45 protein-coding genes and 6 pseudogenes (1 of these 51 running past the window's edge) are annotated in these 57,671 nt (G+C 44.1%); 37 read left to right on the top strand and 14 right to left on the bottom strand.

The genetic code is table 11. The features are described 5' to 3' along the window. The 3 genes from LEP1GSC060_RS12675 to LEP1GSC060_RS12665 all read left to right on the top strand — a co-directional run. Window positions 1-1,646 carry the 3' portion of a TonB-dependent receptor plug domain-containing protein gene (locus tag LEP1GSC060_RS12675; protein WP_003005220.1) on the top strand. 517 nt of this gene lie to the left of the window's left edge, so the window shows 1,646 of its 2,163 coding nt (coding positions 518-2,163); its start codon lies off the left edge, out of view; its stop codon occupies window positions 1,644-1,646. A gap of 1 nt (window position 1,647) precedes the next feature. Then, the gene (locus LEP1GSC060_RS12670; protein WP_003005428.1) at window positions 1,648-2,811 is read left to right on the top strand and encodes a YncE family protein; all 1,164 of its coding nucleotides are present in this window, start codon (window positions 1,648-1,650) and stop codon (window positions 2,809-2,811) included. A gap of 201 nt (window positions 2,812-3,012) precedes the next feature. Continuing rightward, the gene (locus LEP1GSC060_RS12665) at window positions 3,013-3,675 is read left to right on the top strand and encodes an ankyrin repeat domain-containing protein (protein ID WP_003005232.1); all 663 of its coding nucleotides are present in this window, start codon (window positions 3,013-3,015) and stop codon (window positions 3,673-3,675) included. 303 nt (window positions 3,676-3,978) lie between these two features. On the opposite strand, the pseudogene LEP1GSC060_RS12660 reads toward LEP1GSC060_RS12665, so the two are convergent. Further along, window positions 3,979-6,504, bottom strand: a pseudogene (locus LEP1GSC060_RS12660) (cyclic nucleotide-binding domain-containing protein). A 134-nt stretch (window positions 6,505-6,638) separates the two neighbouring features. On the opposite strand from LEP1GSC060_RS12660, the gene LEP1GSC060_RS12655 reads away from it, so the two are divergent. Together LEP1GSC060_RS12655 and LEP1GSC060_RS12650 are read left to right on the top strand one after the other, a co-directional pair. Continuing rightward, window positions 6,639-7,814 (top strand): DUF1343 domain-containing protein, encoded by a 1,176-nt coding sequence (locus LEP1GSC060_RS12655; RefSeq protein ID WP_003005144.1) that lies wholly within the window; start codon window positions 6,639-6,641, stop codon window positions 7,812-7,814. A 390-nt stretch (window positions 7,815-8,204) separates the two neighbouring features. Beyond that, window positions 8,205-9,410: a phospholipase C/P1 nuclease family protein gene (locus LEP1GSC060_RS12650; protein WP_036096406.1), complete on the top strand. Its 1,206-nt coding sequence runs from the start codon at window positions 8,205-8,207 to the stop codon at window positions 9,408-9,410. A gap of 7 nt (window positions 9,411-9,417) precedes the next feature. Here the strand turns inward: LEP1GSC060_RS12650 and LEP1GSC060_RS12645 are convergent, their stop codons facing one another. The 3 genes from LEP1GSC060_RS12645 to bcp form a co-directional block, all read right to left on the bottom strand. Then, entirely contained in the window at window positions 9,418-10,167 is a 750-nt protein-coding gene (locus LEP1GSC060_RS12645) for a DUF4846 domain-containing protein (protein WP_003005365.1), read from the bottom strand. Window positions 10,168-10,331: 164 nt separating this feature from the next. After that, window positions 10,332-11,819, bottom strand: coding sequence for a leucyl aminopeptidase family protein (locus tag LEP1GSC060_RS12640; RefSeq protein WP_003005209.1), 1,488 nt, complete (start codon window positions 11,817-11,819; stop codon window positions 10,332-10,334). Further along, window positions 11,816-12,295 carry a thioredoxin-dependent thiol peroxidase gene (bcp, locus tag LEP1GSC060_RS12635; protein ID WP_003005110.1) on the bottom strand — a complete coding sequence of 160 codons (480 nt, stop codon included), beginning with the start codon at window positions 12,293-12,295 and terminating at the stop codon, window positions 11,816-11,818. Before bcp ends, LEP1GSC060_RS12640 begins: the two co-directional genes overlap by 4 nt. A 263-nt stretch (window positions 12,296-12,558) precedes the next feature. On the opposite strand from bcp, the gene LEP1GSC060_RS20035 reads away from it, so the two are divergent. The 6 genes from LEP1GSC060_RS20035 (at window position 12,559) to LEP1GSC060_RS12610 (ending at window position 16,634) form a co-directional block, all read left to right on the top strand. Continuing rightward, window positions 12,559-12,705 (top strand): hypothetical protein, encoded by a 147-nt coding sequence (locus tag LEP1GSC060_RS20035; RefSeq protein ID WP_155119680.1) that lies wholly within the window; start codon window positions 12,559-12,561, stop codon window positions 12,703-12,705. 113 nt (window positions 12,706-12,818) lie between these two features. Further along, window positions 12,819-13,244 carry a hypothetical protein gene (locus tag LEP1GSC060_RS12630; protein WP_080634567.1) on the top strand — a complete coding sequence of 142 codons (426 nt, stop codon included), beginning with the start codon at window positions 12,819-12,821 and terminating at the stop codon, window positions 13,242-13,244. Window positions 13,245-13,529: 285 nt separating this feature from the next. Further along, entirely contained in the window at window positions 13,530-14,738 is a 1,209-nt protein-coding gene (locus LEP1GSC060_RS12625; protein WP_230458333.1) for a glycosyl hydrolase family 18 protein, read from the top strand. A 121-nt stretch (window positions 14,739-14,859) separates the two neighbouring features. Next, window positions 14,860-15,177 (top strand): helix-turn-helix domain-containing protein, encoded by a 318-nt coding sequence (locus LEP1GSC060_RS12620; protein WP_230458329.1) that lies wholly within the window; start codon window positions 14,860-14,862, stop codon window positions 15,175-15,177. Between the two features lie 252 nt (window positions 15,178-15,429). After that, window positions 15,430-15,969, top strand: coding sequence for a DUF1564 domain-containing protein (locus LEP1GSC060_RS12615; RefSeq protein WP_003005377.1), 540 nt, complete (start codon window positions 15,430-15,432; stop codon window positions 15,967-15,969). Window positions 15,970-16,115: 146 nt separating this feature from the next. Next, window positions 16,116-16,634: a MepB family protein gene (locus tag LEP1GSC060_RS12610; RefSeq protein ID WP_003005153.1), complete on the top strand. Its 519-nt coding sequence runs from the start codon at window positions 16,116-16,118 to the stop codon at window positions 16,632-16,634. 112 nt (window positions 16,635-16,746) lie between these two features. Here LEP1GSC060_RS12610 and LEP1GSC060_RS19540 read toward each other — a convergent pair. Beyond that, window positions 16,747-16,833 (bottom strand): annotated as a pseudogene (locus tag LEP1GSC060_RS19540) (acyl-CoA synthetase); the annotation flags it as partial. Between LEP1GSC060_RS19540 and LEP1GSC060_RS20585 the strand changes: the two are divergent. From LEP1GSC060_RS20585 to LEP1GSC060_RS12590, 5 genes are all read left to right on the top strand, one after another. Further along, entirely contained in the window at window positions 16,827-16,964 is a 138-nt protein-coding gene (locus LEP1GSC060_RS20585; protein WP_003005176.1) for a hypothetical protein, read from the top strand. The pseudogene LEP1GSC060_RS19540 and the gene LEP1GSC060_RS20585 overlap by 7 nt on opposite strands. Window positions 16,965-17,031: 67 nt before the next feature. Further along, window positions 17,032-18,225 (top strand): LCP family protein, encoded by a 1,194-nt coding sequence (locus tag LEP1GSC060_RS12605; protein WP_003005061.1) that lies wholly within the window; start codon window positions 17,032-17,034, stop codon window positions 18,223-18,225. A gap of 4 nt (window positions 18,226-18,229) precedes the next feature. Then, window positions 18,230-18,601, top strand: coding sequence for a ribosome silencing factor (gene rsfS, locus LEP1GSC060_RS12600; protein ID WP_003005460.1), 372 nt, complete (start codon window positions 18,230-18,232; stop codon window positions 18,599-18,601). A 38-nt stretch (window positions 18,602-18,639) separates the two neighbouring features. After that, complete coding sequence (locus LEP1GSC060_RS12595; protein ID WP_003005420.1) at window positions 18,640-20,178, top strand: MBOAT family O-acyltransferase; 1,539 nt, start codon at window positions 18,640-18,642, stop codon at window positions 20,176-20,178. After that, window positions 20,156-21,361 (top strand): hypothetical protein, encoded by a 1,206-nt coding sequence (locus tag LEP1GSC060_RS12590; RefSeq protein ID WP_003005172.1) that lies wholly within the window; start codon window positions 20,156-20,158, stop codon window positions 21,359-21,361. The genes LEP1GSC060_RS12595 and LEP1GSC060_RS12590 overlap by 23 nt, the downstream gene beginning before the upstream one ends. Window positions 21,362-21,422: 61 nt before the next feature. Here LEP1GSC060_RS12590 and LEP1GSC060_RS12585 read toward each other — a convergent pair whose 3' ends face one another. Further along, window positions 21,423-23,438, bottom strand: coding sequence for a hypothetical protein (locus tag LEP1GSC060_RS12585; protein WP_003005449.1), 2,016 nt, complete (start codon window positions 23,436-23,438; stop codon window positions 21,423-21,425). Between the two features lie 298 nt (window positions 23,439-23,736). Here LEP1GSC060_RS12585 and LEP1GSC060_RS12580 point away from each other — a divergent pair, with 298 nt between their 5' ends. The 5 genes from LEP1GSC060_RS12580 (at window position 23,737) to LEP1GSC060_RS12560 (ending at window position 30,249) form a co-directional block, all read left to right on the top strand. Further along, a complete protein-coding gene (locus tag LEP1GSC060_RS12580; RefSeq protein ID WP_003005182.1) occupies window positions 23,737-24,297 on the top strand; it encodes a TlpA family protein disulfide reductase in 561 nt (186 codons plus the stop codon). 90 nt (window positions 24,298-24,387) lie between these two features. Continuing rightward, the gene (locus LEP1GSC060_RS12575; RefSeq protein ID WP_003005453.1) at window positions 24,388-25,245 is read left to right on the top strand and encodes a pirin family protein; all 858 of its coding nucleotides are present in this window, start codon (window positions 24,388-24,390) and stop codon (window positions 25,243-25,245) included. Window positions 25,246-25,297: 52 nt separating this feature from the next. Next, entirely contained in the window at window positions 25,298-27,118 is a 1,821-nt protein-coding gene (gene typA, locus LEP1GSC060_RS12570) for a translational GTPase TypA (RefSeq protein ID WP_003005229.1), read from the top strand. 604 nt (window positions 27,119-27,722) lie between these two features. After that, a complete protein-coding gene (locus LEP1GSC060_RS12565; protein ID WP_003005238.1) occupies window positions 27,723-28,940 on the top strand; it encodes an acyltransferase family protein in 1,218 nt (405 codons plus the stop codon). Between the two features lie 130 nt (window positions 28,941-29,070). Further along, window positions 29,071-30,249 carry a DJ-1/PfpI family protein gene (locus LEP1GSC060_RS12560; protein ID WP_036096400.1) on the top strand — a complete coding sequence of 393 codons (1,179 nt, stop codon included), beginning with the start codon at window positions 29,071-29,073 and terminating at the stop codon, window positions 30,247-30,249. Window positions 30,250-30,504: 255 nt separating this feature from the next. Here LEP1GSC060_RS12560 and LEP1GSC060_RS12555 read toward each other — a convergent pair whose 3' ends face one another. From LEP1GSC060_RS12555 to LEP1GSC060_RS12545, 3 genes are all read right to left on the bottom strand, one after another. Then, on the bottom strand, window positions 30,505-31,440 hold the full coding sequence (locus LEP1GSC060_RS12555; protein ID WP_003005330.1) for an LIC12353 family lipoprotein: 936 nt from the start codon (window positions 31,438-31,440) through the stop codon (window positions 30,505-30,507). 75 nt (window positions 31,441-31,515) lie between these two features. After that, window positions 31,516-32,727, bottom strand: coding sequence for an Lcl C-terminal domain-containing protein (locus tag LEP1GSC060_RS12550; RefSeq protein ID WP_036096367.1), 1,212 nt, complete (start codon window positions 32,725-32,727; stop codon window positions 31,516-31,518). 135 nt (window positions 32,728-32,862) lie between these two features. After that, complete coding sequence (locus LEP1GSC060_RS12545; protein WP_036096365.1) at window positions 32,863-33,147, bottom strand: hypothetical protein; 285 nt, start codon at window positions 33,145-33,147, stop codon at window positions 32,863-32,865. Window positions 33,148-33,387: 240 nt separating this feature from the next. Between LEP1GSC060_RS12545 and LEP1GSC060_RS12540 the strand changes: the two genes are divergently transcribed. From LEP1GSC060_RS12540 to LEP1GSC060_RS12480, 13 genes are all read left to right on the top strand, one after another. Further along, complete coding sequence (locus LEP1GSC060_RS12540; protein WP_003005135.1) at window positions 33,388-34,524, top strand: hypothetical protein; 1,137 nt, start codon at window positions 33,388-33,390, stop codon at window positions 34,522-34,524. Window positions 34,525-35,091: 567 nt separating this feature from the next. Beyond that, window positions 35,092-37,998, top strand: a complete 2,907-nt coding sequence (locus LEP1GSC060_RS12535) for an FtsK/SpoIIIE family DNA translocase (RefSeq protein WP_036096398.1) — start codon at window positions 35,092-35,094, stop codon at window positions 37,996-37,998. 376 nt (window positions 37,999-38,374) lie between these two features. Next, the gene (locus LEP1GSC060_RS12530) at window positions 38,375-39,085 is read left to right on the top strand and encodes a LolA family protein (protein ID WP_230458332.1); all 711 of its coding nucleotides are present in this window, start codon (window positions 38,375-38,377) and stop codon (window positions 39,083-39,085) included. Between the two features lie 20 nt (window positions 39,086-39,105). After that, on the top strand, window positions 39,106-40,215 hold the full coding sequence (locus LEP1GSC060_RS12525) for a helix-turn-helix domain-containing protein (protein ID WP_003005250.1): 1,110 nt from the start codon (window positions 39,106-39,108) through the stop codon (window positions 40,213-40,215). A gap of 6 nt (window positions 40,216-40,221) precedes the next feature. Further along, window positions 40,222-41,541, top strand: coding sequence for a 30S ribosomal protein S12 methylthiotransferase RimO (rimO, locus tag LEP1GSC060_RS12520; protein ID WP_036096362.1), 1,320 nt, complete (start codon window positions 40,222-40,224; stop codon window positions 41,539-41,541). After that, on the top strand, window positions 41,538-42,284 hold the full coding sequence (pgsA, locus tag LEP1GSC060_RS12515; RefSeq protein ID WP_003005301.1) for a CDP-diacylglycerol--glycerol-3-phosphate 3-phosphatidyltransferase: 747 nt from the start codon (window positions 41,538-41,540) through the stop codon (window positions 42,282-42,284). The genes rimO and pgsA overlap by 4 nt, the downstream gene beginning before the upstream one ends. Then, complete coding sequence (gene trpD, locus LEP1GSC060_RS12510) at window positions 42,259-43,269, top strand: anthranilate phosphoribosyltransferase (protein ID WP_003005094.1); 1,011 nt, start codon at window positions 42,259-42,261, stop codon at window positions 43,267-43,269. The genes pgsA and trpD overlap by 26 nt, the downstream gene beginning before the upstream one ends. 54 nt (window positions 43,270-43,323) lie before the next feature. Next, a complete protein-coding gene (gene yajC / locus LEP1GSC060_RS12505) occupies window positions 43,324-43,653 on the top strand; it encodes a preprotein translocase subunit YajC (RefSeq protein ID WP_003005201.1) in 330 nt (109 codons plus the stop codon). After that, a complete protein-coding gene (locus tag LEP1GSC060_RS12500) occupies window positions 43,650-44,429 on the top strand; it encodes an SRP-less Sec system protein (RefSeq protein WP_003005423.1) in 780 nt (259 codons plus the stop codon). Before yajC ends, LEP1GSC060_RS12500 begins: the two co-directional genes overlap by 4 nt. A gap of 9 nt (window positions 44,430-44,438) precedes the next feature. Next, window positions 44,439-46,367: a protein translocase subunit SecD gene (gene secD, locus LEP1GSC060_RS12495; RefSeq protein WP_003005246.1), complete on the top strand. Its 1,929-nt coding sequence runs from the start codon at window positions 44,439-44,441 to the stop codon at window positions 46,365-46,367. 3 nt (window positions 46,368-46,370) lie between these two features. Next, window positions 46,371-47,309, top strand: coding sequence for a protein translocase subunit SecF (gene secF, locus LEP1GSC060_RS12490; protein WP_003005397.1), 939 nt, complete (start codon window positions 46,371-46,373; stop codon window positions 47,307-47,309). Continuing rightward, window positions 47,309-48,643 (top strand): bifunctional diaminohydroxyphosphoribosylaminopyrimidine deaminase/5-amino-6-(5-phosphoribosylamino)uracil reductase RibD, encoded by a 1,335-nt coding sequence (locus tag LEP1GSC060_RS12485; protein WP_003005350.1) that lies wholly within the window; start codon window positions 47,309-47,311, stop codon window positions 48,641-48,643. The genes secF and LEP1GSC060_RS12485 overlap by 1 nt, the downstream gene beginning before the upstream one ends. After that, a complete protein-coding gene (locus LEP1GSC060_RS12480) occupies window positions 48,628-49,239 on the top strand; it encodes a riboflavin synthase (RefSeq protein ID WP_003005097.1) in 612 nt (203 codons plus the stop codon). Before LEP1GSC060_RS12485 ends, LEP1GSC060_RS12480 begins: the two co-directional genes overlap by 16 nt. A gap of 296 nt (window positions 49,240-49,535) precedes the next feature. Here the strand turns inward: LEP1GSC060_RS12480 and LEP1GSC060_RS19525 are convergent. Further along, window positions 49,536-50,025, bottom strand: a pseudogene (locus LEP1GSC060_RS19525) (transposase); the annotation flags it as partial. 589 nt (window positions 50,026-50,614) lie between these two features. On the opposite strand from LEP1GSC060_RS19525, the gene LEP1GSC060_RS12470 reads away from it, so the two are divergent. The 3 genes and pseudogenes from LEP1GSC060_RS12470 (at window position 50,615) to LEP1GSC060_RS12455 (ending at window position 54,631) form a co-directional block, all read left to right on the top strand. Further along, entirely contained in the window at window positions 50,615-51,832 is a 1,218-nt protein-coding gene (locus LEP1GSC060_RS12470) for an Lcl C-terminal domain-containing protein (RefSeq protein ID WP_036096360.1), read from the top strand. A gap of 411 nt (window positions 51,833-52,243) precedes the next feature. Then, a pseudogene (locus LEP1GSC060_RS20020) lies at window positions 52,244-52,934 on the top strand (IS5 family transposase); the annotation flags it as partial. Between the two features lie 491 nt (window positions 52,935-53,425). Next, window positions 53,426-54,631: a bifunctional 3,4-dihydroxy-2-butanone-4-phosphate synthase/GTP cyclohydrolase II gene (locus tag LEP1GSC060_RS12455; RefSeq protein WP_003005254.1), complete on the top strand. Its 1,206-nt coding sequence runs from the start codon at window positions 53,426-53,428 to the stop codon at window positions 54,629-54,631. A 126-nt stretch (window positions 54,632-54,757) separates the two neighbouring features. Here the strand turns inward: LEP1GSC060_RS12455 and LEP1GSC060_RS21000 are convergent. From LEP1GSC060_RS21000 to LEP1GSC060_RS12440, 4 genes and pseudogenes are all read right to left on the bottom strand, one after another. Then, window positions 54,758-55,114: pseudogene (locus LEP1GSC060_RS21000) on the bottom strand (Rpn family recombination-promoting nuclease/putative transposase); the annotation flags it as partial. 100 nt (window positions 55,115-55,214) lie between these two features. After that, window positions 55,215-55,629: pseudogene (locus LEP1GSC060_RS20995) on the bottom strand (Rpn family recombination-promoting nuclease/putative transposase); the annotation flags it as partial. A gap of 837 nt (window positions 55,630-56,466) precedes the next feature. After that, on the bottom strand, window positions 56,467-57,117 hold the full coding sequence (locus tag LEP1GSC060_RS12445) for a hypothetical protein (protein WP_230458328.1): 651 nt from the start codon (window positions 57,115-57,117) through the stop codon (window positions 56,467-56,469). A gap of 101 nt (window positions 57,118-57,218) precedes the next feature. Beyond that, window positions 57,219-57,671 (bottom strand): M23 family metallopeptidase (locus LEP1GSC060_RS12440; protein WP_036096357.1); only part of this gene is annotated, 453 nt, incomplete at its 5' end.

Raw genomic sequence — 57,671 nt, 5'->3', positions numbered from 1 at the left:
TCAATCTCGTCACAAGAAAGGATTCCGGAAAACCGAGGACGAGAATCAATTTAGGCGGTGGTTCGTTTAACACGAGTAAGGCGAGTGTCTCTCATACGGGAAACTACAAAGGAATCGGAACGAGTTTTTTGGCTCTTGGAGAAAAATCGGACCAAAACTTTTCCTTTAAAAACGATCACGGAACCGCGGTTTTAAACACGTTAGACGACACTATCGATCGAAGAAGGAACGCCGCGTTCGAAAGAGCGGCTCTTTTTGGAACGCTCAAGTATCAAATCGGTAAGACCGAACTGAAATTGTTAAACGACTTCAATCATAGAATCCACGGTCTTCCCGGGCCGGGTTCCAATCAAACGAATCAGGTTCACAGAAAATACGATCGATATACGGGTTCCTTTGCGACGGATACGAAGGGTTTATTCGTGGATTCTTTTCGTTTGGAAACCAGAAGTTTTTATACCGCGGCCAAGGACGATCTTTTCGATCCGGGTTCGGAGTTTTCCAAAGGCGCTCCGAATGCTCGAGCGGAGATCCGACAAGCGGGCGTTCAACTGATGCCCGCTTTGTATCTTACGGATTATTATCAGATCATCCGAGGTTTTGTTTCCTTGGAAAAGGAGTCCTTCGATCGGGAAAGGCTGACTCCTTCCAACTTTGTAGTCAAGACGGAACCGTTGAAGGAAAGAACGTATTCTTCCTTTCGTTTGGAAGACGAGGTTCGTCTTTGGAACGCGAAAGTTCTTCTGATTCCTTCGGTGACCTGGGATCACTACAAGGATCGTTTTCCTTCGGAGGAACCTTGGTATAGAAAACAGGATCCTTTGGCCGGGGATCAAAAGAAAACTACATTCACAAATCCTAAATTAGGTTTTGTATGGAAATGGTTTGAAAAGGAAAATTGGGACGTTCAATTTCAAGCGAACGTTTCCAAACAGTATCGAATCCCTTCGTTTTTGGAAATGTTCGGCGAACAAGGAAGTATCATTGCCAATCCGAATCTGAAACCGGAACAAAGCGGCAACGGGGACGGAGGTATTGTCTTAAAGACGGATCATTCTTTTTTAAAAACGAAAACGAGCGTTTCTTATTTTTCCAAAGACATCAAGGATATGATTTTGTTTCTTCCGAATTCTCAGTTTACTCTGAGACCGGAAAACGTGGATTCGGCGAGAATTAGAGGATTAGAATTTTCTCATAGAGAAGACTGGAAATACGGGATTAAATTCTTATTCAATTATACGTATCAAGAAGCGATTAACAATTCTTCTTCTCCGTATCTGCGCGGAAAAATTCTTCCTTTGAGACCGAGGCACGAGTTTTCGAGTACGGTTTCTTGGAAGGGAAAAAAATTGGAAACCGGGATCGAATTGTTGTATATCGGCGCCGTATTTCGGGATAGAACGAACGAATACATCAATTACATTCCCGCGAGGCAGATCTGGAATTATTTTTTCACCTGGGTTCTTTTTTTAGAACCGGGCGAACCGTCGCAGGATTCTTTCGGCAATTTAAAGGAATCGGCGCCTTCGAAAGAAGTTTTACTTACCTTGGAAGTGAAAAATTTTACGGATCAAAGGATTTCCGATCTGATCGGATATCCTCTTCCGGGCAGAAGCTGGTATGCGACTTTGAGTACGAGATTTTGATATGAGATTGAAACTTAATATTTTAATTGTATTCTTTTTTTTGAATGTATTTTGCGGGGATATTCAGAGGCCTTCTTTCTTAAGTTTATTGTTGATTCAAAATTTACCTGGAAACATAGGGGTGGTTACCACCGATTTCGGAGGAGGAGGACGGTTTAAAGTGATCAATCCAACTCTTTTCTACGCTTATCCGGGGCTGACCCCGATTCACTCCGACGCGGTCGCGCGTTTTGGAAACGGAAAAGTGTATGTGTTAAACCGATTGAATCGGGATAGTATTCAGGTATTGGACCCGAACTACGGATTTGTCACGATCTCGGAACTTTCACTCGGATTCAAAGTCAATCCGGCGGATATGGAATTTGCGAGCGCATCCAAGGCTTACGTGAGTCTCTACGGATCGTCCCGTTTGTTGATCGTGGATCCGACGTATATGACGATCACGGCTTCGATCGATCTCGCACGTTATGCGGAACCTTTCTCACTGGGCGGTTCTCCCGATGGAATACCGGAAATGAGCGGACTGAAAATCGTAGGCGATTCTCTTTTTGTATGCGTTCAGAGATTGGATCGGAACGATCCTTCCGGATATTTCCCGCCGAACACAACGTCTCTTTTGTTGGAGGTTAGTATAACGACGGACGAGGTCGTCGGGGTATATACTTTCCCGAGTTCTAATCCTGTGGGAAAGCCGCAACTCGTGGAACTTTTCGGAGAACCTCATCTTGTGATTGCAACACCGGCGAGAATGGGTTTTCAAAGTCGGATCGACGGAGGTGTGAGCGCATTTCGCTTATCAACGAAGTCGTTTATTTCTCGATTCATTTATTCGGAAGTCGTTGCGGGAGGAGATATACTTTCAGTGCAAGTGAAATCGAACTCGGTCGGTTACGTAGCCGTTTTGGATTCCGGTTTTACAAAAACTCTTCAGGGTTTCAATCCGAGTACCGGAGAAAGAACTTCCACTCTTCTTACCATTCCATCGAGTTATGACGCGAGTCTTTCGAGTATTCTACTTGCATCGGATAAAATTTTATATGTGGGAAATACTCAGTTTCAACAACCGGGTGTTACTATGTTCGACACGGAAAGAGAAAACGCCTTATTGACTCCGACTCCGATTTCCGTGGACCTACAACCGTACGATATTATCGAATTGAAGTAAGGGCCTTTCCGAAAGCCGAAAACCCCGGCAAACATAAGCCGCGAAGCGGAAGCGTTGCATGAGTTTCCCTCATTTTTTCAGGCGGCGGCGATCGTCGTCAATCAATGGGAAAATTCGGATTTTGATACAAGCCGCAAGAATTCTCTTGAATTTTTTTTGAAAACGGGTTCCAATCCTTTTTCAAAAAAGAGACGGTAATCTATGCAGGAAATCTTTCAGGCGATTGCGGGCGGGCAAAAAACGAAAGTTATCGGTTTATTAAAAAGGGACCCCGGTCTTTTTCAGAGTTTAACGGAAGAGGGAATTACTCCCGTATTATTTTCGCTTTATTACGGAAAATTAGATATTTCTAAAGAGATTTATGAGATCAGTCCTAGCAGGAATCTTTTCGAAGCTGCGGCTCTCGGAGATTTGGAGGAAACGAAACGATTGGTTGCCGGTTTTTCGGATGTGATCAACTCGCTTTCCAAAGACGGTTGGTCCGCGTTACATCTTGCTTCCTATTTCGGCCACTTGGAAGTTGCAAAATTCTTAATATACTCCGGAGCCGATCTAAGTCTTACTTCCAAAAGTAAATTGTCCTATGGAAACACGGCTCTGCATTCTGCGGTAGCGACCGGAAAGAAGGCCGTTGTGGAACTCCTTTTGGAAAAAGGCGCGGACGCGAATTCCGTTCAAAATCCTGGAGGTATCACTCCTTTGCACATTGCGGCGAGTCGTTCCGGAAGTAGCGACATCATTCGGTTACTTTTAAAGAACGGCGCCGATAAAAAAAGTTTGAGCTCCGAGGAACAAACTCCGCACGCAATCGCATTAGAAAAAGGGAATGCTGCTGAGGCGAAATTGTTGGAGATTGAAAGTTGACGTAAAACATTGTAACTGAACCCTGTAAAGTCTTAAAATCATATTGACAGATGTCATTAGGATACGTTGATTGTTATATTAAGAGTTTGTCCGCCAACCGTCCGATTTTATCGGAATGGCCGCGAATCTCTGCGATTGTTTTAAGTTTTGGGACAGGCTCTAAGTTTCCCTAAAGCTCTTCCGGTCTCTCCGATACAAGATGTCCAAAGTTTTTTTAGATCTATCTTTAAATCTCTCTTCTGTAAAATCTCTGAAATCCGACCTCTGAACCCTAACCCCTTAGGCCGGGTATATTACGGAATCCTAAACACGGAAAAAATCCAAATTGTCGCGTAAAGGATCGGGGAGGCTGCCCAAGGCGTTGAGATACTTTTTATAACGGTTTTCTATTTCAATATATTTACGATTTCTAATATTGATGAATCGATTGTGAATTTCCGCGAAGGCGGGCGTTTTTGCCACCTTATCCCGGACCTGTTTACTGAAAGGGATATGTCTATAAAAAATCCCTCGGACTACTTTGTTGAGTCTTTGGACCCCGTCGGATTCGTATTTTATCCAGAGTTGATAGTCGTTTGCGAAAATGTCGCGGTCGTTTCTGAATCGTTTGAAATCACCCGCCAGTTTTTCCTTGATTTCTATCGAAAGATCTTTGTTCTTTTTAAAGAACTGAATGTAATCCGTATAATCCGCAGTGATGGATGGATTGCCCACGTTGTTCCATTCCGCGCCTAAAATGGATTTGGTGAGTTCCCAACGAAACGCAGCCAGAGCGTCCGCCACCATCGTTTTTAAATCGCCCTGAGCTAAAATAGGAAGGACAATCCTTCCGGGACTTTCCTTGGAACCCGCGCCTCTGTGGACGGAAAGATCCTGCCACATCATCACCTTCGTACCGATGGAAGGAACTAGGATAAAATCGGGAATCACACTTTTCTGGATGAACTCTTTCGTGATCCCCAACTCGTTATTGTTGTAGATCACTTCTCTGTGGAAAATGGAATAGTCCACCGCCAGAAGTTCTTGAACCGTTTCCGCAATGATCTTTTTGGAAACATAGGCTTTATCGATCGCCATCTGGCTATGAAACTTAGTCAAAATCGGAAAGTGAGTCGCCGGACTTCCGGAAGTGAGTCTAACGTTCGCTTCGTAAAGAGAAGCAAATTCAAACTTGAGTCTCGTTACAGGATTGTCCAGCTCGGGCGGAATATCCGATTCTTTTTTGATATTGATGGATCTATTTTCCATCTTTACCTTTTCAAAAAAGTTTTGTCCCATCTCGTCCAAGGAAGTCGGAATTTCTCTTTTATAAATCTTTTCCAGCCATTCGGTTCCGAATGAAATGGGAATGTCCGAAGCGGAGTACGGAGCGTCCTTATGAGTGTACATAAAGGCGATCTGAGAATCGTCCACCATCGTCTCGTCGAAGAAGCCGTACTTCAACATGAGTTCGACCGCTTTGGGAACGTTTCGATTGGAATTCATGTACTTCATAAAACATTCCTGATACATATCCCAGTAATGTCTTCCGAGAGTTCTTCTTATCTTTCTATTATCACCTTCGGGATCGAGAGGGTTCTTTAGGCTTTTTACCTTGACCATAAGCGCGGAAAATTCTTTTACTTTTTCCGCTTCGAGTCCCGAAAACTGAATGATGACGGATGCGGAGTTGTCCAATTCTTTGCGAATCGAATCCACGTCCACTCCCGCCGTGACGGAAGAAGCCGAAGAAGTTTGTACTTTCGGCGCCGTTTCTTCCATCTTTTTGGAGAGAGCTCCGGCCTTGGATTGAAAGACCGACGTGTTCGGGGAAAGATTGGCAACGGGGACTCCGAAAAGCGCCTGATGTCCGTTCTTATATTTTTCGATCTTACCCGCAACGGCGCCTAACACGGGTACTACGAATTCCGCGGGAGCCGTTCCGTAACCGGACGAGGTAATGTCCAAGATAAGATAAAATTTTTCCACAAGACTATTTTCGCCCGCTAAGAAGATTCGAAACGCCTCGTCCAAATCCGAAAGACAGGTTTTGAGAATTCCTGAAATTTGATCCAAAACGTTTGCGAGTTTGGAACAAACGTAAGAGATCATGGAAGGATCGGCGGTGAATAACGCGTTCAGAATCTTGGGATCCTGCATTACGAGTTTTCGGATAAAGTTGAATTCTCCGTCCTGAAAATCGATCTCTTCCGGATATAACCTCGTAAGTTGAGATTCGTGTTCCTCTTCTAAAAATTGAGGACTCGGTCTATCGGGAAGAAGTCCTCCGTTGTCAAAAAATAATTTCAAATTCTCCCGACAAAGACGCATCACCGGATCGACTACGTCCGAGGAAACCTCCGGAATCGGAGATCCTTGTTTGATGTCCGGAAATACGTTCGGATTGAATTGATAGTAAAGAATCGAAAGATTGTCGTTTACCTTTTCAATGTCCTAAGTGATCTTTCGGATCTGATTGGATTTTTTAAACAGTTCCGTGATTTCTCTAAGAAGGGTTCTTGCGACCATGAGCCCCAAAGAAACACGGGATCCCACGCTTTTTCCGATCGTCTCCCGATTCATCGCGTAAGTGGAAATCACGCAGGTTTCTTCCGCTTGGAGATGAAAGGGATATCTTCCGCTCGTAAAAAGAGCCACGGATCCCGGAGTCAAATTGGCTCCGTTCAGTTTAAAAAGTTCGAGTTTTCTTCCGCCGGGGGCTTCGGTCAGATAACGGACCGTTCCACTGTGAAGCACGTTTAGAGTGTTTGCGGAAGAACCTTCCGAAAACAATAAGGTTCCCGCCGGGGCTTGGGCTTGTTGTTGTGGAACTGAAGGATCAAATGTCATATTGTATTATCGAGGTTTCCAAGAAAAAGAAACTATTTCTTATCCATAGAGAAAACAATTTTTTTGAGAGAGAAATAAAAAACCGGATTGGGGTTTCTTCGTTTTAAGAGTCATCTCGTTAAACTTGACTCCTTATGCCTCTTAAAAACCATACGGGAAGAATGAATCCAATAGAAAAATATCTTCGTGTTTCCCGAATCGGAATGATCACAAATCAGAGCGCTTTCGGATCGAACGGAGAATATCACTTTCAAACCATCCACAGACGTTACGATCTGAAAAAAATATTCCTTCCCGAACACGGGCTTTTTGCGGAACTTCAGGATCAGGTTTCCGGTTCCAATCTGAGATACGATCTGGACAAAGTGGAATTTATCAATCTTTACGGAGATCAAGAGTCCAGTCTCGTTCCGGATTCGGTTTCTTTGGACGGCTTGGACGTGATCATCGTAGACATAAGGGATACGGGCGCGCGTTATTACACATTTCTGACGACTGCGTATTATTTTTTGGAAGAGATCGGTAAGTGGAATTCCTCCGGGAAACGGGAGATTTCCGTAGTCGTTTTCGATTCTCCCAATCCGGCGGGAAAAAAAATCGAAGGTTCTCCTTTGCAAAAAGAATTCGAATCCTTCGTCGGAGTCAGAAGCGTTTTACATCGTCACGGTTTGACTCCGGGTGAATTACTTTCCTATTACCAAAAAGAATTTTCCTTAAACGTAAAAATCCAAATTGTAAACAAGGGATGGTATGAAAAAAAAGATTCCGAATTTCTTTGGATTCCGCCGTCTCCGAATATTCCGTTTCGTTCCACTTGTTACGTCTACGCGGGGCAATGTCTTTTGGAAGGAACCAATCTTTCCGAAGGAAGGGGAACCACGAGGCCCTTCGAAACGTTCGGGGCTCCTTACATAAACGAACAAAACGATCGGATTCGAAGGAGTTTGGAAGAATCCCAAAAGGGAAGCGCGGTTTTACGGCCTTTGAAATTCATTCCGACCTTTCACAAACACAAGGACCGCGTCTGCGGGGGGTTTCAGATTTTGTTGAAAAAGCCGGAAAAGTTTCACAGTTTATTTTTCTCCCTGAAACTGATCCGGATGTTAAGGGAAGAATATCCGAACGACTTCGTTTACAGGGACGGCGCCTACGAATTCAGGTCGGATCTTCCCGCGATCGAGTTGCTCGTCGGAGATCGTTTTTTGCTCGATTATCTAAACGGAAAACATTCGGATTCCATTGTATTCGAATATTTGAATGAACAAGAGCGGATTTGGAAGAAAAAACGGAATGAGATGGAACTCGTTTGAAATCGGAATCCGTTCCAAAACTTGTCCGATTTCATAGTATGGAACGTATTTCAATACTATCTTAACGCGAGTTCGGCGGTTGAAAAAACGGAGTCGATCGTTACCCATAACTATATAATAAGTACCGAATCTTTTGCATTAAACGGTATTTTGCGATAAAAATTAACGGCGCTCAATTTTATAGAAATCAGTAATTTCGGTAAGAAGGTAAATCGTATGATGGAAAATCAAAAAACGGCGACGCTGGAGAGTTTGTTTGTGTCCATTCGTATTTTTTTTTCGAAGTCGTTTCGGAGTAATCGATCGAAAGGGCGTGTAACGTTTTGGGTTTTATCGTTTGTTCTCGTTTTTCCGGGGACCGCGTTTCCTTGGGGAACCCACTATCTCATCATGGACCGGGCGCTCGAACATCCTTCCATGAAGTTCGTTTCCGGAGAAGTCGAATCGTCGTCCTTGGATTCTTTCGTAAAAAAGGAAAGACAATCCTTAAAAGTTCTTTTCGACGAATTTGCGGCCTGGGAAGAGGCGAGGGGTTCGAAACGATTTCGAAAAACTGAATTTCATCCGGAGTCGGCTTCGGTTTTGGAATTTTTAAAAGCCGCGCGGCTCAATCCGGCAACTCGACTTTTGGAAGTGGAAAGAATCCTTCCCGGTTCCAAATCGATGTCGGGTAACGTTCCCGTCTCGTCGATTACTCCTTATCTACCCGATCTTCCGGAACTTCCCGCGAGGTTCCGATCCACGATCGGAAAAAAAATCAAAATCAGAAATCTTCTTTATACGTTTATCGACGAACCGGATTGGGGAATGGATCATAGTCTTTGGGGTTTTACCGAATACGGTTATGGAAAACAACCCTACGGAAAACCGGAAGGTGAAAGCAGCAAGGCGCCCTTTCACATGCAGTTCCAAAACGAAAATTGGATCCTTTCCATTTTCGCTTCCGAGGTGGTAGAAGGCGGAATGATTTTGGATCGAATCGAATTGTTTTCCCGCCTTTCCGTGTTAGCCGGAAAAACCGGACACGACTATTGGAAATATCGTTTTGCCGCTTGGGCCTGTCATTACATCCAAGACATAGGACAACCGTATCATTCCAAGGCGGTTCCGGACGCGGATTTCCTTTATTATCTTCGTTATATCTTTTCATCCAAAGAAACGAAAAAAGAGATGAAGACAAAAACCACGCAGCTCGTCGCCAATCGTCATTTTTTATACGAGGATTTTTTATCCTACAATTGGATACGGTTTTATAAAAACCCGACTTCCGAAACTCGGACCTTGGCGGGATTTTTAGTTCGAGATCCCGAAGGATTTCCTTCCATATCGTCCAACGAAGATTTGATGAAATTTGTGGGAAAACGGGCCTCTTCCCACGCATTTGAGATCAATGAGTCGATCGTAAACACATTCGGAAAAGAATATACAATGAAACCTGAATATGATTTGGAAAAGGAACTCGGAACTAAAATGAAGGAAATCATTCCCACCTTGGATCCGGAAAAATCGAATCGTCTTTTGGAAGAGGCGGGAATGGATCTTTCCCTAACCGGTTTTGCCACCAGGGAAATGTTACGTTCTATTTTGAAGGAGTAAGGGCGTTTTAAAATCTTCTCAGAACGGGATTTCCGTAGGGATACGATTCTTTCAGATGAGAAAGAAAACCCGAATACGTAAACCAACCGCGGGAGCCGAATTCTTCCGGAGCTTTTTCGATATGGATTTCCTGAGCGGGCATAAAACTGAAACCGATTAAAAAGAATCTTTTTCCCTGTCGATCTTGTGCCGAATCCAAAATTACGGAAACGTGTCCGATCCCGCCGGTTTCGTTTTGAACGAAAAGATCTCCCGGTCTCAACTCTTTTTCCGAAATCGTTTTTCCTCCTTTTTTAAGGGAATACGAATTGGAGGATACAAACGCCTTTCTCAAAAAGGAAGAATAGGAAAGTCCGCTTTCGGAAAAAGACTTTCGATTTCCGTTATAATCGAAAAGATAAAGTCGGTTTAAACGGTTTTGCCGTTTATGATATTCCGCCCAAATACGCATCGAATAGTCCGCACATTGTTCCAAATCGTCCCTAAACAAAAGAGGAAGATCCAAGACCGCAATGGTATCGTAACGTCGAATGATATTTTCCTTTTTATAAGTCCAAAGCGTCGGCTCCGACTTTAACGGAAGGTTTTGTACGAAATCCGGAAAGGAATCCTTTTCGAATCGAATTCGTGTCGTCTCGGAAGGAAGATTGATTTCATTCACCTTGGTTGGAGCCGCTTCCAGACAACCGGAAACGGAAGAAAAAAATCCGAATAGGATCAAACCGAATAGGAAAAGTTTCCAAAAAAGAGATTTCATCTTTAGAACTTGTCCGCCAACCGTCCGATTTTATCGGAATGGCCGCAAATCTTTGCGATTGTTTTGAGATTTGGGACAAGCACTAATTTGATTTTAGACTTCGATACGATTCGCATTGGAATATTCAATTTTTAGAATAAGTTTAGTTTGGACCTTACACGTTTTTATTTTTTCTTTCCGATTTTTTCGGCGAGATCGACTAACAGACGAACCCCGTAACCGGTCGGTCCGTTTCCGATCTGGGTTCCCGAAGCCTTTTTTCTCCAAGCGGCCCCAGCGATGTCGATATGCGCCCAAGCGATTCCGGGATCCACAAATCTTTCCAAAAATTTCGCCGCGGATAAGGAGCCGCCCGCGCGTCCCGCGACGTTACGAATGTCGGCGATATCACTTTTTAAGTCTTCGGAATATTCGTCCCAAAGAGGCATTTCCCAGATTCTTTCGTCCGAAGAAGCCGACGCATCTTTGAGAAGGTTCGTGAGAGTTTCCGAATTACTCATCACTCCCGCCGCCTCGTGTCCGAGGGAGATGATGATCGCTCCCGTCAAAGTTGCAAGATCCAGCATATAGTCCGGTTTGAATTTTTTTCCCACGTAGGAAAGAACGTCTCCCAAAACCAGACGGCCTTCCGCGTCCGTATTTTGAACTTCCACCGTAATTCCGTTATGAGCCGTATAAACGTCCCCCGGTTTGATCGCCGCCGCGTCGGGCATATTTTCGGCGACTCCGATCGCCGCGATGACGGGAACACCTAACCCCAGTTCGGCGATGGCTCCGATCGCGTGGATCGCAGCGGCCGCTCCGCACATATCGTATTTCATTTCGTGCATGTCTTGTGCGGGTTTGATGCTGATCCCGCCCGAATCGAAGGTCAGACCTTTGCCGATGATCGCGAGTTTTTTCTTCGTGCTCGGTTTGGCGGGAGTATATTCCAAAATGATCATCTTTGCCTTTTTATCCGAACCTTCGCAGACGGATAGGATTCCTCCCATCTTTTCTTTTTTCAACTGAGGTTCGTCAAAGACTGTGATTTTGAGTCCGTTGTCCTTTGCGATTTCCTTGGATCTGGAAACGAATTCTTCCGGTGTGAAATGATTTGCCGGAAGATGTGCGATGTAACGCGCTCCGTTGATATAACGGCTGACTACTTTTCCGCGTTTGAGTCCTTTTTCGGCTTCTTTGATTTTTGCGGCGTCTTGGAGAATGAAGGAAACGTTTCCGGTTTTTTTGGAATTTTCCTTGTATTCTTTTGCGAGAACGTTGATCGCGTAAGCTCCTTGTTCCAAAGAGTTTACGATTTGATACACGAGAAGGTCGGCGGGAAGCGCGGTGGTGAGAACTTTTGGAAGATGAATTTCAAGTCCTACTCCGTCCCATTTTTTGAGTTTTTCTCCGAATTGAAAAAATTGCTGAGCGATTCCCCTCGTTTTTACTTTGGAAGAATCGCCTAACCCTAAGTAGATGATTTTTTCGGTTTCGTCCGTGAAAACTTGTCCGTTGTCTCCGGTAAAAATTCCGGAGGAAGTTTGGAGTGAAAATTTCGTCTTTAGGTTTTCGGGAAAGTGATCCTTTAAGAGTAGTTGTAATTTATAATACGCCTTGGAAGGATTTTTTCCGATCGAGGTTTGGATTTTATTCTTATCCAGTTTCATTTTTTCTCCAGTGTTTTGATGTCGGAAAGGATTTCATCCACGTGTCCTTTCACGCTTACCTTGGGATAAACTTTTAAGATTTTTCCGTCGGCTCCTATGAGAAAGGTGGAACGTACGATTCCCATAAATTCCCTTCCCATGAACTTCTTCATTTGCCAGACTCCGTAGTTCTCGCAGATTTTTCCGTCCTCATCGGAGATCAAGGTGAAGTTTAGCCCCTGCTTTTCAATGAATTTCTGATGCGACTTTACGCTATCTTTCGATACTCCGACCACGTTAAACCCCGTCTTTTTGATTCTCGAAAAATTATCCCTGAAATCGCAGGCCTCGGTGGTGCAACCGGGGGTTTGATCTTTCGGATAAAAATAGAGCACGGTTCCTTTTTGTCCGGTTACGTCGGTAAGTTTTACTTTTTCTCCTTTTTCGTTGAGTGCCGTAAAATCGGGAGCCTTGGATCCGGCTTTGAGTTCGCTCATGGAATACCTCTTTTGAATATCTTAGAATTTTTTTTTTGGAGCCCGTCGTCTTACAAGAGAGTTCTAAAAAAAATGTGAATTTCCGAAACCCCTAATTCCTACCGCTAACCCCCCTCGAAGTGTGGGAACTCCCGCGCTTCGAGGGGCGAGGAGTTAGACTTTAGGAGTTGGGATTTTAATTTGGACTTACCTGGTTCTAGAATGCTACAAATTGTCTTTGCCTGAAATACGTTGACCTTTTTTTCGAGTGAAAAAAAGGAAAAATGTACAAAAAACAAAAGTTAAACCAACTGAGAGAAGAACTTGAACTGCGTCGTTCTCTACGGATCGTGTTGGAGAAACTCGGCAAGGATCGAGGCGGGGTCAATAAATTGGTCATTCCAGAAAGTCGGATTTCCTCCGGAATTTAATTTATTGACCGGAGCGGAGAGCCCGGTCCTGCGAATACTCAGGTCGCGTCACTATCACGGATCGTTTCGCAGGAGCCGACCCGGTTCGTTTTTCACTTGCGAAAATCCGAAAAATGTCCGATGGTTTGGGTATGGATTCCAGAGAAAGGGCGGAAGCGATTCGAGAAGGAAATCGGGCCTTTAACGAGGGCGATATTCGAAAGGCCAGAGATCTTTTTATAAAAGCGGAATATAAGGACGGCCTGATTCGTTTAGGCGATCATTTTATGTACGAAAAAAAAATGCCCTTGCTCGCTTACGGTTATTATAAAAAAGCGGGTTATCAAAAACGGATCGATGAAATTTTCCAAAGAATGATCTGGGCCTTCAGTCAGTGGATCGGCGCCGATAAGTTTAAATCGGAGCCTGCGGACCCGACGGCACCGGGGGCCGGAGTTCCGACCACTTCCGATTTTCCGGAGGCTTCCGAGTTCCGGATCCATCCCTTGTTGCGACAAACCGCTCTGGACATTTTGAAAAAACGGGGAATTCAAATCTAAATTTTCGTAATAGGACCCACAAATCCTAATTTAGAGCTTGTCCCAAAACCTGAAATGTGGGAACTACTACGTTTTTAAACGACGGGAAAATCATCTTAAAGCCTAAAAACCGTAAAAGAGACGGTTTCTGTGGGAACTCCTGCAAATTTTTGGGACAAGCTCTTAGCTCGGTTGAAATCGAAACACACCTTGAAATCCAAACTTAACTTCTTTTTCATTTTGCCGATAACGATCGTCGTAGCGGCGGCGATAGGGGCGCCGTTCGACCCGTCGTTTGTCGCATCCGTGTCGGAAGTTTTCACTTCGTTTAACAATAAACGATCGAAGCCGAACGAAAGGGAATTTCTCGCTTCCACTTGGTCCTCCGACATCGTCGCGATGACTCAAAACATACATTTATACGACGAGATCCATCCTTTTCTTTATACCTTGGAAGGGGGTAGGACCAATACCGGCAAGATCAAATCGGTTTGGGAACCTCAGGCTCAGGCAGTTTATATCTGGGCTTTGAAAACGATTTCCCCAAAGACGAAAATCATACCGACCATCTTCCGATGGGAGAACGATTTTGAAAAAGTTTCAGACGCGATCGGATTCAACGGAAACACTAAGATACGGGACTATCACATTCAACAAATCTTAAATGAAATCGAAACCTACGATTACGACGGGATCGACATCGATTACGAAGGAATGACCTGCGATAAAAAGGAAAGTTTCGAATCGTTCCTAACGCTTCTTTCCGGAGAATTAAAAAAGAGGAATAAACTCCTTTCGGTCGCGATTCATCCCAAAACTTACGCCGAAATACCGTCCGAGTATTTTTGTAAAGAAAACGGAAAAAAGATGCAGGTGGATTTTTACGAGTCCTATCGGGGACAACTTTCACACGACTATGAATTTTTGGGTAAGGTGGCCGATAAAGTCAAGATCATGGCCTACGAACTACATCCTAGGAAAAACGCTTTTCCCGGTCCCGGTCCTCAGGCGCCTTCCTGGTGGATCGAAAGAATATTAGAATATTCTACTAAAAAAATTCCGAATATGAAGTTGTATATGGCGATTCCGACCTACGGCTACGATTGGCCGTTAAACTGCGATATTCCTTCCAAGGCGGTTTTTTATTCCCGTGCTCAACATATCAAAACGAACTGGAATCCGAGAGTCGAGGAGCCGACGGACGTAATAAAGATCTTTAAAGACTCTAAAAAATCGGGGGATTGGATTTACCTTCGTCCTTACTTATATCGTCACGAAGGTCGTGTTTACGACGATCCTTCCCTTTGGTACACTTTGGGGGGTTGCGATCGTGTTGCGTTTTATATGAACCGAAGATCCTTCGAAACGAAAATGAATCTATTAAAAAAATATAAAATAGCCGGATTCTCATTTTGGCAGCTGATCCGGGACAACGATCCGGAAATTCATTCCTATCTTAAGTCGATGATTCAAAACGAACCCGAGAACAAAGAAAACGTTTCGAAGCGGTTTTGATTTCTTTGGGACCGTTTCGGTTCGATACGACGAATGCTTGACAATTGAGAACGAGTATTTTCGTTTGCTCATGATCAAAAAGAACAGTAACAACTTTCGCAATTCAAATCGGGAAAAAGGAATGTCGTCGGTGCGAGGTTATACCGTTAACGGTTCGCTTTTAGTCGATCGGAAGTGTGTAGGCAAATTGGGACCGAAAAACAATTCGTCGAGTTTGTCCGAGGTGGCCGTTCCAAAGGATCCTCGCGATACGATGACTCCCAAGGAAGTTGCGGCTTTGTTAAAACGAACCATCAGAAGGGTCGGCGATTATCGTAGAGAAGGATTACTCGGAAAATTTTGGAGATTGACCGATGGAAGTATTCTTTATTCGAGAGCGGGGGTTGAGGAATTTTTTAAAAGTCATTTTGTGGAAACCGAGCTAGGGGGCAGTGAATAGATGTTAGGGGGTCAATGGTTCGCTGAACCTTCGTAACTGGCGGTTCGATTCTTCTCTCAGTTGGTTTAACTTTTGTCTTTTGTTCATTTTCCCTTTTTTTCAGTCGAAAAAAAGGTCAACGTATTTCAGGCAAGGACAGGTTTTTACAAGAATTTTTCCGAAGAATCTTTTCCATAACGTCGAATTTAGTTTTTTTATAATTTTTTTGCAGAAATTCGATCCATTCCGTACTTTCCGGGAACCGTATCCGGTATGGGAACGTTATGGCTACAATCGGATTTTAAAATCAGCTCGACTCTTACGGAAAATCGTACCGAGACGGTGACTCTTTTGATTCCGGAAGAAACGTGGATCGGTTTTTCCGAGAAAGATTTGCAAGAGCTTCCGAGGAAGATTCCTGAACTTTTGAGAACGTATGGAAAGTATCTTTCCGCTACGAAACGTTTGGGTAAGAAGGCCGGGCGAACCTTGTATCAGCCCAGTCCGGGTAAACTAAAGATGAAACGCGTGAATATTCGGCTTAGCACAGGGAGTTGGACTCTCTTTGGTGCGCTCGCGCAGGCTCATGGAGTGTCGCGTTGTTATCTTTTCAATTATCTGCTGTGGTTGGAGGACGTCGGAGTCGGGGATTCTATCGTGGATACGTTAAATGCGGGAGTTCCCACATTTCACCGGTCTTACAGTTATATTCTCCACCTCGACCTGGTAGACAACCAAGTGACCCGCAAACTACGCTGCCGACCCTTATCCCATTTTTACGCATTGGATTACAGAGATTGGTTTCCGACATAAAAAACGCGGACTCGATATAACCAATGCGAAAGCGATTGAGCGTGAAAACCAAAACGTGAACTTTGGACAAATCCGCCAAAAATCCTAAGATTTTAGAACTCCCACGCATTGCATTGCATCGGAATCATGTACAAGAAAAAATATAAATGAATCTTAATATACCGAAACTCCATAAAATTTTAAAGAACTTTCAAGAGAATGTTTTAGGACCATACAACGTTCAAATTAAAAACCTGATCTTAGAAAAGGAAAGTTCGGATTACGGAGCCTGCAACTTTGAACTGAAAAGTCGGAAGATTACGTTCCGCGTGGCAAAAATCACCCCGACTAAAATCGGACAATTCGTAACGCTCTGGAAACGAGACGCCGACGGAACGCCGATTCGACCGTTCGATATACAAGACGCGGTGGATTATTTTATCATCCTCGTTTATGATCAAAATCGTTCCGGACAATTTATCTTTTCAAAAGAGGCCCTGTTGCAAAAAGGAATCTTAACGGGAGACAAAGAAGGGAAACGCGGATTTAGAGTTTATCCGCCTTGGAATATTCCTCCCAATTCTCAGGCCGAAAAAACTCAGAGTTGGCAGTCGGAATACTTTTTAGAAAATTTAAAAAACGAGCGACCGGATGCAAGCCGAGTGAAAAAAATTTTGAAGTTATAAAGAAGTTTTGTGGCAGACTACGATTTTCCCCGGACGTCGCTTGCAACGGTTAGACTGTTTTACCGCGTAGGCCCTACGTTTTGGATCGGATACTTTGAAACTTTCAAAAAACCTAATATTTCCCCGAACTCATCCCGACGCGGAGAACTTTCTTGTCGAACTTACCCACGCTCGTTTTAGGAATCGCATCAATTGATCTTCATCATCGTGGATTTCACAAGATTTTCCCCTGACTTAAAGCCGGATCGGATTGGAAACGGAATTTTTGCAATCCTCAAAAGTCCGTCTATAAAAGATCGATTGAAAGTCAAAGATTCTTCGATTTACTGAAATCGATTTTTACAATCGACAAATCGATTCTCCATTTTGAAACGAGAGCCGATCGAAAAATAACCGTTTGACAGACGGGTTTTCCGGTTTGGAATGGAATCGGAGCGTACGTTTGGAGTCAAAAGAACCTAGTAAAAAAAAATCGGGTTGGCTGCTTTATATAGCGGCGGGAATTCTCTTATTTTCAGCTCTCATTTTTTTGATCGGCAAATTCAATCGGACCGGATTGGAAGAAAAAATCGCCGCGGGCAAACCGATTTATTTTCTCTTTCACGCGGTCGGAGATTCGCAGGAATACGAGTTCGGTCTTTTAGCCGCACTTTTTCCGTCTAACAACCGTTGTGCGTTATACTTCATTCATCCGATCACATCTTTTGACGATCCGGACGATTCTTTGGATCTTCTCAAATCGGGCGCCAAGTCTTCGGTCAAAAGCGCCGTCACCGATTTGATCGACGTCAAACCGCATTATACGATTTCCCTTTCCGCTTCCAACTGGATTCGTATCGTGGATCTCCTCGGGGGCCTGAGAGTTTATACGGACAACAAAACGGTTCGTAATTCTTCGCTATACAATCGGGAACCCGGAGTTTATACGATGTCCGGTCTGGACGTTTACGACTACACGAGTAAGATGGACAAAAAAGAAACTTTGGATTACTTGGAAAGAATCAGTCGTCAAGAAAGTGCGGTTCTCACTCTTTACGAAACTCTTTCTCAAAGAAAAGAATTCTTAACGACTCCTCTTCTCGTTTTTGCACACGGTTTGATCGAATCGGATCTTTCCAAGGAAGATTTTATTAGCCTCGTACAGTTTATCAATTCCAGAAGAATTCAGTTCGGAATTTCGGAACTTCCGGGCGAACCGGCTAACGATCCGAAGACGAAAAAACTCTATCTCAAAACCGATATCGCAAGAGCGAGAGTCGCTTTTCGTAAATTCTCCAAGGATATGAACGCGGACGTTTTTACGGACGCCGAGTTTGCCAGAACGGAAGTTTTAAACGGAACCGAAGTGGCCGGTCTGGCAAAGGACGTTCGCGGAATTCTTTCGGATAAAAGAATCAAGGTGCTCGCGGCGGATAACGCTTGGAAAAAAGGATTTCCGAAAACCGTCGTGATCGATCGATCCGGCAACACCGCGATTATGGATCGTATATCAACAGTATTAGAAAAAGCTGAAGTACATCACGTATTGAGAAAGGACTTGGGCTTGGACGCGACCGTCGTCGTAGGCTCCGATTACGAACCGAGAAAATAAAATTATGAGCCCCGCCCGCCGACAAAACCCGACTACCCAGGAAATTCTACGCACCATCTGCGATATTATGACGGATAAAAAATGCGAAGAAATCAGCGTCTTAAACCTCGAAGGTGTCAACAGTTATCTGAGTTACTTCGTCATCTGCACGGTCAATTCCGCGGTTCAAGCGAACGCGGTCGCAAGAGAAGTCAGAAAAACATTAAAAGAATATAAACTATCGCACAAGGAGGCGGATAAAACGGGAACGTCCGCGACTTCCGGTTGGACGCTTTTGGATTTCGGAGAAATCATCATTCATATCATGACTCCGGAAAAAAGAGAATATTATAATTTAGACAAACTCTGGCGTGACGCAAAAAGAATCGAACTCTAAAGGAGACGCCGTTCCTTTCGGAGAGCGGTCTATCAAAAATGATTTTTAACTCGGCGGTTTTCATTTACTTTTTTCTCGTCGTCTTGGTCGTTTGTTATTTTTTTGCCGCAAAAAAAACCTCCCGAAACGTCCAAAATATCTTTCTGCTGATCGTGTCCTACGTCTTTTACGGATGGTGGGACTGGATCTTTTTGACTCTGATTATTTCCGTTACCGTTTCCAATTTTTACATCGCGCTTCTCATCGAACAAAAAGAATCCGCCAAGATCCGAAATCGACTTCTGCTTTTGGCGGTAATCATCGACGTGGGGATGCTCGGTTTTTTCAAATATTATAATTTCTTTATAGAGAATCTGAACGCTGCCGTAAAAACGTCCGCGGGACTTTTCGGAGCGCAGGCCCCGACCCTTTTTCAGGACGCCACGTTTCTTCAGGTAATTCTTCCCGTGGGGATCAGCTTTTTTACGTTCCAAACGCTTTCCTATGTGATCGACGTGTATTACCGCAAACTCAAAGCGGAAACGAATCTGATCGACTTTTCGTTATTCGTTTGTTTTTTTCCTCAGTTGGTCGCGGGGCCGATCGAAAGGGCGGAGGATCTGCTTCCTCAAATCAAAAAAGACAGAAAGATCGATCTCGATTTTTTTTACAAAGGTTGTCTTTTGCTTCTCGTAGGTTACTACATGAAAACCTACGTCGCGGACAATCTCGCAGAACTCGTCAATCTTGTGTTCCTAGACAGTCCGTTGGTTTATAAAACGAATCCGGATCTCGCGGGCGGTCATTCCGCGATTCATACGCTCCTTGCTTTTTTGGCGTTTCTATTTCAGATCTATTGCGACTTTGCGGGATATTCTTACATTGCCAGAGGTTCCGCGTTTCTTCTCGGATTCAATCTCAGCGAGAATTTTATCACTCCCGAATTCAGCGTAAATTTTAGGGAACTCTTCCGAAGATGGCACGTTACGCTCAACCGATGGTTTACGGATTACGTCTACATCCCGTTAGGCGGAAGTAAGGTAAGTAAACTTTATAATTTTAGAAACCTGTTCGTCATTTTCGGTCTTTCCGGAATCTGGCACGGAGCGAGCTGGAACTTTGCGTTTTGGGGACTTTGTTGCGGACTTTATATCGTTCTTTATATGGTTTTTCGGGAACCGTTCGAAAAACTCAAGTTTGCGGTTAAATCCGAATTTCCTTTTTTAAATCATACTTTTTTCACGAAAGGGTTTTTCTTTTGGTCCTGTTTTTTTACGTTTTTTATGTTCTCCATGACCTCGATCTTTTTTAGAAGTTACGACATGACCCATGTAAAAGTGCTTTTCTTAAGTATTGTGGAAAACTTTTTCACTCTCAAAGGTCCGAACGATCGGATCAGCGCGTCCAACTACTTTACGGAAATCTTAAAGATTGCGGGACCGCTGATCGTCTGGGATTATTTTCATTATAAGAATAATTCGGCTTTCTTTATATTCGAAAAATCTGTTGTAGTCAGAATCCTTACGTATGTCTTTTTCTTTTATTGTATAGTTCTAAAAGGTGTGTTCGGCAAAAATGTCATTTACTTCGCTTTTTAAGAATAAGGTCGTTTTGATTCTTATCGGAACGGTAGTATCGATCGAACTCGTCGCCAAATTTACGGAGATTTATTTTTACGAACACACGGAAGTTTTTTTAGTCAATAACGTCCGTAAAAAAATGGAATCCGGAGTTCTGGACTACAAAGGACTCGTATTCGGAGATTCCAGGAGTATGTCCCTAATTCCCGCGGCGGAATCGAAAATTTATAACTTCAGCCTTCCCGCGATGGGTGCGAGGTATTACGCGTATTATCTTTCGAAGTATCTCAAAGCGGGAAATAAAAAACCGGAATTTATCCTGTTCGCTTCCAGTCCGGGTTTGATTGCCGGAGGTTACGGAGACCCGATCATAGATCCGAACCTCGTCAAATACGCCAAACCGAATATGAGTCTTTCTGAATATTTGGAAAATCGTTTTGTTTCCGGTCTGACGTATAAGAATTTTATTATGGAAGGTTCTTCCGAGAACATGCAAAAAACGGCATCCGAGATCAACTGGAAATTTTTCTCTCATAGAATTCTTCACTTATTTTCCATAGGAGAAATGTTCGAACAATACAAAGGGCCCGAACTTCTTTACGTTCTTTCGGCGTCGGTTCCGAATCTATTTTCCACGTATCGATATCGCAAGGCCCTTTTAAACGTGTTTTCTTACGAGAATTACAAACCCGCCGAAACGACGATGAAACTCGATTGCGGATGCGAAGAACTTTACACTCTTCCGTGTATGGCTCCCGAAAGTAATTTCAGGGACAATCGATGGGTTTCGGAAAAGTTAAACTTTCAAAACGGGGGATTGAACATCTCAGATCGAATCAAACCGCAACATGCGATTCTGTATCGGATGAGTCGGGACAAACTCAAGGAAGAAACCCTTTTTCCTTACAAAAAGGAACCGAGTTTCGACTTTAGGGCGTTTGAGGATTTTCTTATATACGCCCGCACCCAAAACATTGACGTCTATTATATCGTAATGCCTTTTCCGGATTACATCGAGTCGACCGGATACTTTTCCAAGTTTTGGAAAGCGTTCGAGTCGCTCCAAACAAAATACCCGCATCTCAAGGTTTTACGTTTTGAAAAACAGTTTATAAAACCTGAATATTATTCGGACCAGATTCATCTCAATTGCCAAGGCGCAAAAGTCGTCAACGAAATGTTTCACAAACTCGGATATTAATCGATCCATAGATAAGCCCGATTACCGACGAGCTGAACCCATAGAGAACGACCTCCGCTTTTTACTTCAAACAACGAACTCCCGCGTAATTGCCGAGGTGATCCCAACGAATTTCCCCCTTAAAAACGTCCAGATTATAAGCCCCGTTTTCACCGACGGAAATGGTGGAGGACCAATATCGCTTGTCCGCGTCGTTATCTGTCGTCCAGGATTCGGTTTCTCCGCTTTCGTAAGAATCCTCCAATTCTTCGATCGTAGGGAGGCGAAGATCTCTGGAACTACAAATTTGGCTCGCTTGATACCAGTTATAACTTCCGTCGGCGGGCTCCCAGAAAAAATCTTTTTGAGAGGATTGCCTTTTGATTTTTTTATTTTCTGAGTTTGATTTTTGAATATTCGAAGATTGGAATATGCTTGTTTTTGCAACCGTTGGACGATTGATTTCGTCTTGAAAATGAATGCTGAAGAGTTTTTTAAATTCCCGATTCGGGAGACGAACGCCGCCGTCCAAAATTTCCTTGAGTTTGGATTTTGCGGAACCCCAAAAAAGTCCGGTTTTACTTTCCCAATCGGCTCCGAGTTGATGGCTATTGACGATCTGCGTCGGATTTTTCGTTTCCAAACCTTCGTGTAAAAGCGAGTCCAATTGTTCTTGAAGGGAAATCGGAACCTTGAGTTTTTGATTCACTCGTTTGATTTCTTTTTTGATTCTTTCGATTTGAACAAGACCTGCAAACTCCGATTTGGCGAGAGCCGAGATTCCTTCCCGAAAGGCTTCGTGAATTTTATCCTGGTGCGATTCTTTTTCCTCTTCCGAATCGGCCAAAGCCTCCGCGGTGAATTCTTTTTCAATGAGAAGATAAAGGGTTTCCAGACGATTGGTCAAATACGAACGTCCCGTTTTTTCCGCGGTTTCCGATTTTTTTTCGATGGTTTCTCGAAACGATTTGTAGGACGTATCGTTTTTTTCGGAAAGTTCTTTCAAAAGATTTGTATAGAGTTTGGAAGAAAGAGAAAAATCGAATTGAGAATAAGCCTGATCCGCTTCTTTTTCCTTTAATGTAAATAAGGCCAGTTCCACCTTGTCCTTTCTCTCTTGAATACTTTGTCGGATTTGAAGTTGCCTGTGTTTTTCCGGAACCTTCGCGGAATATTCTTTTCCGAGAGAGACGTAGTCGGTCAGACGTTTTTCCAAGTCCTCGGGGTTCGATTGTTTCGACTCGAAAAGATTCCGATCCAAATCGTTTATCTTTTCCTTATATTCCAAACTGTAATTATTCGTAATACTCGTTTGAATTTCCCGGATGAACGGTTCGAGTTTTTTCAGAGACTCTTGCGAAAGACGATCGTTAAAGGCGCTTAAAATTCGGTCGTAGATTTCCGTGGATTCGGCGTAATCTTTGGAAAGACCGTACTTGGCGGCTTGATCCAATTCTTCTCTGATTTCTTCCAAAATGCCCTCCAAAATTTTATCCGAGGTTTTGAATTCCATGGAGTTAAGATTGGTTCCGGGAACGGGTTTGATTTTTAAAAATGCGACGCTTAAGTTTCCGTTTGTGGATGCGGGGATTTGATGCGGATCTAGGTTGTATTGAAGGTCTAAAAGTTTTTTACCGGATTCCCCCGCATAATAGTCCGAAAGAAATTCGGGAAACTCCATTTGAAACGTGGACTTGATGGAGTAGTTTAGAGTTTTTGAATCTCTCGTTTGATTTCTAAGAGAGACGTATACGAGTCCGTTTTTGGAAGAGATCGTACCGGAAATCACTTCGTTTGCGTCGATCGCGTCCGCGATCTGTTTGATGCAGATTTCATCGGAACAATCCAACTTCTGAAGAGTTTCCACTTGTTTGTAAAGAATCGCCAGAGATTCGTCGTCAACGATCGTATGTTTACCTTCGAAGTTTCTGAGGATGGAGTTGATGATTCCGTTTCGAAACCGATTTTCCAAACCGGCGTTTAGATTTCCTTCCACCGTCAGTTTGTGGATATAAATTTTAGAATGTTTTGCCTGTGCAAAAACTCCGAACGGAATCCAGAGAAAAAAAAGCGGAAACAAAAAGAATCTGACGTACATCAAGATGATCCTAACGTAAAGTATAACTCAAAATCGTCGCCTCGTCCGCAAACATCGTTGAAAGAAAACTTAGCCGTTTCGAGAAAATCGCAATCATTGCTCATAACTATATAATAAAGTACCTATTATCTTGCATTGAAACCGTATTTGCGATAAAAATTAACGGTACTCGATTTTTATAGAGATCATTAACAATGATCTCGAACGAATCAAAAGTAAACAATTATTTGGAATTTTGAAAATAGTATTTACAATCTTTCCGATCGGAAACGATTAGAATTTCGGAAATCGAAAACGAATGGATGAAGTTAGGAGAACCCACAATACGAAACGAACTTTCGGGATGAATTTTGAAAAATATCCTTTCTTATGGTTCGTTCTAATTCTTCCGTTGGGAACCGTTTACGCGGAATCCTTTTCTAATATCGCATTCTATAATCTTAAGAAAGAAAGACTTGTTCTTTCCGTTTCTCTAAAAGAATTTTCGCCAGAGGACGTACTGATCCTGAATTTTACGGGTTCCCAATGCAAACCGTGTAAGGAACAAATTCCGGTTCTTTTGGATTTTGCAAAACAAACCGACATTTCTGCGGCGGGAAAATGGAAGGTTTTTCTTTGGGTCGTATTTGTAGGAGACGATTTTAAAACCGGAAAAGAATATTCAAATTTATTAAAATTGGAGAATGTCGCCGAAACGCTCGTAGATCCGTTGTCTTCGAGTTATACGCAGGCGAAAATATCCGGTTTGCCTACCGTTTTTGTTTTGAATTCCAACCGGGAAATTCTTTTTAAAACGGAAGGTTATAACGAATCGGGAACCGTCGCTCTGAAAAATTTTTTATTCTCTTTGGGAAAATAAACGGTAAGATCGGTGATTCCATGAATTCGTTTTCTATAAATCACATTCAAAAATCTTAAAATCAAAAACAATCCGTCTAAGTTGTAACACATGAAGATCATCGCCGCCATCATCAAGGACCTCGGGGACAATTTCCGAGTTCGGAGAATCCTTCCTTCCGTCGAAGTTCGCCACGTAGGCCCGTTCGTATTTGTGGATCACATGGGGCCCGTTCCCATTCAAACCGGAAAAGAACTCACGGTTCGTTCTCATCCGCATATCGGACTGGCGACGATCACTTATCTTTATGACGGAATCGTTCTCCATAGGGACAGCATCGGATCGGAAACGCCGATTCGTCCTTACGAAGTGAACTGGATGACCGCAGGTTCCGGAATCGCACACAGTGAACGTTCTCAATTGGATCCGCAATATTCGATCTTGGAAGGAATACAAACTTGGGTCGCCCTTCCCAAAGAATCGGAAGAAGTGAAGCCGGAATTTTTTCATCTCGATCGAACCGACATTCCCGTGATTGCGGGAGACGGATGGGAGTTACGACTTGCAGCCGGTGAATTTTTAGACAAACGTTCTCCGGTAAAAGTATATTCCCCGCTTTTTTATGCGGACTTGGACGCGCGGCCCGGCGCCAAAGGAGAATGGAAAATTCCTTCCGATCAAGAATCCGCTTTGTATGTCGCGCGGGGAAGTTTGGAAATACAAGGGCAAAAGATTCTCGAAGGGCAGATGGCCGTGTTTTGTCCGGGAGAAAGGATTTCTTTTACTTCGGAAGCAGGAAGTCGCTCGATTCTTTTGGGAGGAGTTCCGTTTCCGGAGCGCCGTTATCTTTGGTGGAATTTTGTTTCCACTTCCTTGGAAAGAATCGAAAGAGCCAAATTGGAATGGAAAGAAGAACGTTTTCCGTCGGTTCCGGGGGAAACGGAAAGGATTCCTCTTCCGCAAACGTGAATTAGAAGATTAGAGTTTACACCAGGGGGCTTCCGAAATTTTTGGTTTTAGAATGGAAATCCGCAACATAGCAATCATCGCCCACGTAGACCATGGGAAAACCACACTTCTGGACGGAATCCTCCGTCAAACCGGCGCCGTCACGGCCAAAGAGGACGGAGAAAGGATCATGGATTCCAACGACTTGGAAAAGGAAAAAGGAATCACGATCAAAGCCAAGAATACCGCGGTGATTTACAAAGGAACCAGAATCAACGTAGTAGACACTCCCGGTCATGCGGATTTCGGCGGGGAAGTGGAGCGCGTTCTTTCTACTGCGGATTCTTGTCTTTTACTCGTGGACGCTTTCGACGGACCGATGCCTCAGACACGTTTCGTATTGGGAAAATCCCTTCAACTCGGACACAAGCCCATTCTGGTAATCAATAAAATCGACCGTCCGGGTGCAAGACCAGAGGCGGTTGTAGATATGGCCTTTGATCTTTTTTCCGATCTGGGAGCGACCGACGAACAACTCGACTTCCCGATCGTGTATGCATCCGCAAAACAGGGTTGGGCCGTGCATAATCTGAGCGAATCCCCCGGCACAAACTTGGACCCGCTTTTAGACACGGTTCTCAAACACGTTCCGCCCGTGCAAGCGGACACGGAGGCGCCGCTTCAATTTCAAGTGACTTCCTTGGATTACAACGACTACGTAGGAAGAATTGCGGTCGGAAAAATCTACGCGGGAAAGATGGCGCTCGGAATGAACGTTATACAGCTTGCGGCGAAAAAATCGGACACGGCCACGTCCGCCGATACGGCTCTATTTCGCATAACAAAATTATACAACTTTGAAGGACTGAAACGAAACGAAGTCAACAACGCGGAAGCGGGCGACATCGTAGCGATCGCCGGACTTCCGGACGTATTTATCGGGGACACGATCTGTGAGCCCGGCAAACCGTCTCCGAGACCGGCCATCGAAGTCGAAGAACCGACCGTATCCATGTTCTTCATGGTAAACAATTCTCCGTTTGCGGGAAAGGAAGGAAAGTTCGTAACGACCCGAAATATCCGCGAACGTCTGGATCGGGAACTCGAAACCAACGTAGCGATGCGACTGGAAGAAACCGAGGACAAGGATCGTTTTAAGGTTCTCGGACGCGGAGAACTTCATTTATCCGTTCTGATCGAGACAATGAGAAGGGAAGGGTTCGAGATCCAAGTATCCCGTCCCGAAGTAATTTTAAAGTCCAACGAACAAGGTCAAAAGCTCGAACCGTATGAGTATTTGGTAATGGACATTCCGGATCAGTTTACCGGTCAGATCATTGCGGAACTCAACCGTAGAAAGGGCGAACTTCAGTTGATGGACGCGCATCCGTCCGGAATGACTCGTGTGGAATTCGTAATTCCGACCCGAGGGATCATCGGGTTCCGAGGATTTTTTATCTCCGAAACCCGGGGCGAGGGAGTCATGTCTTCCCGTTTTCTTCGATTTGACGTTTATAAAGGAGAAATCCCGGGTCGGAAGAACGGCGCTTTGATCTCCATGGACTCCGGAGAATCTACGGCTTACGCTCTTTGGAAAATTCAGGAAAGAGGGGAATTGGTGATCGGGCCGAACACCGCGGTTTATCCCGGAATGATCATCGGAATCCATTCTCGCGAGAACGATCTCGAAGTGAATCCGGTAAAGGAGAAGAAGCTGAGTAACGTGCGTTCTTCCGGAGCCGACGAGGCGATCCGTTTGATCCCTCCTAGAAAATTTTCCTTGGAGCAAAACATAGAATTTTTGGACGACGACGAACTTTTGGAGGTAACTCCTTCCAGCTTACGCCTTCGTAAGAAGTTCCTCGACGCAAACATGCGTAAACGCAACAAGTAAGATTACATCCGAGGGTCTTGGAGTTTTTCGAGATCCAAGACTCTATATGGATTCAATCAATAACCTTTTCTATCTATTTCTAAACGATTCCTTTTACTTCCGCAGTTGTAAAACTTGATGCAGTTTATCGACATCCTTCTCCTATAAGTTTTCCGCAGGATTTATCTTTTTCTTTTTTACCTATTTATAAATTCATCGGATCCGTACTAAAAAAATGGGAACCTTTTTAAACTTCGTTCTGTCTTTTTAAAGCACATTCAAAAATTAAAATGTATTTTTTCAATTTTTGGACGTCGTTTTGAAATTGCGATAAGTCGATATGAATTTTTATGACTACGATTTATTGTTTTATAAGGGGGGAAAAAAATCGAAATGAAACGTGTTGTCGCTTTGTCGCTTCCGTTTTGTTTGGATATAAACCGGACTTATACGATTATTTTGTACGCTTATTGTTCGGACTTTCTTCAAAATTGTAACGATAAAGCGTATAAAATAATGGAAACTCATGAATTATTTGGTTTATCAAAATGTTAAATAATATTAAGATAAAACGAAATTTTACGCATATCGAATAAAACTTTTTAAATGGAAATTAAGAAAAGTGATGAAAGCTTTCATTAAGGATCTTTGGTTTCATCGTGATAACGAGATTCAGCCTCTCAACGGTCTGAGAGCGTTTGCGATTATTTTAGTCATTCTCAATCATTATGCTCTTGTTTGGAAAAAGGCAGATAAGTTTCAATCGGATTCGCTTTTCTGGTCGGGGGTGGATTTATCCTTTGTTCTCAGCGGTTTTTTGATTTCAAAAGGGCTTCTGAGCGATTGGACTCGCAACCACGGAACGATTGATTTTAAAAAATTCTATCTGAAACGTACACTCAGAATTTTTCCGGCTTATTATTTTTTTATCACTTTCAGCTTGGTCGCTTCCAATTTCGCTCTCAAAATCGCGCAGGAGAAGGGCCTCGAAAAAGAAGCTTACGTGCTTTCTTTTAAACTTTCGGATGCCTGGGGAGATTTCGTATTTTTAGGAAATTATTTTCCGGGAATGAATATTCATACTTGGTCTTTGTCCATAGAAGAACAATTCTATTTGATCTTTCCTCTTTTTTGTAGTCTGATACTGTTTAAAACGGCTCCTAAATTCAGGCAACTTCTCCTCTGGTGTTTGGTTTTGATTCCTACGTTTGCCCGTGTGATCGTTTACACGACTACAACCGCGCCTTTGACTCCGGAATATTTCAACGAGATCTATTTTCCTTTTCACACTCGATTCGATTCCTTATTGATGGGGGTGATCGCGATGGATCTTTATACGGGCCGTCAAACGTGGATGGATCGGTTGAGAGCGGACAATCGATTGTATTACTTTCTTTTATTTTTGTTTTTTTCCTTTTTATCCATATCTCACTGGGTCAATCTGAGTACGGATAGTTTTTTTACCCACACTTTCAAATACAATCTTTTGAATATAGGATTTGCGGGAATCCTGTTGCTCGCAGCGGTTCGTTCGGAAGGTTTTTTGGGACGTTTTCTAAGTCTGAAATTTTTTATTCCCGTGGCGAGGTTGAGTTTTACGATTTATCTCTGGCATTTGATTTTGATCGCGGTTTCCTTGTCGATTTTAGGAATTCGAACGGAACCTAGTTCCACCTTCGCACTTTTGTTTCAGTTTATTTTCGTGTTGATCCTGATCTTTACACTTTCGATCCCTTTTTACATTTTGATCGAATATCCGTTTCAACAATTGAGAACGAAAATTCTTCCTAAAAAAAGATCGCGCGAGGATTTGTTCCAAGTTCAAACGGAGTCTCCCGTTTAATTTTTAGGGATCTTTCTTAAACTTTTCGACACATATACGCCGAGTTTCCGGTTAAGGATAGGATGCACATCAGGAAGATATTATACATGCGGATAACGATCGAAGTTTCAGAGCGGTATAAGATATGGATATGAAAACAATTTCATCAAAATCATTTTTTATCCTTCAAGAATATTCTAAAATTCTAATGCGCGTTCTTTTTCATTTTTTCGTATGGGCTGTTTTATCGCGGTCCGCATCCGCAGAAGCTATAAAACCCGGCTTTCCGGTAACAGCTCCGGAGGAAACCGCGCAGAGTTTCGAAAAAATTCCTGTCTATCAAAAACGTTTCGGAAGGACTCGTCCCGTGGTTGCGGTGATCGGAGATAATTATATGACGGAACTTACCGATTATATAATTCCTTACGGGGTTCTGGCTCGTTCCAAGTCCGCCGATGTATATACCCTTGGAATTTCGGCGGCTCCGATGGATCTTTATCCGGCTCTGAAGATGATTCCTCAAGAATCGATTTCTTCCTTTGATAAAAAATTTCCTACGGGTGCGGACTATGTGGTTGTTCCCGCCGTTCATCATTCGGAAAATCCGGTCCTTTTGAAATGGATAAACGGGCAAACGTCCAAGGGCGCAACCGTAATCGGAGTCTGCGACGGAGTTTGGGTCGTGGCAAATGCGGGTTTGTTGAAAGGAAAACGAGCGACCGGTTTCTGGTATTCGTTGAACGATCTGGAAAAAAAGTTCAAGGATACGAAGTGGATCCGAAACAGACGGTATGTGGTCGATCAAAAGATCGTAACAACGACCGCCGTAACCGCTTCGATCCCGGTTTCTTTGGCATTGGTGGAAGCGATCGCGGGTAAGGATCGCGCCTTCAAAGTTGCCGCGGAATTGGGAGTGACCGATTGGAGTCCGATTCATGATAGCAACCGATTTCGTTTAACAATCGATTCGATTTATACGGTCGTCTCCAATACGATATTTTTCTGGTCTCATGAAGAGATAGGAATACCGGTTTTTTCCGGAGTGGACGAGATCAAGTTGGCCTTGGTTGCGGATGTGTATTCGAGGACTTATCGTTCCCAGGCTTTTTCGGTCGCTTCCTCCGGAGAAACGATTCCGACTCTGAACGGATTGAGTCTGATTCCGGATCGGGTTTTCGATCGAGCCGGTTCTTTGGATCGAATGTTGCCTACGTTCGATTCCACACCCGCCGTGATCGTACTCGACCGCACTCTTGCGGAAATCAGCGAACTTTACGGACGTTCCACCGCGGCCTTTGTCGCCCTCATCTTAGAGTATCCGCGATTTTAAATTTAGAACTTGTTAAAACCTTAAATGGAATGCGGCCGATTTTCGTTGTAACGATTTACTTGGATCATAAACTTACAATCCTTCTTAACGTGAGTTCGACGGTTGAAATCTTGGGCGAATCAGAAACTCAGACGCGTTCGCTCCCTGGGCGCCGACCCATAGGAAGGCGTTCACTGAGTTTCCTGGGTCGCTCCGCAGTTCGCGAATTTCATAACTAAAATCGGCTCGCGATCTGATAAAGGTCCGTAAAAAACGTTATCTTTCGTTCTTTAATTTTTCGATCTCCCGGATGAGTTCTTCCTTGTTTATGTTCGGGTCGGATTTGAGTTTACGAATGAGTTCGTCCGCTGTGGCTCTTTTGTTTACGGCTTTTTTATCTACGTTTCCTTTTAGGATTACCGGATCCCCGACGGATACGGAAAGAATTTTTTTACCGTCGAACGGCTCCAAGACGACGGACTGTTGAAAAACTTCCACAACCTTACACGGAACCTGGTTTTTTCCCACAAAAAAAGTCATCCCCGGTTTGATCGGTTCCGTCTTTGAAAAAACGGATACGATTTGTCCCGTGCCGTCTTCGGTTCTCTCATAAAAAACGACACCCGCGATTTCGTTATCGATCATTACGTTTTTTTGATTTACCTGAGTCGAAATTCTTCCTTGAAACGAGTCTCCGATCTTAGTAAACGTCATATTCGAAAATTTTAAAGTCCTTCCGTCGGGAGAAATTTCTCCGAGAATACTTGCGCTTAAAGCCGCGTTGCCGACTTCTCTCACTTTAGAAGCCGCTCCCATTTCGCTGAGTTTCCAACGTTTCGGATCGGATTCTCTGGCCCCCATGTGAGGCTGGTGAAATTCTTGATAGAGAGATTCTTGTAAAAGGATTTCGTTTTCGCTGGTTACGATTCCACCCGTTCTGATCCTCCATTCCTCCCTATTTTCGCTGGCGATAAAGCTGAGTCTCACGATGGTTTTTCTTTCGAAGGAAAGATCCCCGTTCGATTTCGGGAAGATGCTCAATGTTTCGATTTTCATTTTGTCGCTTTTGGCCCATTGAGTCGTTTCGGAAGAAAGATAAAATCCGGCCAGATCCGGATTTGGGGGAATCGGTTTTCCTCTGAGGTTTGCGCCGCAATCGATAAACAAAACACTATATAATAAAATAAGAATGTATTTGATCCTTGTTTCCATAAAAGTCCCGAATGTTAGAATCCGATTTCTTTTGTAGGGGTAAAGTATCTTTTTAACGACTTTTTTAGAAGAGAATCATCGGTTTGTCACACAAATCCCGTTGGCCCCGACAGTCTTTGCGATACTGGATATGGAGCCGCCATTGAAATTGATCACTAACCCTTGGTTTAGATTTGTCTCGTCGGTCGTGGACGTCCAAAATGTGCCGGACGCAAAATTGGAAAAGACCGCGGGAACGGCCGGATTTCCCGCACCGGAATGATCCACTATACTTAAAAGTTCGTTGACGTTGGGCAATCTCCAATCGTTTCGTCCGGCAAATGGGAATGGTGGGACGGCGCTGTTTAAGCCGTTACACCCGTTGAATGCCGATTGTTGGTTTCCGAAGGATAAAACTCCGGCGGTACAATTTACATTCGATTTTCCTAATGCACATTTCGACCAGAGCAGATTCGTATTTCGGTCGGTAACGGTTCCGTTTCCGTTGTCCTGGAACGAGAAGGCGGGGGGAGGGTTTCCGGATACACAACGTAAAAAACCGCCACCACCGGCTTTGGGACGAGATGAGATCGGCAATCCTGTCGATAGGAAATCCACTACCCAAACAGATGTCCCATCGAATGGGGGAGGGGTACTTGTCAGATAAGCGTTAGCTGGATCGGTGTTTGGAAACTGTACATTTTCCAAATGGGGTACATTCGAAGAATGGAAGAGGCTAAGCAGTTCTTTGACTTCCGGAATCCTCCAATCGGTTCTACCCGCGTAACCGTTCCCTCCGTTTTGAGCGTTCAGGCCGGAACAAGTTCCCGGACCTCCGAGCGTCGCCGTGTTCCAATCTGTATTGGTTGCCGCACCGGCGCCAATCGCACAGGTCGGCCCGCTTTGGCCTTCCGCGCAACTCTTCCAGGTTAAACCTTTTACATTGTCGAGGCTAGTATAATCCGTTAGATATTGAGAATGTTGTGTGGGACCTGTAAAGGAACGGGCGCTTGGCGTATCCGGAAATGCCCCGTCGTGTCCGGTACCATTGCATACCAAGGGTATCCCTGCGGCATCCCAACATTGGTTTTGCCCGGAATCTGTGATTGTACCTAAACTAAAGAGAGGGCCGGGCGATGTTGCCGTAGGTGGTACAATCGGTGTTTGAGGCTCCTCGACTTCACTTGCATGGGGGGCTAAGTAGTGCTGGAGCATTGCCAATGGAGGTTCGGGTTTGGAGGGTGGGTGAGCGATACACTTTGAAGCCAGAAGGATTGAGAAAAATAAAAACGTGAATTTTCGATTCATGGAACCTCTTCGCAAAAAACCTTAAATCATTCCGGATGAATGTGGATTGATTTTAACTTAGAGATATCATAGATACAATTCATGTTATCGTACGATATTAATAAAATAAACTAGTGTTTATATTTAAAATATGAACTATTTAAAAAGCCCATACAACCGGAATGGAAGACTTTTATGGGCTAAGGCGATCGTATCTTCCGCCAAACGATAACCCGTAAAAAGCGGTTCGTTTTGTATAGGTCCGATTGGCGATCTCCCGTCGATATTTGGGGGAGTTCCGTGTTCTGTATCGACATGAGGATTGAGATGGTGTTTCAGAAAGTCGATCAGTTCCGACAATTCACCGAATCTTGACTCGAGGACTGTGATCTTGATCGTTTCGTGGATTTCGGCGCGTAACCTCGGTGATTTTATTGACAAGATTTGTGGCGTTCATCCAGGGGATTGCCTTCTTTTCAGTTTACTTTTAACGTGATCAACGGTTCGCACTTTCCCAATCGTCTTCAAAACCTTCTTTCAGAGGAATCATTTCAAAATAAATCTACTTTTTCCCTTTGTTTCCGCATTAAGTTATAACTTGAGTTCTTTTCGTTGGCTCAGAAGTAAAGGAAAGGTAGTTTATTTAGATTCGTAAACGCCAGTAAATTGAGGAGATACAAAATGAAAGAATTCTTACGGAAAACGATAACGGGGGCAAACGTTCTCATTCTTCTATGTTTAAGTTCGTATTGTGGAGGGAAACAGGAAGACAATTCGGCCTTGTTGTCGCTTTTAAATTCCCAACAATCTTTCACTACGACTGCGATTGGTCCGGCTGCTGCCATGGGAGAGGGGGAAACCTGGGAAAATTCTCAGGGAACGAATATACAAACGATTTCGAATTCCCAGCAGGCAAGCGGGGACGGATCCTTATCCGACCTTACGGTTTATCTCATCCCAGGTGGGAGAAAAGTAGAAGTGAAACCGGGAGAAGACGTTTCTAAAAAAGTGAAAGTCCAAGTTGCGAACTTCGGAGGTACTCTTGCGAACGGAAGTAATCCAGCTAACGAAGGTTATATGGTGGATCTGATTCTTTCTCAGGATTCGTTCGTACCGGAAGGATACGCTCCTTATTTCCCCGACTTTAAAGAAGACGTTTTATTGGGCGGCGGGAGAATCAGCCATACTCCGGATTTATTTTCGGGAGCTCTTGCCTTTGTGAGCGAAGGGTCCAATATCATTCCTAAAAATGTTCCTCCGGGTGATTACAATCTTTGTGCAAGAGTGGACGCGGGATCCAAAGTAGCGGAATCGAATGAACAAAATAATACGGTCTGTATTCCGATTACGGTTCAAACTTCCGAACCGCTGCCGGATTTGATCATTCCACGCGCATCGATTTATCCGAGCGGAATGAAATGCAGAGCGGGTAAACCTCTGATGTATGTCACGGCCGAGATCAAAAATATCGGACAAGGACCCAGTCCGAAAAGGTTGGATGTCGGTCTCTTCAACGTGTTGCACGTGAGGAGTGAAAGATGGGAGAACGGCGGTACCCAAATCGAATCCATCGAACCGGGAACTTGGGGAAATGGAGTCGGGCTCGAATCCATACAACCGGGCGAGACGGTTACGATAACACTTTCGATCGGTCATCTGAATGTGGATTCTTATTATATGGAAGGCAAACATACCTTTGATCTAAGGGTCAATCGTGGAAATTGGATTCAGGAATCGAACGTGCAAAATAACGAGTACAACAAAAAGATTATAGAATATACGATCCCCGAAGGATTTTGTAAAAGTCATCCGGGTTGATTTGATCTTTGATCGTTTGAAAAGTTTTATTTGAAATATCCTCTCAATTCTCAAAAGATAATCGGGCTTGGGGAAAAGATCTCTAAGCCCGATTTTTCATTTTTAAAGAAAGGAAACACAAAGAAGGAAACACGGACAACTTGTAAGTAACGTGAGTTTGCGGTGAAAATCTGGGCGAATCCAGCCCCGGCGCTGCGACCCTTAGGGAGCAGTGCCATTTTAGTTTTTTTGGGGCTGGACTTATTTCGCGTAGCGAGATTGAGTTTCTTAATTTCGCTCCAATCAACAAATGGATAGATCGCTCTAAAAGAGAAATTCTTTCTTCATTTCAATTTATTGACTCCGCTTCCATCGCTTTCGCATTGGTTACGGCCCTGCTCACGTTAAATTACGTTTCTTTATTTTGCTGCTTGTGGATCCGGCTTGGGACTATTCGCTCTTCCTAACACCTAGCAGAATCGGTCCTTACAACCCCAACCTCTCACCGAAACTCCGATTGAATTTCTCTTCCTAAAAATGCCAATTAAGTCTCTTTTCTTTTTCAGAGCGCTTTCCGATACAAATAACATGGAATCCAAAGACCTCAAACCCGCCTGGAATTTGCAAAACGGGAAGATGATTCTTCCTTACGTGTTACTCTTTGCCGGGATCATTTTGACTCTTTCCTTAGGATCTTTCGACGCGGGAGAACGAGGAATCGAGCACAACTTCTTCGGAAGACTGGGATTTTATCTTTCTTACGGAATGTTTTTTATGTTCGGGGCGGCTTCGTTTTTACCCGGACTTTTGACGATCGGTCTCGGGTCGCTTCGACTTGTCAAAGAAGGATTTGAACTTACGAACCGACTCCTCTCTCTTCCCGTATTTTTATTGTGTTTTACCGTAACCCTTCAAATCATCGGACACGTTTCTACGATTCCGTTTGCGTCCCAGGGCGGTTTTACGGGACAACTCCTTGCTTCCGGTTTGGAATTTGTTTTCGGGTCGACCGGTAAAATTCTCATTCATCTTTTGTTTTACTTTTACGGTTTAATACTTTTGTTAAACGAATCGCCGCTCCATTTTATCGGGAGAATGCTCGGAACCGCGGGAGCCAATTACAAGAACGGATTGCGGCACGGATTGGGAAAGAGCGGAGAAAATCTCGGATCGTTTTTTCAATCGGCGGTGGAAAAATTTCAAAGAAAAAAATCCAATCCTCCTTGGTTTTACACTCACACGGGCGAAACCGATTTTAGGGAACAACCCTACGGTTTGTCGTATCAACGGATGAACTCGCACAAACACGCTCAAACGGAAACTTCCGCGTTGCAAAACGCGCTTCATTCCGCTTTTGGAAAGGAAGGAAAACTTTCGGACCTATTATCGAAGGTGGATGCGAGTTCCATGGTGACTCCGGAAACTTCTCGGATTCGTTTTCAAAATCAGGGAGCTTTTACCGGGAACTTCGAAGAACAGGGTAAGGTCTTTCGTTTTCAATCCGTTTCTACTTCTCTTGCGGAAAAAATCCGAGAGGAAAAAAAATTTCAAGAAACGTCTTCCAGTTGGGAGATCATAGACTTTAGAACTTCCGATTTTTCTAATATTTCGTCCGAAAAGGAACAGCCGATCACGTTAGTCGTTCCTTTCCCGATGGAAACGAGTTCCTCCGATTTCGATAATTCGGATCCGAGTAAGGAATGGAATCAAAAGGATCGTTTTGTCCCAACGGAAAAAACACGGGACGAAAAAAGTTTTTCGTCCGAAAAAAAAGAGGCGTTTGAAAATTCGGAACTCGAAGACGAATTTTACGACGACGCCCATGTTTCTTCGGATTCAAAAGAAAACGGAGAGGAGTTTTCCCCGGAAGACGACGGGGAGAAATCCTTCAACGAAGAGAACGTTAGTTCCGAATTTTCTCGAAAGGAAATTTCTTCCGAAAAACTCGACGTTTCAAAATCGCAGGATATTCCTTCGGTCAATACTTCCAATCTACCCTCGAATTTTTCTTCGGCCAATGAGGAAGAAAAACCCGAACCGGCTTTACCGTTTCCGCCTACAACTCTCGTTCCCGAAGTCCGATCCAAACGTTCCATCTATCACGTTCCTCTTAAGAGTTTAAAAACGACTACTACGAAAATTCAAGATCCATTGTTTAAGATCGAGTCCGATAAGGTGGCTCGTAAGATCGAAGAGATCATACGTCAATACGGGTACGAGTCTCAAGTGGTTTCGATGGAACGAGGTCCGATCATCACGCGTTACGAACTCACTCCGCCGTTGGGTGTCAAACTCGGAAGAATCACTTCTCTTGCGGACGAACTTCGTTTGTATCTCGCGGTGAAAAATATCCGGATCGTGGCTCCGATTCCGGGCAAGTCCACCATCGGGATCGAGGTTCCGAACAGCATCAGAGAGGACGTGTTTCTCGGCGATATCCTTCATCAAAACTTAAGCCTTCGTCCTAAAAAGGATCTTTCCATTTTGATCGGGAAAGATATTTCCGGAAAGTTGATCGGAATCGATCTGAATAAACTTCCGCATTTGCTCGTGGCGGGAACGACCGGTTCGGGTAAATCGGTTTGTTTGAATTCCATGATTTCCTCCTTGGTAGTACATCTTTCTCCGGAAGAAGTTCGTTTTATCATGATCGATCCGAAGATGGTGGAACTTACTTTATACGAAGACATCCCGCATCTTTTGATGCCGGTCATCACCGATCCGAAAAAGGCGACCCGCGCTTTGGCTTGGGCGATTCAAGAAATGGAAGCGCGTTATCATTCCGTTTCCAAACTCAAGTGCCGAGATTTTAAAACGTATAACGAAAAGGTGGAACAAGGAGCGCATCGGGACGGTTACAAAAAGATGCCGTATATCGTTATCTTCATCGACGAGCTTGCGGATCTGATGATGGTTTCCGGTAAGGATCTCGAAGACGCGATCACCCGAATCACTCAAAAATCCAGAGCGGTGGGAATTCATCTCATCATGGCGACACAACGTCCGTCCGTGGACGTGATCACCGGTTTGATCAAGGCCAACTGTCCCGCGCGTATGGCTTTTCATGTGGCTCAGAAAACGGATTCTAAAATTATCTTGGATCAAAACGGCGCCGAATCTCTTTTAGGCAAAGGGGATTTTCTTTATAAGTCTCCGACTGCGGCCGATTTGATTCGAATCCAATCCCCTTACGTTTCGGAAGAAGAGATCGAAAAGATCGTGGAAGAGGCGCGCAAGTTCGGCAAACCTTCCTATGTGGATTTCGATCTGGACGAGGACTCGGAAAACTCGGTAGTGGACGAAGAGGACGAGCAACTTTTCGAACAAGCTTGGGAAATCGTTCGGACCGATCGTAAGGCTTCCGCGAGTTATCTGCAACGGAGAATGCGCATCGGTTATAATAAGGCCGCGCGTTTGATGGAGTTGATGGAAGAACGGGGTTACGTCAGTCCTCAAATCGGTTCGAAAGGCAGAGAGATTTTAAAAGCCGGTTGATGGGATCGTTTCCTGGAAACTACAATCAAACTTTTTGATTTAACCTTGAGAACTTTTCCGCATAACTTGTAGGGTGAAAAAAAGAATTTTGTAAAGATGCCGCTCGGCAAAGGGTCGTTTTACGGAATCGCCGACGAGTTTCTCAAAGCGGCCGCTTTCCAAAACCCGGGCTTGCGGTTTTTGCTAAAACCGCTTTTTTCTAAGTCCGGATTTCCAGTTGTGCTTTCAAAAGAGAGCCACGCAGGGCAATCCTTCGAACGAAATCGTCTTGGAATCAAAATTCGACGGATCGGGTTCGGCCCCAATTTTAGAAAGTGACAAGGTTCCCAAGGCGTTCGATCTTAGTAAAAAAATCCCGGGAGATCCGGTTTTTCTCATGAAAAAAACAATCATTCTTTTTTTTTGTATCTTATTCTTCGCCTCGGAATTTTCTCTCCTGGCTCAACCCACGCATAACTGGAATTCTCCGTCGGAAGTTGTCAAACAGGTGAAGAAGAAATTCAGCGATCTGAGTTCCTACAAGGCCGATTTTCAGATCCAAACCGTATCCAATAAAAAGAGTAAGAATATGAGAGGGGTTTGTCTTTATAAAAAAGGCGGAAGAATCCGGTATCAATTCAGCGATCCGTCCGGAGACGAGATCGTTTCCGACGGAAAAACCCTGTATATCTACATCGCCCGTCTGAATGCCGTCGGAAAACAGGATCTAACACTCAATAAATCGAATAAATCCGGACCGATCTTTTCCAGTTTTACGGACGAGGGTCTTTCTCGGATTTTTAGGAAGTATCATTATAAATTCGACTCGATCGAACAACCGCAAACTTCTTCCAAAGACGGACGCAAATACTTCGTTCTCAACTTGGAACAAAGGGAAAAAATCGGCGGTTTCGAAACCATGCTTCTTTACGTGGATGCACAAACGTATTTCATTCAGAAAGCGGTCGCAAGCGACGGAAGAGGAAAGGAAACTACGATCGAATTTTCCAATTTGGAAATCAATCCGGATTTGGAGGACGGTCAGTTCAACTTTCATATCGGCGGTAATGCAAAAATCATAAACAACCCGCTTGTGTCGGAACAATAAGTCCTAGAAGGAGCGAAACTTTGAATCAGAAAAGAGTAGGACAGATTCTCCGCGAAGCGAGAGAAGAAAAAAAACTGAGCGTCAAGGACGTTGCCAAAGAAACGAACATCTCCGTGAAATACATTCTCGCGCTCGAGACCGAGGATTATTCCCAGTTTCCGGGAGAAACGTTCACCATGGGATTTTTGAAGAATTACGGAAGTTATCTCAAACTCGACACGGGACAACTGATCAACTTATACCGGGGAGAAAAAATCGAAGAATCCCAAGCGCCCCTCGAAGAACTGACTCGCCCGACCGCTTCGTATTATACGAAAATCAATCTGGATAAAAACAAGATCTTTACGATCGCATCCGTATTGATCATTCTGATTTCCGCATATCTCATTATCGATAGTTTTATGAGCCCTTCTTCCGAGGACGACGCGGTGGAAGAATCCGGCAAAAAATTGGATATCCCCGAAAACATCGATTTCCTTTCCCGATCGATTCCGGAAAACAGAAGCGAGTCCTTCATTCTTACACCCGATAAAGGAGTGAGCTTTTCCGTGAGCAATCAACAGTGTAAACTGTTCATCGACTCCGTGGAAAAAGGAGGCGCGTTAAACGCCGCGGTCCTCGCTTTCAACGTTTATCCCGAACTCACCGTATATAAATTCCGATTGAACGAAGGTCAGGAAAAGGTTCTGAGTTATACGATTCCGGAAATTTCCAGCCTCAGACGTAACGTTCGGATCATCGCACAAGCCGTGACCGAAAATTCCGCGAAGGTCCTCGTAACTTTAAGCGACGAGGAACAAAAACAGGAAAACAACAACGACAACACGAAAACGTTAGGCGACGTTCCCATCCAAGTGACTCTGTTTTTCAATAAGGCAAGTTACGCGGAACTTATCATCGACGGTCAGATGGGATTTAGAGGTCTCGTTCAGGCTGGGGAAACCAGAAGTCTGGAAGCCAAGGATCGTCTCGAATTGAAAGTGGGAGACGGTTCGGCGGTGGAGATGATTCAAAACGGAAAACCCAAAATCACTTTGGGACGTCCCGGAAAACTCGTGAAGAAAATTTTCGTAAAAACACAGAATCCTTATGATAGCACTCAGTCCATCATCAAGGAGTTGGGAGAATAGGATTTTTTGGAAAAGAAGTTCTACATCACCACTCTCGGTTGTCCCAAAAACACCGCGGACTCTATGAGCATGCATCATTCTCTTTTGGAAGAGGGATTTACTCCGGCCTCGCTTCCGGAAGAATCCGACTTTCATTTCATCAACACCTGTACGTTCATCCAATCCGCTACGGAAGAAACGATTCAGACGATTCTTTCCGCGGCTCAGGTTAAAAAACAGAATCGTCAAAAACTGGTCGTCGTGGGTTGTTTTGCACAAAGGTATCCCGACAATATCAGCGCCGAAATTCCGGAAGTGGATTTGTTTTTCGGAACGGGCCAATACGCGCAGGCGGGTAAAATTCTTCGGGAAAAATTTCCGGATCTTTCTCCTCTCAAGCGAGAGTTCAACGATAGTTTATTAGAAAGATGGAAACTATCCTCCGGAATCGAAAACTATTCCAAACCGTACGCGTACGTAAAAGTTTCCGACGGTTGCAATCGGGGTTGTTCTTTTTGTATCATTCCTTCTTTTCGAGGTAAGTTTCGGGAATCTCCTCTGGACGAAATTCTTAGAGACGCGGACCGTGCGATCCGCGCGGGGGCCAAGGAAATTTGTTTGGTTTCTCAGGACACCGTGTATTACGGAAAGGATTCCGAAGTTTTAATCGACATGGTCAGAAAGGTTGCAGAGATCGATTCCCTGGAAATTTTAAGACTCTTGTATTTGTATCCGGATAAAAAAACCGAAAAGCTGATCCGTTTGATGGGTGAAACTCCGAAAATCGCTCCGTATCTGGAATCTCCTTTGCAACACGTATCCTCCAAAATTCTAAAGGCCATGAACCGTTCCGGAGAAAGTTCCAACTTCAAGGATTTGTTTTCTCTCGCCAGAGAAGTAAAACCCGGTTTGGAAATCCGGACTTCGTTTATCATCGGTTATCCCGGAGAGGAACCCGAGGACGTGGACAGGATCTTACGTTTTATCGAAGAGACGAGACCGGAAAAAGTGAACTTATTTTCCTATTCCCCACAGGAAGGAACCAAAGGCGCGGAACTCAAACAAACCGTTTCCGAAAAAGAAAAATCCAAACGAATCAATCTCATCCGGGACCTTCATCTGGGGATCTTGGAGGAAATTCACGAATCTCGAATCGGTCAAACCTACGACGCGATCGTGGACGCGGTCGAAGACGGTCAGGCAGTCGTACGCAGATTTCAGGACGCTCCCGAAATGGACGAGGTCGTGTATGTGGACGACGTTTCCCTGATTCCCGGTACGATCGGAAAAGTGCGGATCGATTCCTTTTACGAATACGATATGAACGGAACCTGGATTTCCCAATGAACAAAGCTATTTTCAATATTCCTAATATTCTTACGATGCTCCGAGTGGCGGCGGTTCCTTTTTTTGTTTGGTTTTTGTTTCAAAAGGAACTGGAATATCATATCGCCGCTCTTATACTTTTTTCCGCGGCGTCCCTCACCGACCTGATCGACGGTTATCTCGCCCGGAAGTGGAATCAGGAAACCGAGTTCGGTAAATTTCTGGATCCTCTGGCGGATAAGATCATCGTGACGGGTTGTTTTGTTACGTTTATCTTTTTGCAGGAACAGATCGAGTTCTGGATGGTTTGTTTGATCATCGGACGCGATATGCTCATCACAAGTCTTCGTTATCTGGCGATCCGTCAAGGTCAGTCGATCCGAACCTCCATGCTCGGTAAGGTTAAGACCGTGTTTCAGATGGGAGCCATCGTTCTCATCCTCGTATTTTTTATTTTGGTTTCGAGTAAAAAACGGATTTTGATCAACGAGGCGTACGCCTCCGGAAAGGCGGGCGGTCTCACCGTGTTTGAAATCGCGACCGGCAACGCGATCTACTTTTTTCAAAACCTGGATAAGAACGCGGGACTCGGGGACGTGATCTTCGGCTTGGGGGCGTTTGTTCCGTATTGGGGAATGCTCGTCACCACGGCGATCACTGTGATTTCCGGAATTCGTTATCTTTTTTCCAACAGCAAAGTTCTAACACCTTCCAATCTCAAAAGGATGTTTCAAAAAAATGGAACCAAGAGCAGCCGTTCTTAAACTCATCGACCGCAAACATCTCAGCGCCGAAGAAGCCGAGTTCTTTATGAATCACGTGATGAAAGGAGAAGTTTCGGAAGTTCTCCTTTCGTCGTTTTTAACCGCGATGCGGGCCAATGGAGAATCGGCGGACGAGGTTTTAGGCTGCACCTTAGCTCTGCGTAAAAACGCGCTCCGACCCAAGACGGTTTTTCCCTTTGATCTTTTGGATACTTGCGGAACCGGGGGAGACGGGCAGGGCACCCTCAATATCAGCACCTTGTCCGCGATCACCTTGGCTTCTTTGGGAATTAAGGTCGCAAAACACGGAAACCGTTCCGTATCCTCTCATACCGGTTCGAGCGATATTCTCACCCGACTGGGGTATCAAACCGAAACGACTCAGGAAGAAGTGGAAGCGCATCTGATCGACTGCGGTTTTACGTTTTTGTTCGCTCCGATGTGGCATCCTTCCATGAAATACGCGGGTCCGGTCCGCAAGGAACTCGGGTTTAGAACCGTGTTCAACATGATCGGTCCTCTTTCCAATCCGTTTTCTCCTCAGTTCCAAATGATCGGAGTTTACCAACCGGAACTGATGGAACTGTTCATCAAGGTTTTGCAGTCCCTGGGTTTAAAGCGCGCCTTGGTTTGTCACTCCAGGGACGGCTTGGATGAGTTTTCCATCTTTCAGATTACCGATTATACTTTTTTAGAGAACGGCATCATCAGTCGTCATTCTTTCGATCCTAAGATCCTCGAACTTTCTTCCTTAAAAAGAGAGGAGGTTTACGCTTCTTCCAGCGATCACGCGGAGGACTTGGCGAGAAAAGTTTTGAACTCCGAACCGATTGCGGGAACTCACGCGGTCGCTTTAAACACGGGCGCGGGACTTTTTGTGATGGGGAAGACGGAATCGATCGAACAAGGTTACAAAATCGCTTGGGAAGCTCTTCTTTCCGGAAAAACAAAAAAGTATTTCGAAGATTTAATTTCCAAAGCGTAAACGGGAAAAATACTGGTATGAATTTGACAAAAAAGACCGAACAGGAAAGTAACCATGATTTTTGATTCCATCATTCTATTGCAACTGGCGCAGGCCGCCGGCGAAGGGGATAAATCGCCTTTTTCCACTTTGCTTCTGATTCCGATTATGCTCGTGATCATGTATTTCCTAGTCATTCGTCCTCAGAGAAATGAAGAGAAAAAACGCAAAGAGATGATCGATACTCTGAAAAAAGGAGACGAGGTCGTAACCTCTTCCGGAATCCACGGCAAGGTCGTGGAGATCAAGGACAACAACGAGGTTGTGGTCCTCAACATCGCGAAGGATACGAACGTATCTTTTACCGCGAGTACCGTTACTAAAAAGAAACAAACAGACAAATGAAAAAAACCGCCGTCTCAATTCTGATTTTTTTATTTCTGGGGAATTCGTTTCTGTTTTCCCAAGACGGGGAAGAAATCAATTTTTTAGACAAAGTCGGTGAACCCAAAAAGACCGTCGTTAAAAAGTCTTCCGGCTCGGAGGTCGGAACGTCTAAGGTTTCCAAAAAAAAGGAAAGGAAAAGATCCAAAAAGAAGAAGTCCAAAAAGTCTTCCGGCGTTCCTCCCCATTCCGAAGGAACTCAAAAGAAAAACGTAGAACCGGACAATAACGACGGAACCTCTTCCGGAAACAACACGAACGGTTCTCAGAACAACGGATCGAATTCTTCCAATCCATCATCGAACTCCAACACACAAACCAAAGAATCCGGAAATATAAACGAACCACAGGTTACGGGCTCATCCAAAACCGATCCGGGAGATTTGTCCAAGCCGTACTGGGTCAACGAAGAAGTTAAGGTTCGTCCCAATCATTTGCCCGGTTATACCGCTTCCGTCGATGATCCGGAAAAGCAGGAGCCGGTTTCTTCTTTTAAAAACAGTCTTTCCGAAATACTCAAGTTAGGCGAAGACAAGAAAAAGGAAGAGGAAAAAAAGAAAGTTCAGGAAGGGCAAAAACCCGGTTCCTTTACGGGTTTTATTTCCGAATATAAAAAACCCATCATCATCGTTGTATTTATTCTATTATTTGCTTTGTATCGATTGAAAGCGGGTAAGTCGCGCGGAAGTTCCAGCCGCAGATCCCCCGTTACGATCAATAAAATGAGAAGAGACTAGGAGTTTCCCTTGAAATCTGCGACATGGATTTTCCTGCCGCTCGCTATTATTTTGGCGGCCACGGTAATACTTTATCCCAACTTTGCAACGAGAGAGTTGGAACTTGCGGTAAGAAAAGAATTTGCGTCCCTCCCGGAAGAGCAAAAAAAAGCGATTCTTTCCAAGTTTGAAAAACGTTGGAATGCGGAGTACAAACAATCCGGCTGGGAAATTTCTCCCGCGCCTTCCGCTCTTAAGGACGAATCCTTTCTTTTGGTAAAAGGAAGATTTGTAACTTCCGCAAAAATCAACCAGATCTCTCAGGAAAATCCGGAGCTGATTTTGGAAGCCAAAAACAAACTTCGTTCGACCTTTGTGGAGGATTGGGTCACCAAAGGACGTCCTCTTACGATCAAACTCGGTCTTGATTTGCAGGGTGGGATGCGCGTCGCGTTAAAGGGGGATTTCGAAGACTATGCTTCCAAACTTCGCGAAAGTTATATTAAGGAAATTGAAAATTTAAACAGAACCGCGGCCGATCCTTCCGTCGACGAAAAGGAAAAGAAAAAAGCAAAGGACCGTCTGAGTGAGATCGAAAGTTATTTCGAACTTTCTCCGAGCCGAAAACTTTTGGAACTGGAAAAGGCGAAACTCATCATCGACAACCGTCTTACGAGTCAGAACCTGACCGAACCTCAGGTGCGGATTCAAAAAGATCAGGATTCCATCGAGGTTTCCCTTCCGGGTGTGACGAACTCCTCCCAAATTTTGGAAATCATCCAGAACACCGAAACCGTGGAATATCGTCTGGAAGAACCGGACAACTCGGCGGGCAACGGTCTTACGTACGCGGCGATCATCCAGCAGGAAGAAAACAAACTTCTCGAACTGAAAAAAAGGGAAGAAACCGACATCGTTCAATATCAGAATATTATAAAACAGAAACTCGGAAAGGCGGAACAGGACAAATTTCTGCAATCCTTGGAAGACAAGTATAGAATTCCAAAAGACAAGTTTAGAGTTTTTGCATATTGGGCGAGGGGAAACAATCAAAATTCCCCTTTGCTTCCGAGACGGTTTATCGTTTTGGAAAAAGCGATCGCTCTCGACGGAAGGGATATGCGGGACGCACGGCCTTCTTTTGAAAACAATTCCTTCGGTTATATCGTTTCCTTTACTCTGACGAGCGGCGGGGCGGAGAAATTTTTCGAGATCACTTCCCAAAACAAAGGCAGAAATCTGGCGATCGTTTGGGGAGACAAGGTGGTTTCCGCTCCTACGATCCGAGGAGCGATCGCGGGTGGTGTGGCCCAGATCGACGGTTCTTTTGCCAAAGAAGAGGCGGTGGATCTTGCGAACGTGATCAGCGAAGGAGCGCTTCCGATTCCTTTGCGGGTTTTGGAGATGAGATTTATCGGACCCACTCTCGGGATCGAATCCATCGAAGTAGGTTTGAAAGCCGTTCTGATCGGATTCGTTCTCGTTATGTTGTATATGATTTTAATCTATAAACTTTCCGGTTTGGTGGCGAACGTCGCGCTTTTTGTGAACATCCTGATTCTCAGCGCGCTTCTTTCCTTGATGGGTTTTACTTTGACCCTGCCCGGTTTTGCGGGGATCATTTTGACCGTGGGTATGGCGGTTGACGCTAACGTGATCATTTACGAAAGGATCAAAGAAGAATTGCGGGCCGGTAAGTCCGCTGCGGTCGCCGTGGCGCAAGGATTTGACAACGCGTTTTGGACGATCATAGACAGTAACGTAACCACGTTGATTTCCGGGATTTTGATGATCCGCCTCGGAAACGGTCCGATCAAAGGATTTGCGATCACTCTTTGTTGGGGGATCGTCACTTCTCTTTTTACATCCTTGTTCTTAAGTCGTTTGGTGATGGATCTTTTGGTCAATAAGTTGGGAGTTCAGAAACTCCGACTCGGCTTTAAAAAATTGGAGTCCTAAAAAATGTTTGATTTTATAAAATACAAATACGTTTCCATCGGTCTTTCTTTGTCGTTGATCACATTCGGTTTTGCTTATACGTATTTCGTTTACGGCGGTTTTGCCAATTCCTTGGATTTTAACGGGGGGCTTAGAACCGTAATCGAGTTCGATCAAAACACGGACCGCAAAAAACTGGAAACCTACTTTGCCGAAAATAAGATCGAAGCCGTTCTTCTCCTTCTGGATAAGGAGAAACATCACTATCAAATCGATATCGGTCTCGGCTCCGTGGATTCGATTCTGCAAATATATAGAGATAAGAAAAGATTGAAACCTACGGATAAGGTCGAACTTTCCGGAATCGACGCGCTCATTTCCATTTTGATTACGGATTTCGGAATCGATAAAAGTAAGGTGCTCAGCGCCAATCAAGTCGGTGCGATCGTCGGAGGGGAACTGTCCTCGACGGGGATCACCTTACTTGGACTTACGATGGCGATTATCCTGGCTTACATCAGTTTCCGATTCCAATTCAAATTCGCTTTGGGAGCGATCGTGGCCTTGACCCACGATTTAATACTGACCGTAGCGTTTATCGGTTTTTTCCAGATCAAACCGAGCGTTCCGATCATCGCGGCCCTTTTGACTCTTCTCGGTTATTCGATCAACGATACGATCGTCGTTTTCGATCGTATCCGGGAGAATGCCGCCGGTAATTTAAATGAAACTTTCGGTCAGACCATCAACTCCTCGATCAACCAAACCCTAGGTAGAACGTTTAACACCTCTTTTGCGACCTTGATCTCCATCGTAGCGATCATTATCGGAGGAGCCACCGAACTTTTCGACTTTGCCTATGTTCTCACGTTCGGGATCATCATCGGAACGTATTCTTCCATTTTCATCGCGGCCCCGCTGGTGGATATCTACGACCACGTGATACGAAAGGCCCGCGGCTGATGGCTCCCCTCCCGGAAACATTTCGGGAGGAATTGCGCAAACTTTCCTTTTTATCGACGGGTGAAAGTTCTCCCAACCCGCCGGTTTCCTGCATCATTACGGATGTGGAAAATTCTAAAATACTCGCCAAAGGCAGGACTTCTCCGATCGGCGGACCACACGCGGAGAGAAACGCATATTACGAATTTATAAAGAAAGGTTTTTCCGAGGAAAAACCTTTCAAAGAACCGCATAACGTATGGGTGACCCTCGAACCCTGTACCCATCACGGTAAAACCCCTCCTTGTTTGGATTTGATTTTAGAACACAAACCGAAAACTCTTTATTACGGTTGGAAGGATCCGAACCCTCTCGTTCGGGAAATAAACGGTTTGGAACGTTGTCAAAAAGCGGGAATTCGAGTCGTTTCCGATCCGGATTTAAAGGAAATTGCGGAGGAAAGTCTGTTCGGTTTTGTTTCTCGAATCGAAAAAAAAAGGCCCTCCGTGATTCTGAAAACGGCGGTTTCCAAAGAAGGTTTTTTTTCCTCCCGGGATAAGTCTCCGATTCGACTTTCCGGAAACACGTCCGATCACCTAACATCCGTTTTACGAGCGAAATGCGACGCGGTGCTCGTGGGACCGGGAACCTTGTTTCAGGATCGCCCCGGTTTGGATTTTCGGATCGGGGAAAATCTTTCGCCTCAACCGGCCGGTCGGGAGATCCAAACGGAAAAATTTTTAGGAGACGGACCGAACTTCGGAGTTGTAAATCATTCCTTCCAATCGGAATCGGAAAAGACGGACGTTCCGAAATCCGGGATTTCCCGTTTCCTTAAAAATGTACTGAAATACGGTTTTGATCCGGAAATTTCGGAAATCCTCCGGAAATTTCGGGACCGGTATCAACCTTATCGTGTTTTTATTATATTCGAAGAAAAGAATATTCCGGAAGGATGGATCGAAAAACAAAAGGAGATCAACGATAAAAACGGTTCTAAAAAATGCGTTTTTCTGTTCAAACGAGGGGAGTTTTTTACGGAACGTACGAAAGAATCTCTTGAGTCCCTGACCGAAAAGGAAATTTATACGTTTGATCCGGATACGCTTGCGCAGGAATGTTTCGCCGTTTTGGATTCGATCGGAGTCAATTTATTACTCGTGGAAGGGGGAAACCTGATGTACGATACATTTTCCAGTCAAATGCGGGAAAACGATCTCATTCTGAAAATTCAATCCACTCGTTCCGTTTCCGGCGGGATCAGACCTTTGTTGGTTACAAATGCGGAAACCTTAATATGGAAATCGAATGTCGGAGAAGATATTTGGGAGGCGCACGGATGTTTACGGGTTTAGTGGAAACCACCGGTAGGATTCTGGAACTTCAAGAGACGTCCGAGGGTAGGGATTTTTTAGTAGAGACGGTATGGATCCGACCGGATCTCAAGTCGGGCGACTCGATTTCGGTTAACGGTTGTTGTCAGACGGTCACGGAGTTTTCCGAGGGCGGAAATCGTTTTCGATTTTACGCCAGTTTTAAAACGCTCGAACTCACCAACTTCAAGTTTTTGAAACAAGGAGAGGAAGTGAATCTGGAAAGAAGCGCCCTCCCGACAACCCGCTTGGGCGGTCATCTCGTGAGCGGTCACGTGGACGGGATCGGAAAAGTTCTGCGCAAGGAAGAAAGGGAAGGGGGAAACGTCGTCTGTTATTCCGTTAAAAACGATTCTTCCCTTTCGAGATACATCGCTCCGAGAGGAAGTATTACCGTGGACGGGATTTCTTTGACCGTCGTCGATGTTCGTTCCGAGGAATTCGATTTGGTTCTGATTCCCGAGACTCTTAAAAAAACCAACGCGAAGTTTTGGTATCCCGGTTCCGTTCTCAATTTGGAAATCGATCTTGTGGCGCGTTACTTGGAACAACTTTTGAAGTTTAAGGAATCCCTTTGAGTTGAATGTTCTCAAGAGTCGGGAATTTACACGTTGGATCGTTGTCTTTGGATCTTTTCTTAGGCCGAACCGAAGTTAAATTAGTTACGAAATCCTAATTTACTGATAAGATTTACGCGAGTTCTGTATAACCGATGCGAAAGCGATTGATGCGGAGTCAATAAATTGAAACGAAAGGCGATATATTGTATCACGTTTCTTTCATGCAATTTATTGACTATAGCTGAAAGCGCGGTCCGGTCTTTGGCAAAGCCAAGGCCGGATTCGCCCAAGATTTCAACCGTCGAACTCACGTTTTTTAAGTATTCTACCGTTTCCTTTAACTTGTCATTTTTCCGCTCTAACTCTTTTCTCTTCTTTTGTATTTTAGAATGTTCTAAAGTCGCAGACTTTTTCCATTCGCTTAATTTTGTTTTACCGACTTTTTAGATTTGTTTCAACCTAGTCTCAAATTTTTCCAAGTCTCCAAGATCGTCGGGCGTTGCGTTCGCTTTGATTTTCGTTCCGTCGGTGGATACCGTTTCAAAATCGATTAAACCGCTTTCATATCCTAAAAATACCGTCTGGGATAATAGTTTCTCGATTTCATTTTTATGAATATTCCGAAAATTTGAAATAACCGTATGATCCGGCTTTTCTCCATCCAAAAGATAGATCGACTCGGCTCTTATTCGATAACCTACAGTGTGAGAGGTTTCCATTTAGTATGGAATAGAAATACGCCGTTATTACTTTCTTCGGCGATGGCGATATTGCAGGTCGTCTTGTTTCGTCATTTCGGTACTTCTTTTCGATATCCCTCAGATTTATCTTAAGATCCGAATCCTTGCGGGTTGGTATATTTAGGAAACGCTCTGTTTGAGTTCCCCGGAGTGAAATTCAGTCCGCTCGATTTTAAGGAAGCTTACCTATCGCAAATTTTGAAATCCGTCTGAGCGATGTTTGCTGAAAAGAATAGAAATAGATTCGGCAAAAGGGCTAACAGGGAGGCTTATTGAAACGGGACTCGATTTCTTAGGGCAAAACGATTAAAGACAATTAAAATATAAACTGAATGGTTTTCGATTTAAATCATGCTTTACAAAAAGCGTATATATAAGCTTTCTGCCCCAAGTCAAAGAGGTATTATTTTTCCCAAAAAAAATTTTAAAATAATTCAGATCAGAATACAAAAATGAAAACTTTTTTGGAATTCTTTCGGGTTATATAGAAAAATAGGAGGATTTACGGCATGTTCCAAAACCCAATTCTATTTTATCGGAATGCACAAGCGGATGGCCGAACTTTTCGCTTCTATTGGGGTTCTACGGGCTCTGTCCTTGGCGTTACGATTCCTAGAGAGCGGCGGTATTCGGTTTCTTTGCGACGGGTTCTTATGTATAAATTCTTTCTTTTCTTCGTTCTAATGATCGCTTTCACGGCTTGCGTCCGTCCCCCGGAAAAACTGGACCCACACTTTGTAATTCTTCAGTATTTATCCAAATCAGATTCTTCTAACGATTCCGGAAATATATCCGATGGAACCGGCACTCCCGTTTCCGGCGGAGCTAATGCTCCCGTTGCCTGCCCGGTCCCGGCTCTGGTTTTCAATCCGGGAGGGATTATCGATACGGGACAAACCACCTGCTGGGATGCAGCCGGAGTTGGGGTTGCCTGTTTAGGAACAGGACAGGACGGAGCCTTTGCCAACATACCCAATGCGAGATCTTTTGTGGGACCCACACAACATTGTATTTATACAAATGATTATACAACTCTAGATCAATTTCATGGATTGACTTGGAAAACCTGTGCGGAAGGTCAGTCGGGAGCCGCCTGCGGAACGGGCGTGTCGACCCAAATCTCTTGGACCGCAGCTACGACCATTCCGGCTCCTGTAGGAAGTTGTGGAGCCTTAAACGCTCAAAATGGAGGAAACGGCTACGCCGGTAGAAATGATTGGAGACTCCCCACGGTAAAAGAATTGGCTTCTCTCTTTCATTATTCGAATGCTCCTCAAATCGACGTTGTTTCCTTTCCGGCCGTGTTTTCGGGGATCGCGTATATGACGGATTCTACTGTAACGGGCACACCAACGAATATTTGGGTCGCGGACTTTAGTGATGTTGCCGTTTTAAAGGCCTATTCGACTCCCAAAGGGGCAAACCTGAATGTCCGTTGTGTCGCCGGTAATCCGTTACCACCGCTTGCCTTTACGGACAATGGAAATGGATCGATCACAGATCAAAATACGGGACTTATTTGGCAAAAATGTGCGGACGGTCAGGCGGCCCTTACCTGCATGGGAGCGGCTACGAATAATACGCAAACCGCGGCATACGCTTCTTGCAATGCATTGAATGTAGCCAATTTCGCGGGTAGAAACGACTGGAGACTGCCAAACGTAAACGAGCTCCTCAGTATTGTAGATTATTCGGTCACGAATCCCAGTATTTCCACAGCAATGTTTCCCTTCGTATCGCCTCAAGCGCATTGGACTTCGACTTCGAGTTCCAACACACCGAGCACAGGAATCGTCGTATCCTTTTTTAATGGTAGTCTTAATAGGCCTAATAAAGCAACTCCCCTGCCAAGTCGTTGTGTTGCTAATTAAAAACGAAAAGAAAAGCGGAAAATTGCGGACGGACTTTTCAGTTTCGATAGATTTACGACCGAAGATACAAAATCGGATTTCCGATTTTTAAGGAACCTTTTGGATCGGCGACTTTAGAATCTCAGGATTTCCTCTTGAAGCCTCAATTAGGATTGTTGAAAAATTTCATTGTTCAGATTAACAAAACCACCTCAATCGCTCATTTCAGTGAAATAGGACGGAGACGGAGAATTGATTTTTCGGGCAACTCTATTCAAGATTCTTCATGCGTATCTAGTCGTCCCTAAAAAAGTGCGATCCTAACTAAAATGGAATCGACAAAAAGAAATTTGAGAAAAATGCGCCGGTAAGATCCTTTAAAACCTTTACATCGTACACACACTTGCGAGCTGGTTAAAAGAATGTAAAATTGAAACGGTAGTAATGGCAGCCTTCTTCTACACAACTCGTACAGGAGTTCAATGGAGATTTATACCTCCGATGTTCGGTTCGAAATCAAGGTTACATAGAAAATTTCAAGAATGGGTAGATACCGGCGTTTCTGATAAAATTGAAAAAGAAGCGTTAAAACTTTACGAACGTTCCATCAAGATTAGAACCAAAAGAATGGGCGCGGACGGAGCGCTTCGCAAAGGCTCCAAAAAGGGGGATCTTCACGGGTCCAAATCCGACGGATCGCGGCAAAAGAAGCAGTCCAAGGCATATTCTCGTCGATCGGCGCGGAGCACAATTTTGTATTGGATTTTGCAGAAATTCATGACTCTAAATTAATTTTTTCTACTTTAAATAAATTTAAAGTATTTCTAAATAAGAAATTTCTTAAACCAAAAATCCTTTCCTTAGATAAGGCTTACGCTAGTCAAACAATTGAGAGTAATTTAAAAAAGAAGAATATCCAATACGGGATCCGAAACAATACGAATGCAAAAAATCCCGAATTCATTCCTGAGTTAAAACCATTCCGATGGACCGTTGAAAGGACTTTCGCATGGTTCAATGCTTTTCGAGCTGCTAAGACATGCTGGAAATATAAAATTGAAAATTATTCCGCTTTCTTTAAACTTGTGTGCCCATCATTCTATTAAGAATCATTTACAAGTAGGTTTTGGGACAGGCTCTATGTCTCCGGGATTCAAAACAATTACTTGATATTGATTTTGCAATTCTAAAAGATTGAGTTACTCGAACGATCCAGGTAACTAAAGTGGCACTGGTCCCGATGGGTCGCAGCGCCGGGAGTGAGATGTTGAGTTACTCGAGCGATCCAGGTAACTAAAGTGGCACTGGTCCCGATGGTCGCAGCGCCAGGGAGTGAGATGTTGAGTTACTCGAGCGATCCAGGTAACTAAAGTGGCACTGGTCCCGATGGGTCGCAGCGCCGGGAGTGAGATTGAGTTTTCAGGAGCGATCAATCTGTCACCGGCCTTCTTGACTCCGTCGAATCAAGAATATCACACTTCGAACTGCCTTACATCCAAGGATCATACTCATCTACGGATCGCTCGACATGCCCAAACTTTTTTAAGCGAATTCACGGTATTTAAGTTTCTGTAGCCAAATTTGAGTCCAATAGAAGAGATGGTAAGATAGATTATGATTCAACCCATTGAGAATGCAATCGAAGAAATCAAGTCCGGAAGAATGATCATTCTTGTGGATTCGGAAGACCGGGAAAACGAGGGCGACCTTGTTGTTGCGGCGGAATTTGCGGATAAGGAAAAAATCAACTTTATGGCGACCTTTGGCCGAGGGCTGATTTGTATGCCGATGGAAGTCGAACGCCTCAAAAAACTCGGGCTCAATCGGATGGTGGACGACTATTCCTTGGGTGATAAACACGGAACCGCGTTTACGGTTTCGGTGGATGCAAAACACGGGACTTCCACCGGAATTTCCGCTCAGGATAGGGCGATTACGGTTGGGGTTCTTTTGGATGATAAAACTGTGTCCGCCGATTTGATGCGTCCGGGACATTTGTTCCCTCTCCAGGCCGTTCCGGGCGGGGTCTTAAGAAGGGCGGGCCACACCGAGGCTTCCGTGGATTTATCTAAACTTGCGGGTTTATATCCTGCGGGTGTTATTTGCGAAATCATGAACGACGACGGTACCATGGCCCGTCTTCCGGACCTGGAAAAATTTGCCGAAAAACACGGTTTGAATATTTATACGATCGAAGATTTGATCCGTTATCGAAGAGCGAAAGAAAATCTGATTCGCCTCGAAGTGGAATCCAAACTTCCCACGGAATACGGAGACTTTACGATTCGTGCGTATTCGACTCTCATTGACGATAAGATCCATGTCGCCCTCATCAAAGGCGAAGTCAAAAAAGAAGAGACTATCATGGTCCGCGTTCACAGCGAATGTTTGACCGGTGATATTTTTTCGAGTAACCGATGCGACTGCGGTCCGCAGCTTCATTCCGCTCTGGAAATGATTTCCAAGGAAGGTAAGGGGGTGCTTCTTTACATGAGACAGGAAGGTAGAGGAATCGGTCTGATTAATAAATTAAAGGCTTATAATATTCAAGATAAAGGATATGATACGGTCGAAGCCAACGAAAAACTCGGCTTTGCTCCCGACCTGAGGGATTACGGTATCGGAGCTCAGATTCTGAGAGAGATCGGAGTCGGTAAAATGAAAATTTTAACGAACAATCCCCGTAAGATCGTCGGTCTGGACGGTTACGGTTTGGAAGTGGTGGAAAGGGTTCCCATCGAAATTCAACCGGGTTCGGACAATCATAATTATCTGATGACCAAAAAACTTAAACTTGGACACATGCTGGGTCTTGGTTGAATTGTGCCCCGGGGTTTGTAAAGTTTCGTGTCGTGGATTCTGCACTGCTAAAGCCGTTTTACGATGTCCGGATTTCCGGACAATCCTTCTCAGGTTTTACGGAGAAGCTAAACTAGGACACTAGGATTAAAAATCAATTCCGTGATCTCGAAGATCCTGTTCTGTCAGATCCGTAACTCGTAAGACAACGTCCAATTTGATTCCTTCTGCAAGCATCTTGCGAGCGGCTTCTAAAGCCTTTTTCAATTCTCCTTTCTCGATTCCTTTCTCGATTCCTTGTCGTTCGCCTGCTTCGAAACGAGCCGCTAAGTCATATGCGTAGTCACGTTCCGATTCCAGTTTCGCTGCCACTTCCGCACGTTTCTTCGGATCCTTAGAATACTGATCTAAAATTGTAAACGCTTTACTCAAATCCGGCGTCTTGTCTACCAATATACTCATCTCTTCCTCCTTCAGTTCACCCGTATGTTTCAACACATACATCGTTAGGGGTTAGTCGTTAGGGGTCAGTTACATTTTTCTAATAGAGCAATTTAGATTTAACAAAGTATAATTTTTCCACTCTGTAAATAACTAAAATCTATTTCATCCGTCAGAGTGATCTCCGGATAACTTTCTTCTCTGAATTTGAACTTACTGTGATAATTCTCCGTCGGGATTAATTTAAAGTCAACTATGTTTATCTGATATACAGGCTTCAAATCTCCATAACCTTCTCCCTTTTGCAACTGATCTCGGATTAATCCCGAAAGATAATACAAGCTCCTTTTCACAAAAGAACTCTGGTGCGCTACTTGCACTTCCACGTGGAAGATCCTTCCCGTCTCGTCCTTTGCGCGGATGTCCAAATACGATTTTTTATTCTGCGGTGACAGTTTTGGTATTTCCGGATTCAAAATCGTAACTTCTTGAATCTGGTGTTCTTGGTTTGGAAACAAGATGCTGTTCAACATGGAAATCAGCAGTTGCGGGGCTTGCACAAACAACGTCTTAAACACCCAGTCGTCCGTTCCAGGCGTTAGGGAGTAGGGGTTAGGCGTTAGGGGGAAGGGGAAAGCCTTCCCCTCGCTTCAGCCACTTCGTGTCTTCCGCTCCCCCTTCGCCGGGGGATTTTTTTGTGGAAAACACCGGACCCAATCTTGTTGAAACACAATGAAATTTGCATATTCAGAAAAACTCCTAACGACTAATCCCTAACTTGCATATTCAGAAAAACTCCTAACGCCTAATTCCTAACGACTAATCCCTAACTTGCATATTCAGAAAAGCTCCTAATCCATAACTCCTAGCGACTAACGACTTGAAACCCGCTCCCCCTTCGCCGGGGGATTTTTTTGCGAGAAAGCCCGGACCCGGCTTTGTTGAAACACAATGAAATCTGCATATTCAGAAAAGCTCCTAATCCCTAACTCCTAACTCCTAACTTGCATATTCGGTAAAGATCCTAACTCCTAATTCCTAACGACTAATCCCTAACTTGCATATTCGGTAAAACTCCTAATCCCTAATCCCTAACGCCTAGCGACTAACGACTTGAAACGCCCGGACCCGGCTTTGTTGAAACACAATGAAATTGGAATATTCAGAAAAACTCCTAATGCCTAACTCCTAACGCCTAGCGACTTGAAACCCCCGGACCCAATCTTGTTGAAACACAATGAAATTTGCATATTCAGAAAAACTCCTAATCCCTAATCCCTAATCCCTAACGCCTAATCCCTAATTTGCATATTCAGAAAAGCTCCTAATCCCTAACTCCTAGCGACTAACGACTTGAAACCCCCGGACCCGGCTTTGTTGAAACACAAGGAAATCTGCATATTCAGAATTAAAACTCACTTTGGCTCATTCGCTTGTTTGATAGAGTTAAATATTGCTCGTACAGATTCTTCTCCACTTTGATAGTAGCAAAAAACGCATAACTCATTTTCTCGACGATTATCGAATACTTTAAATTTTCCTTTTACTTTAACAAAGGCAAATTCTTGTGAATACGGGTGTTCTGGGTTGTTGTTGTCTAACTCAACAAAAGCGACTACAAATGCTGCAATATTATTTTTGAATTTTCCAGTTTCATACGTCCCTATTAAAATCTTTACCCTATTTTTAATAGCACTGTTTCTATCTTTCCAGAAATCGCAAAGGTCATAAACAAGGGCTTTCGCACGACAATCTAATATATCTTGTTTCCAAACCGAAAATAGTTCTTTCGTTGTTTTAATAAGTGGCTTTCCTTCCTTTTCTAAATATCCGTTATAATTTTCGATCAAAGGTCGATACGAATCTTCAGAAAAATAACTAAAAAACTTGTCTAAATCCCCGGTTAAATACGCATCTCGAAATTCTAATGTATTCGGTAAAATTTCTTTTTTAAGAACTTTTAAACGATCCAAATGATCTTGTCTGGAACGAGATCCTCCAATTTCATAGACTCCTGGGGCAATTTCATATATGCCCCTTACAATTTCTCCAACGTCTTTTTTCACCTCGTATTCGACTTCCTTTGACTCTGAATACAGAAGTAAATAGGAAGTAAAAATACAAAGGACGTAAATAAATACTTTTAATCGTTTCATCAAACCCTACCTCATTGGTTCTCCAAATCTTTCTTCAAGATATTATTTGTAAAGTATCTACCATCGATTACATAAGTCCCTGGGCTTTTAGGATTTTCACGAATAACGTCCGCATTTTTGTTCAAATCCAAACCAAGAGTAGATTTGGATTGAACCTCAAAGTGAGCGTGAGGACCCGTTGATCTTCCAGTAGAACCTACATTCAAAACCATTGATCCTTGATGGATTGTATCTCCTTTCTGCCAGGTTACAGGCTTACCCAATTGAGAACCTTCCAAGTTCGGTGCATGTTTGAAAATCAAATCCACTTTGGTTCCATCCGACATCGTATATCTTCCCGTTACAGAATTACCATTCCCATGATATTGACTCGGATTGTTCATCGCGTGGTTTAGTAATTTAGAATGATCTTGTGCAGATATATTATTTTGAGCCGCTAACGCCGCTGTATATTCTATAGCCTG

This window comes from Leptospira weilii serovar Ranarum str. ICFT, assembly GCF_000332415.1.
GTDB lineage: Bacteria > Spirochaetota > Leptospiria > Leptospirales > Leptospiraceae > Leptospira > Leptospira weilii_A.
Note: the sequence above shows the minus strand (reverse complement) of the source record. Positions and strands in the feature narration are given on the sequence as shown.

What these genes read in the sequence shown, in the direction of transcription:
- bcp (WP_003005110.1), bottom strand. Translation starts at nt 12,295, where the DNA reads ATGAGCGAACTCAAAGCCGGATCCAAGGCTCCCGATTTTACGGCACTC.
- LEP1GSC060_RS12575 (WP_003005453.1), top strand. Translation starts at nt 24,388, where the DNA reads ATGAAGATCATCGCCGCCATCATCAAGGACCTCGGGGACAATTTCCGA.
- LEP1GSC060_RS12615 (WP_003005377.1), top strand. Translation starts at nt 15,430, where the DNA reads ATGGGAACGTTATGGCTACAATCGGATTTTAAAATCAGCTCGACTCTT.
- LEP1GSC060_RS12590 (WP_003005172.1), top strand. Translation starts at nt 20,156, where the DNA reads ATGTCATTTACTTCGCTTTTTAAGAATAAGGTCGTTTTGATTCTTATC.
- LEP1GSC060_RS12470 (WP_036096360.1), top strand. Translation starts at nt 50,615, where the DNA reads ATGTATAAATTCTTTCTTTTCTTCGTTCTAATGATCGCTTTCACGGCT.
- LEP1GSC060_RS12640 (WP_003005209.1), bottom strand. Translation starts at nt 11,819, where the DNA reads ATGAAACTGGATAAGAATAAAATCCAAACCTCGATCGGAAAAAATCCT.
- LEP1GSC060_RS12555 (WP_003005330.1), bottom strand. Translation starts at nt 31,440, where the DNA reads ATGGAAACAAGGATCAAATACATTCTTATTTTATTATATAGTGTTTTG.
- LEP1GSC060_RS12665 (WP_003005232.1), top strand. Translation starts at nt 3,013, where the DNA reads ATGCAGGAAATCTTTCAGGCGATTGCGGGCGGGCAAAAAACGAAAGTT.
- LEP1GSC060_RS12560 (WP_036096400.1), top strand. Translation starts at nt 29,071, where the DNA reads ATGAAAACAATTTCATCAAAATCATTTTTTATCCTTCAAGAATATTCT.
- LEP1GSC060_RS12580 (WP_003005182.1), top strand. Translation starts at nt 23,737, where the DNA reads ATGGATGAAGTTAGGAGAACCCACAATACGAAACGAACTTTCGGGATG.
- LEP1GSC060_RS12540 (WP_003005135.1), top strand. Translation starts at nt 33,388, where the DNA reads ATGAAAGAATTCTTACGGAAAACGATAACGGGGGCAAACGTTCTCATT.
- LEP1GSC060_RS12595 (WP_003005420.1), top strand. Translation starts at nt 18,640, where the DNA reads ATGATTTTTAACTCGGCGGTTTTCATTTACTTTTTTCTCGTCGTCTTG.
- LEP1GSC060_RS12630 (WP_080634567.1), top strand. Translation starts at nt 12,819, where the DNA reads ATGTCCGATGGTTTGGGTATGGATTCCAGAGAAAGGGCGGAAGCGATT.
- LEP1GSC060_RS12645 (WP_003005365.1), bottom strand. Translation starts at nt 10,167, where the DNA reads ATGAAATCTCTTTTTTGGAAACTTTTCCTATTCGGTTTGATCCTATTC.
- LEP1GSC060_RS12585 (WP_003005449.1), bottom strand. Translation starts at nt 23,438, where the DNA reads ATGTACGTCAGATTCTTTTTGTTTCCGCTTTTTTTTCTCTGGATTCCG.
- LEP1GSC060_RS12670 (WP_003005428.1), top strand. Translation starts at nt 1,648, where the DNA reads ATGAGATTGAAACTTAATATTTTAATTGTATTCTTTTTTTTGAATGTA.
- LEP1GSC060_RS12610 (WP_003005153.1), top strand. Translation starts at nt 16,116, where the DNA reads ATGAATCTTAATATACCGAAACTCCATAAAATTTTAAAGAACTTTCAA.
- LEP1GSC060_RS12565 (WP_003005238.1), top strand. Translation starts at nt 27,723, where the DNA reads ATGAAAGCTTTCATTAAGGATCTTTGGTTTCATCGTGATAACGAGATT.
- yajC (WP_003005201.1), top strand. Translation starts at nt 43,324, where the DNA reads ATGATTTTTGATTCCATCATTCTATTGCAACTGGCGCAGGCCGCCGGC.
- LEP1GSC060_RS20035 (WP_155119680.1), top strand. Translation starts at nt 12,559, where the DNA reads ATGTACAAAAAACAAAAGTTAAACCAACTGAGAGAAGAACTTGAACTG.
- secF (WP_003005397.1), top strand. Translation starts at nt 46,371, where the DNA reads ATGTTTGATTTTATAAAATACAAATACGTTTCCATCGGTCTTTCTTTG.
- LEP1GSC060_RS12650 (WP_036096406.1), top strand. Translation starts at nt 8,205, where the DNA reads ATGGACCGGGCGCTCGAACATCCTTCCATGAAGTTCGTTTCCGGAGAA.
- LEP1GSC060_RS12655 (WP_003005144.1), top strand. Translation starts at nt 6,639, where the DNA reads ATGCCTCTTAAAAACCATACGGGAAGAATGAATCCAATAGAAAAATAT.
- LEP1GSC060_RS12530 (WP_230458332.1), top strand. Translation starts at nt 38,375, where the DNA reads ATGAAAAAAACAATCATTCTTTTTTTTTGTATCTTATTCTTCGCCTCG.
- typA (WP_003005229.1), top strand. Translation starts at nt 25,298, where the DNA reads ATGGAAATCCGCAACATAGCAATCATCGCCCACGTAGACCATGGGAAA.
- LEP1GSC060_RS12455 (WP_003005254.1), top strand. Translation starts at nt 53,426, where the DNA reads ATGATTCAACCCATTGAGAATGCAATCGAAGAAATCAAGTCCGGAAGA.
- pgsA (WP_003005301.1), top strand. Translation starts at nt 41,538, where the DNA reads ATGAACAAAGCTATTTTCAATATTCCTAATATTCTTACGATGCTCCGA.
- LEP1GSC060_RS12480 (WP_003005097.1), top strand. Translation starts at nt 48,628, where the DNA reads ATGTTTACGGGTTTAGTGGAAACCACCGGTAGGATTCTGGAACTTCAA.
- LEP1GSC060_RS12620 (WP_230458329.1), top strand. Translation starts at nt 14,860, where the DNA reads ATGTCGTCGGTGCGAGGTTATACCGTTAACGGTTCGCTTTTAGTCGAT.
- LEP1GSC060_RS12535 (WP_036096398.1), top strand. Translation starts at nt 35,092, where the DNA reads ATGGAATCCAAAGACCTCAAACCCGCCTGGAATTTGCAAAACGGGAAG.
- LEP1GSC060_RS12550 (WP_036096367.1), bottom strand. Translation starts at nt 32,727, where the DNA reads ATGAATCGAAAATTCACGTTTTTATTTTTCTCAATCCTTCTGGCTTCA.
- trpD (WP_003005094.1), top strand. Translation starts at nt 42,259, where the DNA reads ATGGAACCAAGAGCAGCCGTTCTTAAACTCATCGACCGCAAACATCTC.
- LEP1GSC060_RS12485 (WP_003005350.1), top strand. Translation starts at nt 47,309, where the DNA reads ATGGCTCCCCTCCCGGAAACATTTCGGGAGGAATTGCGCAAACTTTCC.
- rsfS (WP_003005460.1), top strand. Translation starts at nt 18,230, where the DNA reads ATGAGCCCCGCCCGCCGACAAAACCCGACTACCCAGGAAATTCTACGC.
- LEP1GSC060_RS12500 (WP_003005423.1), top strand. Translation starts at nt 43,650, where the DNA reads ATGAAAAAAACCGCCGTCTCAATTCTGATTTTTTTATTTCTGGGGAAT.